The sequence below is a fragment of the Agrobacterium deltaense RV3 genome (assembly GCF_900013505.1).
Lineage (GTDB): Bacteria > Pseudomonadota > Alphaproteobacteria > Rhizobiales > Rhizobiaceae > Agrobacterium > Agrobacterium leguminum.
Genome location: NZ_LT009745.1, coordinates 1,716,761 through 1,772,197 on the forward strand (window position 1 = coordinate 1,716,761; position 55,437 = coordinate 1,772,197).

At 59.7% G+C, this 55,437-nt stretch carries 57 protein-coding genes, 3 tRNA genes and 1 pseudogene (2 of these 61 only partly in view); 36 read left to right on the forward strand and 25 right to left on the reverse strand.

Features of this window, described 5'->3' with window-relative positions; translation table 11 throughout:
• Both AGR7B_RS08635 and AGR7B_RS08640 read right to left on the reverse strand, forming a co-directional pair.
• Positions 1 to 622: the 5' portion of an AEC family transporter gene (locus AGR7B_RS08635; protein WP_065655176.1), read on the reverse strand. Its footprint begins 317 nt before the window's first position; 622 of the gene's 939 nt are visible here — the first part of the coding sequence; it begins with the start codon at positions 620 to 622; its stop codon lies off the left edge, out of view.
• A 34-nt stretch (positions 623 to 656) separates the two neighbouring features.
• Positions 657 to 1,403: a cytochrome c biogenesis CcdA family protein gene (locus tag AGR7B_RS08640; protein WP_003523449.1), complete on the reverse strand. Its 747-nt coding sequence runs from the start codon at positions 1,401 to 1,403 to the stop codon at positions 657 to 659.
• A 282-nt stretch (positions 1,404 to 1,685) separates the two neighbouring features.
• Here AGR7B_RS08640 and AGR7B_RS08645 point away from each other — a divergent pair.
• Positions 1,686 to 1,761: transfer RNA gene (locus AGR7B_RS08645), tRNA-Lys, on the forward strand.
• Positions 1,762 to 2,025: 264 nt separating this feature from the next.
• Here the strand turns inward: AGR7B_RS08645 and AGR7B_RS08650 are convergent.
• Entirely contained in the window at positions 2,026 to 3,294 is a 1,269-nt protein-coding gene (locus tag AGR7B_RS08650; protein WP_162934088.1) for a YcbK family protein, read from the reverse strand.
• 156 nt (positions 3,295 to 3,450) lie between these two features.
• Positions 3,451 to 3,891 carry a VOC family protein gene (locus AGR7B_RS08655; RefSeq protein ID WP_078052802.1) on the reverse strand — a complete coding sequence of 147 codons (441 nt, stop codon included), beginning with the start codon at positions 3,889 to 3,891 and terminating at the stop codon, positions 3,451 to 3,453.
• 192 nt (positions 3,892 to 4,083) lie between these two features.
• Between AGR7B_RS08655 and AGR7B_RS08660 the strand changes: the two genes are divergently transcribed.
• Positions 4,084 to 4,662, forward strand: a complete 579-nt coding sequence (locus tag AGR7B_RS08660) for a cold-shock protein (RefSeq protein ID WP_004442353.1) — start codon at positions 4,084 to 4,086, stop codon at positions 4,660 to 4,662.
• Positions 4,662 to 5,143 (forward strand): annotated as a pseudogene (locus tag AGR7B_RS08665) (DUF192 domain-containing protein). The gene AGR7B_RS08660 and the pseudogene AGR7B_RS08665 overlap by 1 nt, the downstream one beginning before the upstream one ends.
• A gap of 60 nt (positions 5,144 to 5,203) precedes the next feature.
• Here AGR7B_RS08665 and AGR7B_RS08670 read toward each other — a convergent pair.
• Positions 5,204 to 5,452, reverse strand: coding sequence for a BON domain-containing protein (locus AGR7B_RS08670; RefSeq protein WP_003522642.1), 249 nt, complete (start codon positions 5,450 to 5,452; stop codon positions 5,204 to 5,206).
• A gap of 213 nt (positions 5,453 to 5,665) precedes the next feature.
• Between AGR7B_RS08670 and AGR7B_RS08675 the strand changes: the two genes are divergently transcribed.
• Positions 5,666 to 5,935 carry a DUF982 domain-containing protein gene (locus tag AGR7B_RS08675; protein ID WP_003522644.1) on the forward strand — a complete coding sequence of 90 codons (270 nt, stop codon included), beginning with the start codon at positions 5,666 to 5,668 and terminating at the stop codon, positions 5,933 to 5,935.
• A 213-nt stretch (positions 5,936 to 6,148) separates the two neighbouring features.
• Positions 6,149 to 7,291, forward strand: coding sequence for a ceramide glucosyltransferase (locus AGR7B_RS08685; RefSeq protein ID WP_080856474.1), 1,143 nt, complete (start codon positions 6,149 to 6,151; stop codon positions 7,289 to 7,291).
• 53 nt (positions 7,292 to 7,344) lie between these two features.
• On the opposite strand, the gene AGR7B_RS08690 is transcribed toward AGR7B_RS08685, so the two are convergent.
• Positions 7,345 to 7,421 (reverse strand) — tRNA-Pro (locus tag AGR7B_RS08690).
• A gap of 266 nt (positions 7,422 to 7,687) precedes the next feature.
• Between AGR7B_RS08690 and AGR7B_RS08695 the strand changes: the two genes are divergently transcribed.
• Positions 7,688 to 7,993, forward strand: a complete 306-nt coding sequence (locus AGR7B_RS08695; RefSeq protein ID WP_003507982.1) for an ETC complex I subunit — start codon at positions 7,688 to 7,690, stop codon at positions 7,991 to 7,993.
• A 48-nt stretch (positions 7,994 to 8,041) separates the two neighbouring features.
• Positions 8,042 to 8,118, forward strand: a tRNA-Arg gene (locus AGR7B_RS08700).
• Positions 8,119 to 8,141: 23 nt separating this feature from the next.
• Here AGR7B_RS08700 and AGR7B_RS08705 read toward each other — a convergent pair.
• On the reverse strand, positions 8,142 to 8,936 hold the full coding sequence (locus AGR7B_RS08705; RefSeq protein ID WP_237680922.1) for a DUF429 domain-containing protein: 795 nt from the start codon (positions 8,934 to 8,936) through the stop codon (positions 8,142 to 8,144).
• 36 nt (positions 8,937 to 8,972) lie between these two features.
• A complete protein-coding gene (locus AGR7B_RS08710; protein WP_078052798.1) occupies positions 8,973 to 9,128 on the reverse strand; it encodes a hypothetical protein in 156 nt (51 codons plus the stop codon).
• Positions 9,129 to 9,365: 237 nt separating this feature from the next.
• Between AGR7B_RS08710 and AGR7B_RS08715 the strand changes: the two genes are divergently transcribed.
• From AGR7B_RS08715 to AGR7B_RS08725, 3 genes are read left to right on the forward strand one after another with little or no spacing between them, the layout of a single operon-like run.
• On the forward strand, positions 9,366 to 10,664 hold the full coding sequence (locus tag AGR7B_RS08715) for an efflux RND transporter periplasmic adaptor subunit (protein WP_080856475.1): 1,299 nt from the start codon (positions 9,366 to 9,368) through the stop codon (positions 10,662 to 10,664).
• Between the two features lie 14 nt (positions 10,665 to 10,678).
• Positions 10,679 to 11,398: an ABC transporter ATP-binding protein gene (locus tag AGR7B_RS08720; protein WP_080856476.1), complete on the forward strand. Its 720-nt coding sequence runs from the start codon at positions 10,679 to 10,681 to the stop codon at positions 11,396 to 11,398.
• The gene (locus AGR7B_RS08725) at positions 11,388 to 12,596 is read left to right on the forward strand and encodes an ABC transporter permease (protein ID WP_065655182.1); all 1,209 of its coding nucleotides are present in this window, start codon (positions 11,388 to 11,390) and stop codon (positions 12,594 to 12,596) included. Before AGR7B_RS08720 ends, AGR7B_RS08725 begins: the two co-directional genes overlap by 11 nt.
• 17 nt (positions 12,597 to 12,613) lie before the next feature.
• Here the strand turns inward: AGR7B_RS08725 and AGR7B_RS08730 are convergent, their stop codons facing one another.
• Both AGR7B_RS08730 and AGR7B_RS08735 read right to left on the reverse strand, forming a co-directional pair.
• Positions 12,614 to 13,141: a DUF6714 family protein gene (locus tag AGR7B_RS08730; RefSeq protein ID WP_080856477.1), complete on the reverse strand. Its 528-nt coding sequence runs from the start codon at positions 13,139 to 13,141 to the stop codon at positions 12,614 to 12,616.
• Positions 13,110 to 13,343: a hypothetical protein gene (locus AGR7B_RS08735; protein WP_080856478.1), complete on the reverse strand. Its 234-nt coding sequence runs from the start codon at positions 13,341 to 13,343 to the stop codon at positions 13,110 to 13,112. The genes AGR7B_RS08730 and AGR7B_RS08735 overlap by 32 nt, the downstream gene beginning before the upstream one ends.
• Before the next feature lie 174 nt (positions 13,344 to 13,517).
• Between AGR7B_RS08735 and AGR7B_RS08740 the strand changes: the two genes are divergently transcribed.
• Entirely contained in the window at positions 13,518 to 13,799 is a 282-nt protein-coding gene (locus AGR7B_RS08740) for a hypothetical protein (RefSeq protein ID WP_080856479.1), read from the forward strand.
• 21 nt (positions 13,800 to 13,820) lie between these two features.
• Here AGR7B_RS08740 and sufA read toward each other — a convergent pair whose 3' ends face one another.
• The 7 genes from sufA to AGR7B_RS08780 form a co-directional block, all read right to left on the reverse strand.
• Positions 13,821 to 14,210: a Fe-S cluster assembly scaffold SufA gene (gene sufA, locus AGR7B_RS08745; protein ID WP_003495415.1), complete on the reverse strand. Its 390-nt coding sequence runs from the start codon at positions 14,208 to 14,210 to the stop codon at positions 13,821 to 13,823.
• A gap of 105 nt (positions 14,211 to 14,315) precedes the next feature.
• Positions 14,316 to 14,699: an SUF system Fe-S cluster assembly protein gene (locus AGR7B_RS08750; protein WP_065655187.1), complete on the reverse strand. Its 384-nt coding sequence runs from the start codon at positions 14,697 to 14,699 to the stop codon at positions 14,316 to 14,318.
• A 36-nt stretch (positions 14,700 to 14,735) separates the two neighbouring features.
• The gene (locus tag AGR7B_RS08755; protein ID WP_059760336.1) at positions 14,736 to 15,986 is read right to left on the reverse strand and encodes a cysteine desulfurase; all 1,251 of its coding nucleotides are present in this window, start codon (positions 15,984 to 15,986) and stop codon (positions 14,736 to 14,738) included.
• The gene (gene sufD / locus AGR7B_RS08760) at positions 15,979 to 17,250 is read right to left on the reverse strand and encodes a Fe-S cluster assembly protein SufD (protein ID WP_080857037.1); all 1,272 of its coding nucleotides are present in this window, start codon (positions 17,248 to 17,250) and stop codon (positions 15,979 to 15,981) included. The genes AGR7B_RS08755 and sufD overlap by 8 nt, the downstream gene beginning before the upstream one ends.
• 24 nt (positions 17,251 to 17,274) lie before the next feature.
• Positions 17,275 to 18,030: a Fe-S cluster assembly ATPase SufC gene (gene sufC, locus AGR7B_RS08765; RefSeq protein WP_003522658.1), complete on the reverse strand. Its 756-nt coding sequence runs from the start codon at positions 18,028 to 18,030 to the stop codon at positions 17,275 to 17,277.
• Positions 18,031 to 18,268: 238 nt separating this feature from the next.
• On the reverse strand, positions 18,269 to 19,738 hold the full coding sequence (gene sufB / locus AGR7B_RS08775; protein WP_065655190.1) for a Fe-S cluster assembly protein SufB: 1,470 nt from the start codon (positions 19,736 to 19,738) through the stop codon (positions 18,269 to 18,271).
• Positions 19,739 to 19,935: 197 nt separating this feature from the next.
• Positions 19,936 to 21,105 (reverse strand): cysteine desulfurase family protein, encoded by a 1,170-nt coding sequence (locus AGR7B_RS08780; RefSeq protein WP_080856480.1) that lies wholly within the window; start codon positions 21,103 to 21,105, stop codon positions 19,936 to 19,938.
• 211 nt (positions 21,106 to 21,316) lie between these two features.
• Between AGR7B_RS08780 and AGR7B_RS08785 the strand changes: the two genes are divergently transcribed.
• Positions 21,317 to 21,994: an alpha/beta hydrolase gene (locus AGR7B_RS08785; protein ID WP_035263309.1), complete on the forward strand. Its 678-nt coding sequence runs from the start codon at positions 21,317 to 21,319 to the stop codon at positions 21,992 to 21,994.
• Positions 21,995 to 22,233: 239 nt separating this feature from the next.
• Here the strand turns inward: AGR7B_RS08785 and AGR7B_RS08790 are convergent, their stop codons facing one another.
• A complete protein-coding gene (locus AGR7B_RS08790; RefSeq protein WP_080856481.1) occupies positions 22,234 to 23,355 on the reverse strand; it encodes an anhydro-N-acetylmuramic acid kinase in 1,122 nt (373 codons plus the stop codon).
• 148 nt (positions 23,356 to 23,503) lie between these two features.
• Here AGR7B_RS08790 and tyrS point away from each other — a divergent pair, with 148 nt between their 5' ends.
• A complete protein-coding gene (tyrS, locus tag AGR7B_RS08795; RefSeq protein WP_080856482.1) occupies positions 23,504 to 24,757 on the forward strand; it encodes a tyrosine--tRNA ligase in 1,254 nt (417 codons plus the stop codon).
• A gap of 239 nt (positions 24,758 to 24,996) precedes the next feature.
• Here the strand turns inward: tyrS and AGR7B_RS08800 are convergent, their stop codons facing one another.
• A complete protein-coding gene (locus AGR7B_RS08800; protein ID WP_080856483.1) occupies positions 24,997 to 28,380 on the reverse strand; it encodes a YhdP family protein in 3,384 nt (1,127 codons plus the stop codon).
• A gap of 233 nt (positions 28,381 to 28,613) precedes the next feature.
• Between AGR7B_RS08800 and AGR7B_RS08805 the strand changes: the two genes are divergently transcribed.
• From AGR7B_RS08805 to AGR7B_RS08875, 15 genes are all read left to right on the forward strand, one after another.
• Complete coding sequence (locus AGR7B_RS08805) at positions 28,614 to 29,081, forward strand: peroxiredoxin (RefSeq protein WP_080856484.1); 468 nt, start codon at positions 28,614 to 28,616, stop codon at positions 29,079 to 29,081.
• Positions 29,082 to 29,095: 14 nt separating this feature from the next.
• Positions 29,096 to 29,920 carry a ferritin-like domain-containing protein gene (locus AGR7B_RS08810; RefSeq protein WP_065655196.1) on the forward strand — a complete coding sequence of 275 codons (825 nt, stop codon included), beginning with the start codon at positions 29,096 to 29,098 and terminating at the stop codon, positions 29,918 to 29,920.
• Between the two features lie 92 nt (positions 29,921 to 30,012).
• Positions 30,013 to 31,311 carry a M23 family metallopeptidase gene (locus AGR7B_RS08815; RefSeq protein ID WP_080856485.1) on the forward strand — a complete coding sequence of 433 codons (1,299 nt, stop codon included), beginning with the start codon at positions 30,013 to 30,015 and terminating at the stop codon, positions 31,309 to 31,311.
• 219 nt (positions 31,312 to 31,530) lie between these two features.
• A complete protein-coding gene (locus tag AGR7B_RS08820; RefSeq protein WP_003520451.1) occupies positions 31,531 to 33,027 on the forward strand; it encodes a DEAD/DEAH box helicase in 1,497 nt (498 codons plus the stop codon).
• An 8-nt stretch (positions 33,028 to 33,035) separates the two neighbouring features.
• Positions 33,036 to 33,461 carry an NUDIX domain-containing protein gene (locus AGR7B_RS08825; RefSeq protein ID WP_065655198.1) on the forward strand — a complete coding sequence of 142 codons (426 nt, stop codon included), beginning with the start codon at positions 33,036 to 33,038 and terminating at the stop codon, positions 33,459 to 33,461.
• Positions 33,462 to 34,904: 1,443 nt separating this feature from the next.
• Positions 34,905 to 35,435, forward strand: coding sequence for a helix-turn-helix domain-containing protein (locus AGR7B_RS08830; RefSeq protein WP_080856486.1), 531 nt, complete (start codon positions 34,905 to 34,907; stop codon positions 35,433 to 35,435).
• A gap of 137 nt (positions 35,436 to 35,572) precedes the next feature.
• Positions 35,573 to 36,652, forward strand: coding sequence for an ABC transporter substrate-binding protein (locus AGR7B_RS08835; RefSeq protein ID WP_080629445.1), 1,080 nt, complete (start codon positions 35,573 to 35,575; stop codon positions 36,650 to 36,652).
• 132 nt (positions 36,653 to 36,784) lie between these two features.
• On the forward strand, positions 36,785 to 37,462 hold the full coding sequence (rpe, locus tag AGR7B_RS08840) for a ribulose-phosphate 3-epimerase (RefSeq protein WP_003520447.1): 678 nt from the start codon (positions 36,785 to 36,787) through the stop codon (positions 37,460 to 37,462).
• A gap of 44 nt (positions 37,463 to 37,506) precedes the next feature.
• Complete coding sequence (locus AGR7B_RS08845; RefSeq protein ID WP_080856487.1) at positions 37,507 to 38,019, forward strand: hypothetical protein; 513 nt, start codon at positions 37,507 to 37,509, stop codon at positions 38,017 to 38,019.
• A gap of 68 nt (positions 38,020 to 38,087) precedes the next feature.
• Positions 38,088 to 39,395: an adenylosuccinate lyase gene (purB, locus tag AGR7B_RS08850; RefSeq protein ID WP_080856488.1), complete on the forward strand. Its 1,308-nt coding sequence runs from the start codon at positions 38,088 to 38,090 to the stop codon at positions 39,393 to 39,395.
• A gap of 81 nt (positions 39,396 to 39,476) precedes the next feature.
• A complete protein-coding gene (locus AGR7B_RS08855; protein ID WP_080856489.1) occupies positions 39,477 to 40,040 on the forward strand; it encodes an alpha/beta hydrolase in 564 nt (187 codons plus the stop codon).
• 203 nt (positions 40,041 to 40,243) lie between these two features.
• The gene (purC, locus tag AGR7B_RS08860) at positions 40,244 to 41,008 is read left to right on the forward strand and encodes a phosphoribosylaminoimidazolesuccinocarboxamide synthase (RefSeq protein WP_003520440.1); all 765 of its coding nucleotides are present in this window, start codon (positions 40,244 to 40,246) and stop codon (positions 41,006 to 41,008) included.
• 56 nt (positions 41,009 to 41,064) lie between these two features.
• Positions 41,065 to 41,307: a phosphoribosylformylglycinamidine synthase subunit PurS gene (gene purS, locus AGR7B_RS08865; protein WP_003507918.1), complete on the forward strand. Its 243-nt coding sequence runs from the start codon at positions 41,065 to 41,067 to the stop codon at positions 41,305 to 41,307.
• A gap of 19 nt (positions 41,308 to 41,326) precedes the next feature.
• A complete protein-coding gene (gene purQ / locus AGR7B_RS08870) occupies positions 41,327 to 41,998 on the forward strand; it encodes a phosphoribosylformylglycinamidine synthase subunit PurQ (RefSeq protein ID WP_065655203.1) in 672 nt (223 codons plus the stop codon).
• A gap of 79 nt (positions 41,999 to 42,077) precedes the next feature.
• Positions 42,078 to 42,482 (forward strand): hypothetical protein, encoded by a 405-nt coding sequence (locus tag AGR7B_RS08875; protein ID WP_065655218.1) that lies wholly within the window; start codon positions 42,078 to 42,080, stop codon positions 42,480 to 42,482.
• A 134-nt stretch (positions 42,483 to 42,616) separates the two neighbouring features.
• Here AGR7B_RS08875 and AGR7B_RS08880 read toward each other — a convergent pair whose 3' ends face one another.
• Entirely contained in the window at positions 42,617 to 42,922 is a 306-nt protein-coding gene (locus tag AGR7B_RS08880) for a DUF1127 domain-containing protein (protein WP_080856490.1), read from the reverse strand.
• Positions 42,923 to 43,015: 93 nt separating this feature from the next.
• On the opposite strand from AGR7B_RS08880, the gene AGR7B_RS08885 reads away from it, so the two are divergent.
• From AGR7B_RS08885 to AGR7B_RS08900, 4 genes are all read left to right on the forward strand, one after another.
• Complete coding sequence (locus tag AGR7B_RS08885) at positions 43,016 to 44,434, forward strand: aminotransferase-like domain-containing protein (RefSeq protein WP_080856491.1); 1,419 nt, start codon at positions 43,016 to 43,018, stop codon at positions 44,432 to 44,434.
• 107 nt (positions 44,435 to 44,541) lie between these two features.
• Positions 44,542 to 45,132, forward strand: coding sequence for an acyloxyacyl hydrolase (locus AGR7B_RS08890; protein WP_080856492.1), 591 nt, complete (start codon positions 44,542 to 44,544; stop codon positions 45,130 to 45,132).
• A 114-nt stretch (positions 45,133 to 45,246) separates the two neighbouring features.
• A complete protein-coding gene (gene purL, locus AGR7B_RS08895; RefSeq protein WP_080856493.1) occupies positions 45,247 to 47,481 on the forward strand; it encodes a phosphoribosylformylglycinamidine synthase subunit PurL in 2,235 nt (744 codons plus the stop codon).
• Between the two features lie 16 nt (positions 47,482 to 47,497).
• Positions 47,498 to 47,731 (forward strand): BolA/IbaG family iron-sulfur metabolism protein, encoded by a 234-nt coding sequence (locus tag AGR7B_RS08900; RefSeq protein WP_003507909.1) that lies wholly within the window; start codon positions 47,498 to 47,500, stop codon positions 47,729 to 47,731.
• Positions 47,732 to 47,873: 142 nt separating this feature from the next.
• Here AGR7B_RS08900 and AGR7B_RS08905 read toward each other — a convergent pair whose 3' ends face one another.
• The gene (locus AGR7B_RS08905) at positions 47,874 to 49,022 is read right to left on the reverse strand and encodes a hypothetical protein (protein WP_078052778.1); all 1,149 of its coding nucleotides are present in this window, start codon (positions 49,020 to 49,022) and stop codon (positions 47,874 to 47,876) included.
• 211 nt (positions 49,023 to 49,233) lie between these two features.
• Here AGR7B_RS08905 and AGR7B_RS08910 point away from each other — a divergent pair, with 211 nt between their 5' ends.
• The 4 genes from AGR7B_RS08910 to AGR7B_RS08925 all read left to right on the forward strand — a co-directional run bounded on the left by AGR7B_RS08910 (position 49,234) and on the right by AGR7B_RS08925 (position 51,729).
• On the forward strand, positions 49,234 to 49,482 hold the full coding sequence (locus AGR7B_RS08910; protein ID WP_078052777.1) for a hypothetical protein: 249 nt from the start codon (positions 49,234 to 49,236) through the stop codon (positions 49,480 to 49,482).
• Positions 49,479 to 49,910: a hypothetical protein gene (locus AGR7B_RS08915; protein WP_078052776.1), complete on the forward strand. Its 432-nt coding sequence runs from the start codon at positions 49,479 to 49,481 to the stop codon at positions 49,908 to 49,910. The genes AGR7B_RS08910 and AGR7B_RS08915 overlap by 4 nt, the downstream gene beginning before the upstream one ends.
• 137 nt (positions 49,911 to 50,047) lie before the next feature.
• Positions 50,048 to 50,383: a Grx4 family monothiol glutaredoxin gene (gene grxD / locus AGR7B_RS08920; protein WP_003520429.1), complete on the forward strand. Its 336-nt coding sequence runs from the start codon at positions 50,048 to 50,050 to the stop codon at positions 50,381 to 50,383.
• Positions 50,384 to 50,520: 137 nt separating this feature from the next.
• A complete protein-coding gene (locus tag AGR7B_RS08925; protein WP_065655211.1) occupies positions 50,521 to 51,729 on the forward strand; it encodes a multidrug effflux MFS transporter in 1,209 nt (402 codons plus the stop codon).
• An 89-nt stretch (positions 51,730 to 51,818) separates the two neighbouring features.
• On the opposite strand, the gene AGR7B_RS08930 is transcribed toward AGR7B_RS08925, so the two are convergent.
• From AGR7B_RS08930 to AGR7B_RS08945, 4 genes are all read right to left on the reverse strand, one after another.
• Positions 51,819 to 52,643 (reverse strand): inositol monophosphatase family protein, encoded by an 825-nt coding sequence (locus AGR7B_RS08930; protein WP_080856494.1) that lies wholly within the window; start codon positions 52,641 to 52,643, stop codon positions 51,819 to 51,821.
• Positions 52,644 to 52,672: 29 nt separating this feature from the next.
• Positions 52,673 to 53,500, reverse strand: a complete 828-nt coding sequence (locus tag AGR7B_RS08935; protein ID WP_080856495.1) for an inositol monophosphatase family protein — start codon at positions 53,498 to 53,500, stop codon at positions 52,673 to 52,675.
• A 16-nt stretch (positions 53,501 to 53,516) separates the two neighbouring features.
• A complete protein-coding gene (gene ttcA, locus AGR7B_RS08940) occupies positions 53,517 to 54,458 on the reverse strand; it encodes a tRNA 2-thiocytidine(32) synthetase TtcA (RefSeq protein ID WP_162934089.1) in 942 nt (313 codons plus the stop codon).
• A 61-nt stretch (positions 54,459 to 54,519) separates the two neighbouring features.
• Positions 54,520 to 55,437, reverse strand: the 3' portion of a protein-coding gene (locus tag AGR7B_RS08945; RefSeq protein ID WP_003520424.1) for a glutaminase. Its footprint extends 12 nt past the window's final position; 918 of the gene's 930 nt are visible here — the last part of the coding sequence; the start codon falls outside the window, past its right edge; its stop codon occupies positions 54,520 to 54,522.

Sequence of the window (55,437 nt, forward strand, 5' to 3'; positions counted from 1 at the left end):
CGCAGGGCGCCGCCGATTGCGCCAGATAATCCACCAGCCGCTGCACCGCCTCCGGCGGCTGCCATGACAGCGACGCGGCGAGAAAGCCGGCGATGACGGAGACGATGAAGGGATGGGTGATGACCTTGCGCGCCACATCCAGCGCAAGCCTTGCCGGAGAGCGCTTGTCACCGCCCGCAACCGCCATCATCGCCGGGGCGACGATGAAATGGGCGGCGTTTTCCAGACAGACGATCAACGCCACCGGCACCGCCGCCTTTTCGCCAAGCGCCAGAAGCGCAAGCCCCGGCCCCATATAGCCGATATTGCCGTAGCTTGCCGCGAAACTCTGGATCGTGGTCTCGGCAAGGCTGTTCTTCCGCACGAACCGGCCGATCAGGAACACAGCCAAGAAAATGCCATAGGTGCAGGCGAGACTGGCCGCGACGAAATCCATCCGCGCCAGTTCTTCCACCGGCGTTTTCGACACCAGCTTGAAAAACAGCGCCGGAAGCGCCGCATAGATGATGAAGGTGTTCAGCCAGCCCATCGCCTCGACGGGCTGCTTCGTGATGCGCGCCGCCCCGTAGCCGATGAAGATCAGGCCGAAAAACGGCAACAGCAATCCGACGATATCCGTCACTATGTTTCCCCCGCAAGCAACTCCAGCGGGAGGCTTAGCCGATTTGCATCAGGATCGGAAAGGTCTCCTGGAACCAGATCGCCACATTGGTGATAAAACCCGACATGAAAGCGAGACCGGTCAGCACCAGCAATACGCCGAGCAGCTTTTCCACGAGGCCGAGATGGCGGCGGAAGCGGACGAGGAAACGCATGAAGGAGCCGGAAAACGCCGCCGCGATCCAGAACGGCACCGCAAGGCCAAGAGAATAGACCGCAAGCAGCGCCGCACCGTCGCCAACCGTATCGCGCGCGGCGGCGACGCCGAGAATAGCCCCCAGAACCGGGCCAATGCAGGGCGTCCAGCCGAATGCGAAAGCAAGACCCATGACATAGGCCCCGGACAGCGTGGCAGGCTTGCCCGCCCCCTGAAACCGCGCCTCGCGCGAAAACAGGCCAATGCGAAACACGCCGAGGAAATTCAGACCCATCAGAATGATGATGAAACCGCCGATCTTGGCGAGAATATCGAGATTCTGGCGCAGAAGCGTACCGATCGTCGAGGCGCCGGCCCCCAGCGCCACGAAGACCGTGGCGAAACCGAGCGTGAAGAAGAAGGCCGAAAACAGCACGGCCCTGCGAATCTCCGGCCGCGGCGCGGTATCTTCCGTCCTGAACTGCTCGACCGAAACACCCGCCATATAACAGAGATAAGGCGGCACCAGCGGCAGAACGCAGGGCGACAGAAACGAAAGAGCGCCGGCCAGAAGCGCGCTGAACAGGGAAATATCGGCAATCGACAAGAAAGAACTCCGCATCCCGCAAAGCCGCCACGATTCTTAAGCTTCGCCGGCACTTCACGCTTCATTTTCGTGCATGTCATTGCTGCAAAAGGATTTCACCCGTCCGGCCGACATGTATGAAGCCGGTTTTATCCCCAGCCGCCCCCTCTCTCCAATCACCTTTTCGGGGGTGCGACAAAAAAAACCGGATTGATTGTCGAAACCGCTTTTTTTGGGTTGACCGAACGGATCGCTCTACATATGTTCCGCGCACTTCCGAAGGGCAGCCAAGCCCCGACACGGGAGAGCGTAGCTCAGCCGGTAGAGCAACTGACTTTTAATCAGTAGGTCCAGGGTTCGAATCCCTGCGCTCTCACCACCTTCAAATACAATTTTCAGATATTTCACAAAGAGTTAGCGCCGAAGGTGGCCGAACTCAGGCGGTAATGGAAAAGATTCGGCCGCAGTCTCCGAGCGCAAAATAACGATATCCACCGCAAGCCCGGGTTTCAGAACAACCACTGCAATAAGGGGCACGGCTCGGCGCTAACGCCCCGGCATGACCGGGCAATCGTTTCAATCGCTCGAGATATTTCCTCAGGCCGAAATCTCAGTCAGTATTCACGCAAATCCAATCAGGATATCACTTGCGCGCGGCAGTACGGCGGCAGCGCCAGTTCCAGTCTCTTGGCTCGCCCGTGTCCATGTGGACCGATTCGGTGTGGCAATAGGTGCCGACGCCACCGCGTTCCGGCAGGGAACGTAGATAGGTGGCAAGCTCCCATTTGGAGACGCCCTTGATCTGGATGTCGGCGGCATCGCAGGTGTAGTGCTTGGAACCCTGCCTTATGCCCTTTGGCGGACGATAGCCCGAGGTGACGATCGCCGGGCTGTTATAGTGGCGCTCCACATCCTTGATCATCCGCACCAGTTCCGGCTTGAAACAGCCGACTTCGACCCGGTCCGTCTGCAGGAAAAGCCCGTTCGGGGCGACGCGGGTGAGGCCGGAGAGCGAGGCTAGCTTCATCAGGCCGGTCGGCTGGTCATCCTCTTCATCGAGATGGGCGTCGTCGAATTCGTCGGACATCATTGAGCGGCCGGAAAGGGCAATGCCCATCGTCCCGTCCGAAACGCCGGGCAATGCGGCGACCTGCGTATTGCCGGCCGTGCCGCTTTCAATCATTTTCGGCAGGCGCTTTTTGGCCGCACCGGCGAAAAATGCCGCAAGCGTCACGCCCTTACCCTCGCTTTCCTGCCCCTCGCCCGCCGCCCTGGCGTCCACGGCTGGTTGCGCGGTAACGGCCGCGAGCTGTTCCGATGCCGACTGCGGCACGGGTACGGATGCCGGCTGACGATTTTCGCTGTGCTGTTCCGCCGGCGCCTGTGCGGCTGGCGGGACCTGAGCCGGCGCTGCCACCGGTTGCGGCTGCGCCGCCTGCACCGGCGCCGAATAAACGCTGCTGACGGCGGGAACGATTCTCTGGGACGAAGCGCCCGCAGCGGCGGCCGTGCCCGGCGCCCCTGCAGCACTGACAAGCGCTGCGGATGCGGTGGAATAAATGCTTGTCGTTCCTGCGGAAATCGCCGTTGGCTGCGTCGTCAATCCGCCGATATCGGGGGCGGCGCCATAAGCCTGCGCCGGGTCGCCCGATGCCTGCGGCTGGGCTGACGCGGCCGCTCCTGCCGCCGATGCCACGGCCGGATCCACATAATGTCCCTGTTGCGCGCCGGCCGCAGCAGTTGAAGCGGCGGTCTGCGGCTTCTGTTGTGCGAAAATTTCCGGCTTTTTGGTCGCGGCGGCCATCTCGTCGTCGGTCACTGCCGAAACGCATCCGGAAAGCCCGAGCAGCGAAACCGCGATGACGAGACGCTGACGGACCAGACGTCCTTTCGCGCTCTCGACAGTTGTCATGGGTGGCCTCCGTATCTTGCATTTCCAACAGCAGCACGGGAACGGGCGCGTGTGCTTCCCCAAAACGGGACTGGCCGTTTTGATTCGCGGACTATGCCTCATCCCCTTGGGACAAGGCAAGAGCACCCGAAAACGCCGCTGCTCACCGGAAAATCCCTACCAGGAACCGGTATTCTGCATAGATATCCACGGTTCGGCTGGTGCGAGGCTTTCGCCCTTCTGCAGAATTTCGAAGGAAATGCCATCCGGCGAGCGCACGAAGGCCATGTGCCCGTCACGCGGCGGCCGGTTGATGACGATGCCGTTCTGCTGAAGCCGGGCGCAGAAATCGTAGATATTGTCGACCTCGTAAGCCAGATGACCGAAGTTGCGGCCGCCGGTATAATCCTCGGTATCCCAATTATAGGTGAGTTCGAGGCACGGCGCCTTGTTTTCCTTCGCCGCAGCAATGTCGTCGCGCGCCGCAAGAAACACGAGAGTGAATCGGCCTTTTTCGTTCTCGATTCGGCGTATTTCCTCAAGACCCAGCAGGTCGCGATAGAATTTCAGTGATTCGCCAAGGTCTTTGACGCGAACCATTGTGTGCAGATACCGCATTTTCTTCCTCTCAATTACACGGGTCCGGAGCCGTTAAACGCATGATGGCAAGCCCCGGACAAGGACGGCGACATAAAAGCAGCTGCGTAAATCAAAAACTAGGGCTTGCGTGAAACCGTTACCAAGATGTTAATCTGGCGCACAGGAATCAGTTGACCGGTGTATGGCGCGTAATCGAGGGGTTGGCAGGATATGGCTGATAGGATGTCATCGAAAACGATAGTCGATGTCGAGGACCTTTCGGGCGATGCCGTGGACCTGACCGAAATTACCGGTGTCGTGAAGTGGTTCGATGTCGCCAAGGGTTTCGGCTTCATCGTGCCCGACAACGGCACGCAGGATGTGCTGCTGCACGTCTCCTGCCTGCGCCGCGACGGTTACCAGACAATTCTTGAAGGCACGCGCATCGTCGCCCTCATCCAGCGGCGCGACCGCGGTTTCCAGGCCTTCCGCATCCTGTCCATGGACCAGTCGACCGCCGTTCACCCCTCGCAGCTGCCGCCGGTGCGCACCCATGTGCAGGTAACGCCTTCGAGCGGGCTTGAGCGCGCCATCGTCAAGTGGTTCAACCGCACCAAGGGTTTCGGCTTCCTGACGCGCGGCGAAGGAACGGAAGATATTTTCGTGCATATGGAAACCCTGCGCCGTTTCGGCCTGACGGAGCTTCGCCCCGGCCAGGTGGTTCTGGTGCGTTACGGCGATGGCGACAAGGGCCTGATGGCGGCGGAAATTCACCCCGATAACCCGGTTTCCATCGGGATGTCGCATTGATGCCCGCCCTGCCCCATATGGTGAAAAGCGCCGTTATGGCGCTTCTTTTTTCACGCTGGCCGCCGCCGCCCAGGCTCAGCAACAGCAGACTTTCCCCTCCGAACCGCTGCAGATTGAAACCGTCGGGGGAAAGAGCCACGATTTCACTGCCGAACTGGCGCTGAACAACGCCCAGCGCGAACAGGGCCTGATGTTTCGCAAGAGCATGCCGCTTGAAAACGGCATGCTGTTCGACTTTGGTGAGCCGCGTGACGTCGCCATGTGGATGCGGAACACACTTATTCCGCTCGACATGCTTTTCATTGGCCGTGACGGCCGCATTACCCATATTCACGAAAACGCGGTTCCGCATTCGGAAGCGATCATCAGCTCCCGCGGGCCAGTAAAATTTGTGCTTGAACTGAATGGCGGCACTGCGAAGCGCTATGGCATCAAGCCGGGCGATATGGTTCGCAGCGCGCAAATCGGCAACCGGAAATGACGTTGCCGCGTTATTGCGTCAGAACGAGCCGGACGAGGTTTCGCCCGGCTGGCGCAATATTCAATAAACCGGCTCGATATGGCTCAGAATCCGGCAATTGGAAATGGAAGCGGCAAGGTTGATGGCGATGTCGATCGCCTCGACCGAATCGGCCGTGCCTTCCAGATAAATCACATCATTTTCGACGGTTGCGGAAATGCGCGACTTCTCGAGACCCGATTCGAAAGCCAGAGCCGACGTGATTGCCTGGCATACGCCGGCCATGCGGTCTCCGAAGAAGCTTTCCTGAATGCCTGACAAATTGAACATATGCGTTCTCCTTCTTATGGACATAACAACGCCCTGAGGGCGGTTTTGTTCATCTCCGGTTCATCTATTTGTTCATCTTCCATTCATCTTGGAAAATTGGAACCCCCTGATCGATCACATTTTAGGTGATCGGGAACCATTTCGTGAGGCGGGCATTTCGCGCATGGGAGAATGAAAGGCCTTCAAGGCAGGTAAAACAGGGAGGAGAATGACATGCTGATTAACAGAACGGAGCCGTGTCACCACGCCTCGTGGATGAAGCCGGTGGCGATCCACCTGCCGCTGTGTGTCGCGGTGGAAATCTACAGCCCGCTGGTGGCGCTGGACATGCTGATGTATCGTTGGCCCGAGGAACACGGGCCGGAATATGAAGAGGCGCGCAGGAACTGCCTCGATGCCATTGCCGGCAGATGCGACATCGAGAAGGCACGGGAATCGTTTCTCATCGCAAGCAGTCATGCCCACATCCTGAACGTCCACTAAAATTCATCGACCGTCGTGACGATTGGGCCCTTCCATGCGGAGGGCTTTTTCTTTTGCGCGCGGCCTCTGCGACGCCTCCATGCACGGCGCAGCCTGCACACCGGCCGATGATGACATGTAACTGTCACGCAAACGTTATAATCGGCAGAGACGAATTCCATGGAATCGATTGGCGCGCAGACCGCCAAAAGCTTGGGAGTGGAACTGGCCAGCATGGAAACTGTCTTTGCCCTTTGCGCAATTCTGCTCCTCGGCTTCAATCTTCTCGGTATCGTTCTGGCCGGCTGGCGACTGACGAGACGGGACGCGGAAAACGATCTCGTCCGGCAAAAGCCGCCTGTCTCGCTCGTGGTGCCGCTGCGCGGCGTGGAGAACTTCACGGCCCTGACGCTGTCGCGCGCCTTCGAGCTCAACTGGCCCGATTATGAGCTGCTGTTCTGCGTCGCCGATGAATTCGATCCGGTGATCGAGGAGGTTCGCAAAGCGCAAGCCGCCTTCCCCTCGGTTTCCATGCAGTTGCTCATTGGCGATGACCGCATCAGCGCCAATCCGAAACTGAACAATTGCGTCAAGGGCTGGCGGGCCGCCCGGCATGAGTGGGTAATTCTGGCCGATTCGAACGTGCTGATGCCGAAACCCTATATTGCGACCATGATGTCGGCGTGGCGGCAGGATAGCGGGCTCGTCTGCTCGCCGCCGCTTGGCTCCCGGCCTGCGGGTTTCTGGGCGCATGTGGAATGCGCCTTCCTCAACGGCTCGCAGGGCCGCTGGCAATATGCGGCGGAAGCCATCGGCATGGGTTTCGCACAGGGCAAGTCGATGTTGTGGAACAAGCCGTTTCTGGAAGACAATGGCGGCATTCGCGCACTGGCCGCTGAAATCGCCGAAGACGCCGCTTCGACGAAGCTGGTGCGAAGCGCAGGCCGCAAGGTGCATCTGGTCTGCGCCCCCTTCGAACAGCCGCTCGGCCAGCGCCATGCCGGCGAGATCTGGTCGCGCCAGACCCGCTGGGCGCGGCTGCGACGCGTGACCTTCCCGCAATATTTCGCGCCGGAAATCCTCACCGGCGCGCTTCCCCCGCTTCTCTTCGCGCTCGCCGCCGCCGTCATGATGGATGTAAACCTCGCCGCAACCGCCTTTGCCGTCCTCGCCCTCATGTATGTGCCGGAACTTGCGCTTGCAGCCCTCAACCGCTGGCCGGTATCGCTCCATACGCTGCCGGCGATGATCGCCCGGGACATGATCATGCCCGTCGTCTGGGCGCGAAGCTGGATCGGCAGCGCGGTGGCATGGCGCGGCAATGTCATGACGATCGGCACGGCAGAGAGCACCCTGGCCGGTCCGTCCGCGGAATAAATCAGAGCTATTTGGAAGAAGTTACGCCGGAAAGCTGATGTTTTGCTTTAAAATGGTCGGAGTGGAGAGATTCGAACTCCCGACCCTCTGGTCCCAAACCAGATGCGCTACCAGACTGCGCTACACTCCGCCGAGGCGATGGCTGGGGAATACACGGTTCACCCGCAGTCCGCAACAGGGAAATTCATCTTTGTTCAGCCACGGCCTCGATGAACAAAACGTAACCTCGAAACGGCGGCGCAGGATCGGACGGCAAGGGGATAATCGTCTTGACTCTCACCTGAAGTCAGTCCATTTCAAATTCAACGTTCCTGACACGATTTGGTTATTCTATTCAGGTACGTGATGAATAATTCGGGGCGTTTCGCCCCGCTGTCCAACCGGAGCAGTTTCGACATGTCTGCGAAGATTTACCGCCCTGCAAAAACCGCCATGCAATCCGGCAAGGCGAAGACCAATGTCTGGGTTCTGGAATTCGACGCCGAGGTTCCGCGCAAGATCGATCCGATCATGGGCTACACCTCCAGTTCCGACATGAAGCAGCAGCTCAAGCTGACATTCGAGACGCAGGAACAGGCCGAAGCCTATGCACAGCGCAAGGGCATCGAATACCGCGTCATCCAGCCGAAGGAAGCGACCCGCAAGGTGGTTTCCTACACCGACAATTTCCGTTTCAACCGCACCCAGCCCTGGACGCACTGAAACACGACGATCAAAGTTTTTGCCGGAGCATCGATTGCCCGGCATGACGGCCCCTTAGCTCAACTGGATAGAGCAACTGCCTTCTAAGCAGTAGGTCGCAGGTTCGAGTCCTGCAGGGGTCGCCATCTTCCCTCCGAGGCGCAAACCTTCACTGCACTGCCGGAATCCAGATTGCGGACGTCTCGTCGCCATAAGAGATGGCATCGCCCTCCAGAACGCAGATGCCAATCCAGGCGCAAACCACTGCATCCATCATGTCTTCGAAAGCCTTCATCTCCCATGTTCGCACGCCGATGGGAGGAATGGCGAGAGCATCGGCGACATTGCCAATGCGGGCATCGAGATGCGCCACAATCGAACGCCAGACTTCAACCAGTTTCGTGCGCCGAACGGGAATGGTGTCTGATCGCCAATAGCTGCCAATCTTCGAGTGTTTATAGGGGAGCCGCTTCTCCGATTGCGTCAGCTCGACCAATGCGGGGTGGGGATAGACCTCAAGCAGACCGCGCTCGCAGACCTCCGTCGTCAGGAGTGGATATCCTGCGTGTTCGAAGGAGATTTTTAGATCGTCGCTTATCTTCCCCGGCCTTAGAGCATTTGGGGTGTGCGTGCCGCAATGGCGGGCACCATAAGCCGAGGAAACCCTGTTGTCCGAAACGCGTCGAGCCGTTATCGGGGCATGTGAAAGCGGCATATCAACCGCGACAAGGTTGACCTTGCATCCGCCAAGCGCTTCGGCGGCATCTAGAAGTTCTGTCGCCTGTGCAATCGAACCACGAGGGCGGTCACTACGGGCTGATGCCCCGTATTGTCGTGCAAGAAAATGATCGTAAGAGGGGGCAACCGCGCGCAGCCGCCAGCATGAGCCATCCTTGACAACCAGCGCGACGCCGCTCGGCTCGGTCGCCGTCCAGGCAGCGTCAATTCCCAATATCGCCGTCATACATCACGTCCGGATTCCGTCGCACACGGGATCGCGTCACCCCTGCCCTACAAACGAAAAATAACCCCACGCAGCCACGAAGAAAGCGATCACGGCCACGATCGTCAGGGCCTTCTTCGCTTTTGGTCCCATTGGTTCGCGTGGCTTCTTCGGCGGCACCGGTTTGCGGAACTTCACCACATTGTCGTTCATTCTATTTTCGTCCTGACTATCGCTGCTGAGAGCTCAGCCGCGTTTATGGCATCGATCTTCCCGGATTTATCTCTAGCAGACCAGAGCTATCATAAATATTACCAAGTTTTCACTTCACCCTTGGGGCAAGCTATGTCACTTCCCACAATCAGAGGAATACAACGGCGACAGATGGACGGACAAACCGGAGAGCGGTGACAACCCTCTGTGGTATTTTGAACTTTGCGGGTGACGAGAATGAATGACGCCAATACGAGTGGCAGCGATACCGAAAACAGCCAGCCCGATCTGCGCGAGATTCTGGGAACGAACAGAAACGGCCGCAAGAAAAAGTCGCGTCGGTATCTCTATGCCGCAGCAGCCCTTGTGCTGATTGGCGGTGGCCTTGGTTATTATTACCAGTCACGTGCGGCAGGCGTCGCCTATAGCTATACCACGGAAGCCGCGCGTCAGGGCGATCTCTCGGTCATCGTCACCTCCACCGGCTCGGTTCAGCCGACGGATCAGGTCGATATATCGAGCGAACTCTCCGGCACCGTCCGCAAGGTCAACGTCACCTATAATACCCCGGTCAAGGCCGGAGACGTATTGGCGGAGCTGGATACCAACAAGCTGGAGGCCGACGTCCAGAGCGCCCGCGCAAAACTCGCCTCTGCCAAAGCCAATGTGCTGAAGGCGCGCGCCGATCTCGGCTCGGCAAAGACGTCCATGGAGCGCCTGCGATCGCTGGTGCAGAACCGTGTGTCCAGCCAGCAGGATCTGGATGCGGCACAGTTCACCCACGATGCCGCCGCTGCGACGCTGGAGGTGAATGAAGCAACCGTGCTTTCGGCGGAAGCGGATCTGCGGCTCGCCGAAGTCAATCTCGGCAAGGCCAAGATCGTCTCGCCCATCGATGGCGTCATCCTTACCCGCAGCGTCGATCCCGGCGCCACCGTCGCCTCCTCGCTCAATGCGCCGGTGCTGTTCACCATCGCCGGCGATCTGCGCCATATGGAATTGCAGGTGTCCGTGGATGAGGCCGATGTCGGCAAGGTCGAGACAGGGCAGAAGGCCACGTTTAATGTCGATGCCTATCCTGACCGCAGTTTCCCGGCCGAGATCGAGACCGTGCGTTTCGCTTCCGAGACCGTGTCGAATGTGGTCACCTACAAGGGCATATTGACCGTCGACAATGAAGAGCTGCTATTGCGCCCCGGTATGACGGCGACCGCCAATATCATCGTCGAAGAGATCAAGGATACGCTGCTGGTGCCGAATTCCGCGCTTCGTTATACGCCGCCGCGCGAATCCGCCTCCCGTGGCGGCGGGTTGATGAGCCTGTTCCGCCCGCCGCGCATGGGCCGCTCGCAGAACCGCGATGCCGGCCAAGCCGCGCAGGCCAAAAGGACGGTCTGGGTGCTGCGCAACAACACGCCAGTCTCCGTCGCCATCGAAACCGGTTCCACCGACGGCCAGCATACCGTGGTGAAATCGGGCGAGTTGAAAGCCGACGATCAGGTGATTACCGACGCAACGGCCCGCAACGCCGGCTGACGGAGGACAAGCCCATGCAACAGCCGCCGCTTATCGAATTCCGCGATGTCGTCAAGCAATATGGCCGCGGCGAAGCGACCATCCGCGCGCTCGATGGCGTCAGCCTCTCCATTCATGAGAAGGAATTCGTCGCCATCATGGGGCCGTCCGGCTCCGGCAAATCCACCTCGATGAATATCATCGGCTGTCTGGATGTGCCGACATCAGGCGAATACCTGTTTCAGGGCGTGCCGACCAGCGGCTTCGATAATGGGCATCTGACGCTGCTGCGCCGGCACATGCTGGGTTTCGTGTTTCAGGGCTTCAACCTTCTCTCGCGCACCTCGGCGGTGGAGAATGTCGAGCTGCCGCTGATCTATCGCGGCATGAAGGCCTCGGAGCGGCGCGCGCGCGCCATGGAGGCGCTGGCGCAGGTGGGCCTGAAAGGCCGCGAGGACCACACCACGCAGGAGCTTTCCGGCGGCCAGCAGCAGCGTGTGGCGATTGCTCGCGCCATCGTCACCCGCCCCGCCCTGCTTCTGGCCGACGAGCCGACCGGAAACCTCGATACGAAGACCAGCATCGAGATCATGGAACTGATAACCTCGCTCAACCGCGACAAGGGCATCACGGTCGTGATGGTCACCCATGAGGAGGATATTGCCGCTTATGCCGGGCGTCTGCTGCGTTTTGTGGACGGCCACCTCGCCTCCGATAGCGCCGCAGATCATAAGGAGACATTGGATGTTCTTTGAAACATCGCGTCTTGCGCTGCGCGCCATCAGCCGCAACCTTCTCCGTTCCTTCCTCACCGTGCTCGGCGTCGTCATTGGTGTGGCCGCCGTCATCGCCATGGTCACAATCGGCAACGGTACGACCGAGCAGGTGAAATCGGAACTGTCGCGGCTCGGCACCAACATGCTGTTCGTGCGCCCCGGCCAGTTTGGCCCTGGCCGCGCCAGCACCGAAGCCAAGCGCTTCGATGACCGCGATGTCGAGGCCATCCGCAACCAGATATCAGGCATCCGCGCTGTCGCTCCGCAAAACCGCAGCTCTGCGGCAACCGTTATTTTCGGCGGCAAGAACCACCAGACAAGTGTTATCGGCACAACAAATGATTATCTGATCGCGCAAGACTGGACGATCGCATTGGGTCGCGATTTCCAGCCCGCCGAAGATCGCGGCGGCCAGATCGGCTGCATCATCGGCGAGACGGTGCGGCAGGAACTGTTCGGTGCGGAAAACCCGGTGGGGCAGACGATCCGCGTCAGCAACATCTCCTGCCCCGTCATCGGTGTGCTGGGCAGGAAAGGCCAGTCCGGCCTCGGCGACGATCAGGACGACACGATCATAATGCCGCTGAAAATCCACCAGCGGCGCATCGGCGGCACCACCACCATTTCCTCGATCATGGTCTCTGCGCAGGATGGCGTTTCGACCGCCAAGGTGCAGAGCGACCTGCAAAACCTGCTGCGCGAGCGCCGCCGCATCGGCATCGGCCGCGAGGATGATTTCACCGTCAACGACATGACGCAGATCGCCTCGGCCATGACCGGCACGACGACGCTGCTGACCGGGCTTTTAGGCGCGGTCGCCGCCGTCAGCCTTCTGGTCGGCGGCATCGGCATCATGAATATCATGCTGGTTTCGGTGACGGAACGCACCCGCGAGATCGGCATTCGCCTTGCCATCGGCGCACTGGAAAAACAGGTGCTGACGCAGTTTCTGGTGGAAGCCGTCATGCTGTCGGCCTTCGGCGGCCTTGTCGGCATCCTCACCGGCCTCGGCCTTGCTTATGCCGTCGTCGGTTATCTCAACGTGCCCTTCGTCACCAGCCCGTCGATCATCTTCCTCGCCTTCGCCTTTTCGGCGGCCATCGGGGTGATTTTCGGCTATTTCCCGGCACGACGGGCGGCGAGCCTGAGCCCGATAGAAGCCTTGCGGCATGAATGAAAGCCGGCCGATCCGCTTCAGTCGCTCACCGGGCAGCGTGCACTATCCACCCACTCTCCGAGCGCGCGCTCTATGTCGTCCTGATAGGACGGCAGGTTTTCCTTCTCACTGATGGCGCGGAGATACATTTCCACGGCATTCCGTTGCAAATGGGTCAGTAAGGAAAACCTCTCCTGACATCCGCGCAAATAGGGTGCGAATTCGTGCCTGTAGTCGCCATCGAGGTCGGCGATCATATAGGCGGGCAAATGAAATCGCATTCCTTCAGCATCAAGGAAGGCGGGGCTGCCGGAATGTCTGTTGAGGTCCTTCAGCGGGATAGCGGACCAATCATTCTTCTCATCGCCAGCACGACATGCGGCGCGAACCTCATTGTTCGCATAATCGTCAAGCGCCTGTGCCTCGGAGAGGCCGACGCCCCCACCCAGCGTAACACCCGCGAATGCCTCTCGCACCGCGGCTTTCGCATTCGCAATATTATCGGGTTGCGACCTCATCAAATCGTCTGCCTGTTCAATGATGCGCTCCCCCACTCCCGTCACCATGCGCTGTCGGCCAGTCTCCACCCTCGGTCCGTTCGAGCGGTGGGCTGTTCAACGCGTCACCCTTGGATGCCGCAGATCCCTTTATCTCCTCCCAGTAAAACGCAAGGCAAACAATACCGGCAATCAGCGTCAGGCCAGCCACGACGCTGGCGACGATCAGCCCTATCGTCCAGATATCAATCGAGGCGCTACTGATGTCCATTCCGGTTCACTCCCCACGATCAATCCCGTCGGCGGTCCGAAACGCCTTCCAGCATGGGCGGCAGGCGGTTCCGCCTCTCCCGCCAAACCTCGCGGAATATCCGATATCCTCGCTGACCTTGCGTCAGGGCGTCAATCGGATAGGCTCGCCTCAAGTTTACCGGATGGAGTTTGGATGTTCAAATCGGTATCGGATAGCGCCGCTGCCGCAGACGGCGGCTCGCTCGCCCTCTTCGTCGAACGGATTGACGGACAGACGGAGCTGTTTGTGATCAATCGCTCCCTCGCGTCACGCGGAACGCCCGACTACAACAAGATCACTTCGAGCCTTCGGCCGCTTGCCAAGGAGGATTGCGCAATGATCGCGGCAGCTCTCGAGCCGCTGTTGACGATAACACCATCGATTCATCCGCTGGCTGATTTTATCGATACGCTGAAACAGCAATCTTCCCGCTGATCGGAAATGCAGTGCGGCCAATCAAACGTTGGCCTCTGCCTCACGCTGCTTCGCCAGCGCCGCCAGATCGGCGGGCTTCAGCTCAACCGATTCACCGCAGCCGCAGGCGGATGTCTGGTTCGGATTATTGAAAGTGAAACCGGAGCGCATCTTGGTCACTTCGAAATCCATCTGCGTACCGAGCAGATAAAGCACGGCGGAAGGCTGAACCCAGACCTTCGCGCCTTCGAATTCCACCAGATCGTCCTTCGCGTCCGGCTCGGTCACGAGGTCGATGGTATATTCCATGCCCGCGCAGCCGCCCTTCTTGATGCCGACGCGCACGCCCCTGGCATCCGGTCCGGAATTCTCGACGATTGCTTTAACGCGCGAGGCGGCAGCCCCGGTCATGGTCATGATCGCAAAGCCCATGGGCCCATTCTCCTTCGACAACCGAGTTCAAGGCTCGATGCTTATGGATTTCAATCTAATAGCGCCTGAGAGTGTCATCAAGAGATGACACCCGTCAAAATCACGTCAGTACCAGCCGACAGCGACCTGTGCTTCTTCCGACATGCGGTCCGGCGTCCATGGCGGATCGAAGGTCATTTCGACCACGACACCGGAAACACCCTCGACGGCGCCCACGGCATTTTCCACCCAGCCCGGCATTTCACCGGCCACCGGGCAGCCGGGGGCCGTCAGCGTCATGACAATCTTGACCATCCGGTCGTCTTCGATATCGATCTTGTAAACGAGACCGAGTTCGAAGATATCGGCTGGAATTTCCGGGTCGTAGACGGTCTTCAGCGCCGCAATCACGTCGTCGCTGAGGCGTGCAAGCTCGTCCGGCGGAATGGTCGAAACCTTTTCCTGAGCTTCGGTCGCATCCTGGGTCTTTGCAGTGGCATCGGCAGTCATGGTCTTAAACCTCAATCCTGATTTCAAGCTGCGATATCAGGCGAAAAATTTGCGCGCATATTCCAGCGCCTCGACAAGAGAGTCTACTTCGGCACGGGTATTGTAAAGGCCGAACGATGCCCGGCATGTGGAGGTGACGCCGAAGCGTTTCAAGAGCGGCATGGCGCAATGGGTGCCCGCACGTACCGCAACGCCGCGCCGGTCGATCACCATCGAGACATCATGGGCATGGATGCCCTCAAGTTCGAAGGAGAAGATGCCACCCTTGTCAGGCGCATTGCCGATGATGCGCAGCGAATTGATCTCGCGCAGACGCTCGGCGGCGTAAGCGGCAAGATCGGCCTCGTGTGCTGCAATCGCGGCGCGGCCGAGATTGTCCATGTAATCAAGCGCGTAACCGAGACCGATCGCCTGCACGATGGGTGGCGTGCCGGCTTCGAAACGGTGCGGCGGCTCGTTATAGGTGACATTGTCTTCGGTAACGTCGAGGATCATCTCCCCGCCGCCCTGGAACGGCCGCATCTCGCGCAGCCGGTCGGCCTTGCCATAGAGCACGCCGATGCCCGAGGGACCGTAAAGCTTGTGGCCGGTCATCACATACCAGTCGCAATCGATATCGCGCACATCGACCGGCATGTGAACCGCACCCTGCGAACCGTCGACCAACACCGGAATGCCGCGCTCATGCGCAATGCGGCAAATTTCCTTGACCGGCACGATGGTGCCGAGCGCATTCGACATATGGGTGATGGCAACGAGCTTGGTGCGCTCCGTCAGGCTCTTTTCGAAAGCCTCGATATGAAACGCGCCGTCATCATCCACAGGCACCCATACGAGCTTGGCGCCCTGCCGTTCGCGGATGAAATGCCACGGCACGATATTGGAGTGGTGCTCCATGATCGAGATGACGATCTCGTCGCCCTCGCCGATCTTCGGCATGCCATAACCGTAAGCGACCGTATTGATCGCTTCTGTCGAGGATTTGGTGAAGACAATCTCATCCACCGAACCGGCATTGAGGAACCGGCGCACCTTTTCGCGCGCCGCCTCATAGGCGTCGGTTGCGGCATTGGAGAGGAAATGCAGGCCGCGATGCACATTCGCATACTCATTGGCATAGGCATGCGAAACGGCGTCGATCACCACCTGCGGTTTTTGAGCGGACGCGCCGTTGTCGAGATAGACCAGCGGCTTGCCATAGACCTCGCGCGACAGGATCGGAAAATCCTTCCGCACGGCTTCAATGTCATAAGGGGCCGCCAACGCGGCGCGTTCGCTCTCAGGCATGATGTTCCAGCCAGCCGGAGATGATCGTCTCCAGCGCCTCTACCAGATTTTCTTCTTCCAGTTCCTCGACGATCTCGGCGACGAAGGCGTTGACGAGCATCGCCCGTGCCTTCGCCCGCGGAACGCCGCGTGCCATCAGGTAGTAGAGATGGTTGTCGCTGATATCGGCAACCGTCGCACCATGGCCGCACTGAACGTCATCTGCGAAGATTTCCAGTTCCGGCTTTGCCGAGAACTCGCCATCGTCAGACATCAGCAGCGTATTGCAGGCCATCTTTGCGTCGGTCTTCTGCGCATCGGGTGCCACCCGGATCATGCCCTGGAAAATGCCCTTTGCACGGTCGAACACCACGTTGCGGAACACTTCCGTCGAGGTCGTGTTCGGCACGTTGTGGCCGAGAACCATCGTCACATCGGTATGGGTTTCACCACCCAGAAGGTTGACGCCGCGAACGATGAGGTCAGTGCCCTCGCCTTCCACATTGATGCGCAGTTCCTGCCGCACCAGCTTGCCGCCGGCATTGACAATGAACAGGCGAATCTTGGCGTCCGCGCCGATTTTCATGCGCAGCTGGCCAAGATGGATATCGGCTGCACCCTGTTGCTGCAGGATGATCCAGGTCACTTCCGCGCCATCCTCAACGACGATGTCGCTGACGGAGGAAACAAAGGCCGCGTCCGCAGTCACCGAAAGGTGACGCTCGATGACGGTTGCCTTGGAACCCTTGCCGAAACGGACCGGGAAGCGGCTGTGAACTTGGCCTGCGCCATGGATCGCCTGCAATTCGATCGGCTTCTCGATATCGGCATCGGCCGGAATCTCGAGCACCAGACCATCGCGCACGAAGCTGCCATTGATGCGGCCAATCGCGTCATCCTTGCTGGCTTCAGCGAGGCCGGCGGCAGCGGAACCGTCGAGCAGGCTTTCTGCAAAGCGCGAAACACGGACGTCCTCGATCTTGCCGATATCGGCCGCGCCATGCTGCACATAGGCAACCAGAGAACCGGCAACCGTCGGCGCCTGCTTCTCGATAACGGGCGCGGGCCGGTCTTCCGGAACGGCGCGCAGCAGGCTTTTCAGATCGGTATAGTGCCACGCCTCGATGCGTCGCGTCGGAAGACCGCCGGTCTTCAGATCGTCGAACAGCACGTCACGGGCGGCAACAACAGCGCCGTCGCCCGGCAATTCGCTGAACTTGGCGGTGTAAGCGTCGACCAGCGCGGTTTCCGCTGGCGTCAGCCGGTTGGTAGCTTGAATGTTCATGGACATCACCTCCTGGCCTTTGACTTAGGCCGCTTCACCGATGATGTCGGCGTAACCATTGTTTTCCAGCTCCAGCGCAAGAGCCTTGTCACCCGAGCGGATGATCTTGCCCTTGTAGAGAACGTGCACGCTGTCAGGCACGATATAATCGAGCAGACGCTGATAGTGCGTGATGACGACGGTCGCGCGATCCGGCGACTTCAGCGCGTTGACGCCGTCAGCCACGATCTTCAGGGCGTCGATGTCGAGGCCGCTATCGGTTTCGTCGAGAACGCAGAGCTTCGGCTCCAAGAGCGCCATCTGCAGGATTTCGGCGCGCTTCTTCTCACCGCCGGAGAAGCCGACGTTCAGCGGACGCTTCAGCATCTCCATGTCGATCTTCAGATCGCCGGCCGCTTCCTTGACGCGGCGGATGAAGTCCGGCGTCGTCAGCTCGGACTCGCCGCGCGCCTTGCGCTGCTCATTCATCGCAACCTTCAGAAACTGCATGGTGGCGACACCAGGAATTTCGACCGGATACTGGAAAGCAAGGAAAATGCCCTTGGCGGCGCGCTCGGCGGCATCCAGTTCCAGAATGCTTTCGCCGTTATAGAGAATGTCACCGGAGGTGACTTCATAATCTTCGCGGCCCGACAGGATGTAGGACAGCGTCGACTTGCCGGAACCGTTCGGCCCCATGATGGCGGCAACTTCACCAGCGGCAACCTTCAGGTTGAGACCCTTGATGATCTCGGTTTCGGTATCGGCGATCTTTGCGTGCAGGTCGATGATTTCAAGCATATTCAATTCTCTCGATCTTGTTTTCTCTTTCTGGAAGAGAAACGTTCAAATATCTCTGGTCTCAGTGTATCGGCCAGCCAGAATATCGCTGCCAACGCGAGACCGCTGCCTATCAGAAGAGGCTTGGCGAATGCCCACCCCGCCAGCAGCCCACCAACTCCCATAAAAACTCCGCACATCGATACGAACATGCAAAGCAATAGGAGAAGCGCGGAGCCGCCGAGTCGGGATGTCTCCATCAGCCCACGCTTCCTTCCAGCGAAATGCCGATCAGCTTCTGCGCTTCCACGGCAAATTCCATCGGCAGTTCCTGAATGACTTCCTTGACGAAGCCGTTGACGATGAGCGCGATGGCCGCTTCTTCGGGAATGCCACGCTGCAGGCAATAGAACAGCTGGTCTTCGGAAATCTTCGACGTCGTCGCCTCGTGCTCGAAGTGAGCGGAGGAATTCTTCGCCTCGATATAGGGCACGGTATGCGCGCCGCACTTGTCGCCGATCAGAAGCGAGTCGCACTGCGTGAAGTTGCGCGTGTTGGTCGCCTTGCGGTGGGCCGACACCTGGCCGCGATAGACGTTTTCCGAGAAACCGGCGGCGATGCCCTTGGCGATGATGCGGCTCGACGTGTTCTTGCCGAGATGGATCATCTTGGTGCCAGAGTCGATCTGCTGATGGCCATTGGAAACCGCGATCGAATAGAACTCGCCGCGGCTGTCGTCACCGCGCAGAATGCAGGACGGGTATTTCCAGGTGATGGCCGAGCCGGTTTCCACCTGTGTCCACGAAATCTTCGAGCGGTTGCCCCGGCAATCGCCGCGCTTGGTCACGAAGTTGTAGATGCCGCCCTTGCCTTCCTTGTCGCCCGGATACCAGTTCTGGACGGTGGAATATTTGATTTCGGCATCGTCGAGAGCCACGAGTTCAACAACGGCGGCGTGAAGCTGGTTCTCGTCGCGCTGCGGTGCCGTGCAGCCTTCCAGATAGGAGACGTAGGCACCCTCTTCGGCGATGATCAGCGTGCGCTCGAACTGGCCGGTGTTCTTCTCGTTAATGCGGAAATAGGTGGAAAGCTCCATCGGGCACCGCACGCCCTTCGGCACGAAGACGAAGGAACCGTCCGTGAAGACGGCCGAGTTCAGCGTCGCGTAGAAATTGTCCGTCGTCGGAACGACAGAACCCAGATACTTCTTCACCAGTTCCGGATGCTCGCGCACGGCTTCCGAAATCGACATGAAAATCACGCCGGCTTTCGCCAGTTCCGCCTTGAAGGTGGTGACGACCGAGACGCTGTCGAACACGGCATCCACGGCGACCTGGCGCTTTTCGACGCCGGCGAGGATTTCCTGTTCTTTCAGCGGAATACCGAGCTTCTCATAGACCTTCAAAAGCTCCGGGTCGACTTCATCGAGCGACTTCGGGCCGGGCGCGGTCTTCGGCGCGGCATAATAATAGAGATCGTTGAAGTCGATCTTGGGGTAGCTGACGCGCGCCCAGGTCGGCTCTTCCATCGTCAGCCAGCGCTTGTAAGCCTCAAGACGCCATTCCAGCATCCATTCCGGCTCCTGCTTCTTGGCCGAGATGAAACGGATCACCTCTTCCGAAAGGCCCTTCGGGGCCTTGTCGACTTCGATATTGGTTTCGAAGCCGTATTTATACTGGTCCACATCGATCTGGCGGACCTGATCGATCGTTTCCTGAACCGCTGCCATGTCGTTCTCCAATCTCGCCGGAGCCAAGGTCCGGTGGCTTGTCAACGTATCAAGGCGGAAAGCCGCCTTATCCATCTTCGGGCAATGTCACCGCGCCGTTAAGCGGGGCGGAGCTTATACCCATGTAAGTGCGGGATGGCGCTTTTCACACATCCCGGCAAGCGGAAAATTGCTATTCCGCAATTCTTTGCCGCATTTTAAGCGGCTTGACCGGAAAGCCTGCGCCGCCCGGCAATTTTCGCAAACGCCGCAAGCGTCCGTTCGATGTCCGCCTCGTCCGTCGCATGGCCAAGGGAAATCCGGAGCGCGCCGAGCTTGGGATCGCGCCCCATAGCCGTCAGCACATGGCTTTCCCCCACCTTGCCGGATGAGCAGGCCGAACCGGCCGACAGCGCAATACCTTCGATATCGAAGGCGATCTGCCCCGTTTCCGCCTTCAGGCCCGGCAGGGTGAAAAATGTGGTATTGCCGACGCGGGCAACGTCCTCGCCGTGGATGATCACGTCAGGCGCGCTCGCCCGCATGCCGTCTTCCAGTCGCGCCCGCAGAGCGGTAAGACGCGCCGCTTCAACCTCGAGATTCTTGGCAGCAACAGCGGCAGCGGCGCCAAAACCGATAACCGACAGGGTATTTTCCGTACCGGAACGATGCCCCTTTTCCTGCCCGCCGCCATGGATGAGCGGCTTCGGCATCATCACCTCGCCGCGCGAGATGAGAGCGCCAGCCCCCTTGGGGCCACCGACTTTGTGGGACGAGACAACAAGGAAATCGGCATCGAGAGCGTTGATATCGAGCGGAACCCTGCCTGCCGCCTGCACGGCATCGATGACCATCAATCCACCCGCCGCATGCACCAGCCGCGCCGCTTCCGCCACCGGCTGGAGGATGCCGGTCTCATTGTTTACCAGCATGCAGGCAACCATCGGCAGGCCGGCGGAAGCATCGTGCGAAGACAGCAGCGTCTGAAGTGCCGCAAGATCGATGACGCCCGCTGACGTAACGGGAATTTCCGTAACGTCAGCCTTGCCGAACCGGCCGCCTTCGCGAAAGGCAGGATGCTCGATGGCTGAAACATAAAGATGGCCATAGCGCACTGGAGCGCGCCCCATCCTGAAATCCGGTGTCAGCACCAGATTGGCGGCTTCCGTCGCGCCGCTGGTAAAGGTGACATGGGCAGCCTCGGCGCCAACAAGTGCCGCAACCTCGCGGCGGGCGCCCTCTACGGCGGCGCGGGCGGCACGCCCTTCCCGGTGCACGGAAGAAGGATTGCCGGCAAGATCGAGCGCGGAGACGAGAACATCGCGCACGGCGGGCAAAAGCGGCGCCGTCGCGTTCCAGTCCATATATGTCCGCATCAAAACCGTCATAACGATGAGGCTTCATCCAATCTTCAATGCGCCAAAACGCATTTTTCTTGAAATTACAGTTGCGCTTGCCTTATGACACCACCCGAGTGCTTTAGCACACGCAAAGTTTCGAATTATTCTAAACTGCGTTCTAGAAAAGATGACACAGTTCGTCAAGTCTTCTCATCGGAAGAATGCGGTTGGAGAATGAAAAAACACGACCGGAGTACCAATGCCCGAAGTCATCTTTAACGGCCCTGCGGGTCGCCTCGAAGGCCGTTATCAACCCTCCAAGGAAAAGAGCGCGCCGATCGCGATCATCCTTCATCCGCACCCGCAGTTTGGCGGCACGATGAACAACCAGATCGTCTATCAGCTCTTTTATCTTTTCCAGAAGCGCGGCTTCACGACGCTCCGGTTCAATTTCCGCTCCATCGGCCGCAGCCAGGGCGAATTCGACCATGGCGCCGGCGAGCTTTCCGATGCCGCTTCCGCGCTCGACTGGGTGCAGAGCCTGCATCCCGATTCGAAAAGCTGCTGGGTCGCGGGTTACTCCTTCGGCGCCTGGATCGGCATGCAGCTCCTGATGCGCCGCCCGGAAATCGAAGGTTTCATGTCGATTGCGCCGCAGCCGAATACCTACGACTTCTCCTTCCTCGCCCCCTGCCCGTCGTCGGGCCTCATCATCAACGGCGATAGCGACAAGGTCGCGCCTGAGAAGGATGTGAACGGCCTGGTGGAGAAGCTGAAGACCCAGAAGGGCATCCTCATCACCCACCGCACTGTTCCCGGCGCCAACCACTTCTTCAACGGCAAGGTGGACGACCTGATGGGCGAATGCGAGGACTATCTCGACCGCCGCCTCAATGGCGAACTGGTGCCGGAACCGGCGGCCAAGCGCATTCGGTGATTGGCCGAGCATTGGCAGGGTAGGTTTTGATCTAAAGACAATGATCGATGGTGGGTGTGGCTTACCCCCCTCTGCCCTGCCGGGCATCTCCCCCTCAAGGGGGGAGATCAGCTAGACGCCTGCTCCTCGCCCAAGTTTTACGTCGAAAATGACCAGAAGGTCGCCACGATTCGATCTCCCCCTTGAGGGGGAGATGCCCGGCAGGGCAGAGGGGGGTAAGCCAAGCCCGCCGTCCTCAACTACCCCCGCACCAATACCCCACCCGTCACCGGCTCCTTCACCCCCGTCGTCCCGGGATAGGTCAGCGGCAGCCCCTTCAGCGAGCGCACGGCCAGATAGGCCCAGGCCTCCGCCTCCATCGCCCCACCATCGAACCCCGCCTCTTCCGCCGCAATCACCCGCGCTCCGGACTTTGCGGCAAGGTCTGCAAACTCCGCCATGATCACCGGATTGAGCCGCCCGCCGCCACACACCACATAGGTTTTCGCAGCCTCCGGCAGATAGCTCGCCGACTTCAGAATGGCAGCCCCTGTCAGATGAGCCAGCGTCCGCGCACCATCCGCCAGCGAAACCTCACCCTTTTGCGGAGGCGCAAAATCGCTGCGGTCCAGCGACCGACGGATATTGGCTGAAAAAAACGGGCTTTCCATATAACGCGCCACCAGCGACGCGACGACGCTGCCGCCCGCCGCCGTCTTGCCGCCCTTGTCGAAAGCCTTGCCCGTATGCGCCTCGATCCACTGGTCGATCAGCATATTGCCCGGCCCGCTGTCGAAAGCGGCAAGCCGCCCCGCCTCACCGATATAGGTGAGATTGGAAATGCCGCCGATATTGACGAAGACGGCCGGCGTTTCGAACCCATCGGGCAGATTGGCGGAAAGCGCCATGTGATAGGCCGGGATCAGCGGCGCGCCCTGCCCGCCATGGACCATGTCGTTTGCCCGCATGTCGTAGACCACATCGATGCCGGTCTCGGAGGCCAGAAGCGCGCCGTCGCCGATTTGCACGGTCAGCGCCTCGTCCGGGCGGTGCAGCACCGTCTGACCGTGAAAGCCGATCACATCGATATCGCCGGGCTGGAGGCGGTGACGATGGAGGAAGGATTTGACCGCCGCCGCATGGGCAAGCGTCAGCTTGCGCTCGGCCTCCACTAGGTCGCCGGGACGTTCGCGTCGTTCACGAATGGCTTTGGCGGTGACCAATGCCTTCTGCCAGATGGCGCGCAGGCCCGGATCATAAGGGAAATACCCACTCGGCCCATGCCGCACCACGCTTTCGCCATCCGTGCGCAAAAGGGCAATATCGATGCCGTCCATCGATGTGCCGCTCATCAGCCCGATTGCCGTTTTGACCTCGCCCACCTGCCGCTCCCCTGCAATCACGAATCATCATGGAGTGAATCCCGACATTCATGGCCGAAACGGGTGCACATTTCAAAAAACAATGATAAAGCCGCGACGGTCATTGGTTTTCGATGGCCGCAAAGATCCAACCAGAAAGTAAAAGGTTATGTCCAGGTTCAAGTCCGATTTCCTCCGCACGCTCGATGAGCGCGGCTTCATTCACCAGATCTCCGATGAGGCAGGTCTCGACGAACTGTTCGCCAAGGAAACCGTGACCGCCTATATCGGCTATGACCCGACGGCTTCGAGTTTGCATGTCGGCCACCTCACCCAGATCATGATGCTGCACTGGATGCAGAAGACCGGCCACCAGCCAATCTCGCTGATGGGCGGCGGCACCGGCATGGTCGGCGATCCCTCCTTCAAGGAAGAAGCCCGCAAGCTCATGACGATCGACATGATCGAGGACAACATCACCTCGCTCAAGCATGTCTTCGCCAATTACCTCGATTACGACCGGGCCAATAATCCGGCGCTGATGATCAACAATGCCGACTGGCTGCGCGGCCTCAACTACCTCGAATTCCTGCGCGATGTCGGCCGCCATTTCTCGGTCAACCGCATGCTGTCCTTCGACAGCGTCAAAACGCGCCTCGACCGCGAACAGTCCCTGTCCTTCCTCGAATTCAACTACATGATCCTGCAGGCCTACGATTTCGTGGAGCTGAACCAGCGCACCGGCTGCCGCCTGCAGATGGGCGGTTCCGACCAGTGGGGCAACATCATCAACGGCATCGATCTCGGTCACCGCATGGGGACACCGCAGCTCTACGCGCTGACCTCGCCGCTTCTGACCACCTCCTCCGGTGCGAAAATGGGCAAGTCGGCTTCCGGCGCCGTGTGGCTGAACAAGGACCTGCTGCCGGTCTATGATTTCTGGCAATACTGGCGCAACACGGAAGATGCGGACGTCGTTCGCTTTGCGAAACTCTTCACCACGCTGCCGATGGATGAGATCGCCCGTATCGCCGCCCTTGGCGGATCGGAGATCAACGAGGCGAAGAAAATCCTCGCGACCGAAGTGACCGCCATCCTGCACGGCCGCGCGGCGGCGGAAGAAGCGGCCGAAACGGCGCGCAAGACCTTCGAAGAAGGTGCGCTCGCCGAAAACCTGCCCTCCATCGAGGTTCCGGCATCTGAACTCGAAGCCGGCCTCGGCGTCCTGTCGCTCATCGTCCGCGCCGGCCTCGCCGGCTCGAACGGCGAGGCCCGCCGCCACGTTCAGGGCGGTGCGGTAAAGATCAACGACATTGGCGTTTCGGATGAGCGCCAGACGGTCGGTTCCGGTGAAATCACCGGCGACGGCGTCATCAAGCTGTCGGTCGGCAAGAAGAAGCACGTTCTGGTTCGCCCGGCGTAAGACTTACAAAAACATCGTGTCGAGGACTGCGAAAGCGGTCCTCGATGCGCCGATACCCCCACTTCCGTCATGCCGGGCTAGATCCGGCATCCAGCCACGGCGCGTCTGCGCCGTGAAAGGGCTCTCGCGCGATCAAGGACTTGATCGCACTGGACCCCGGATCAGGTCCGGGGTGACGGAGTGCGGGTGCACTCGTTCTCGCCAAACGGCCGCGTGCGCCAAGCTTTGCGACGCTCCATTCACTGAAACTCGAAAATCTGCCGGAAAACGCCCGGCGCAATCAGCGAAAGCGGATTGATCGTCAGCTTCGGCTGGTCCGTCTGGCCGGAGAGCTTGAAAGTGATGCCGAGCAAGCCCCGGTCGCGGCCATTGCCGAGGAAGATGCCGATGAAGGGTAGCTCGCCGAACAGCCGGTTCAGGCCGTAGGCAGGCATGAAGGTGCCGGTCATGTCCATACGGCCGCTCTGGTCCTTCAAAAGCCCCTGGAAAGTCGCACCGATCTGCTCGCCGCGCACGACGCCGTTTTCCACCGCCACCGAACCGTTGACGTAAACGACCCGGGCAAAACCGCGCTGGAATTTTTCCGAGCTGACATCGATATTGCGGCGCACCGCATTGTTGAGGCTCCTGCCGTCCTCACCCGTCGGCGTGGCGACGATGTCCTGCAGCTTGGCTTCGTTGACGACGGCAAAATTGCGCAGGTCGAGCGATCCGCTCCAGTCGCTGCCATTGGAGGTCGTCAGCGCAAGATTGAGAAGGCCGCCACGAATGCGGCTGTAGATATTGGCGAAACGGGCAAGCGAACCCGCATCGCTGCTGGTCAGCGTCACGGTTCCCGTCGCCCCGCGATTGACAGTCTGCGCCACCACCGCCTGGCCATTGCCGGTGACGCCACGGAAATCGATGGAACGAACCTTGCCATCCCGCACGCTGACATCTGAACTGACATTGGCAAGGATTTCATCGTTGAACCCGTAGACCTTGTCGAATTGCGTCTTGATGGCAAGGGATGGCTGCGAACGCGACGTCCCGTCGCCGCTGCCGGAAGAGCTGCGAAGCTTCGAGAGGAAAGGCCTGACATCGGCGGATTTCCCCGATGCATTGATGATATAGCCGTTCTTCGAAGCGGCGACCGAAACGGCGTAATTATCGGAGGGCGAAAGCTGCACGCGGCTGAGATCGGCTGAAATCAGCCCGTTCTTGCTGAAGGCGATATCGCCGGCAGCGCCGAAGCCGTCACCGTCGAGCGAAAAGTCGCTGATCGTCGTGCGCCCGTCTCCCATTTCCATGGTGAAGGCGGCGCTGGCGGGAATGCCGATGCCCTTGCTCCAGCCAAGCCCCGGCAGAATGATCGACGCCTTGGTCAGATCGAGCCGGATATCCTGGCGTTTCGGGTCGGCGCCGTCGATTTCAATCGCCGTCGTGCCGCCGAGGACCGTGGAAAGTTCCGGAGCGAGCTTGGCAACCTGCGTTTCGTTCAGGCTTGCCTTCAGCGACAGCGTCGGCGCGATATCGCTGTTCTTACTCACCGGCTCCGTCATCACGATGTCCATCGGCACGTCGTCCACGCGGCCTCTGCCCTCCAGTTTGAGCTGTCGGTCGTCCAGCGTCATGAAACCGTCGAGCGCAGTCACCTTGTGGCCCGCAAAGGGCTTGGTCAGCGACAGGTTCTTCAGATCGAGATCGGCCGTCCACACCGGCGGAGGCGGGTTATGGCTGGAAAGCAGGCCAACGGTCAGGTTAGCATGGGCTTTGACATCGCCGGTGAAATCCTCCGGCTTGAACTGCGTATTCTTGAGCGCATTGATGGGTTTGAGCGCCGCAAGCTCGGCCACGGCATCGGCCGAGCCCGAAACGTTCAGTTCGAGATTTCCGAGCAGCGGCTTGTCGTAAACAGCGGAAATGAGAAAACGGCTGTTTTCCAGCGCAAGCGACCGGTTCGACGGGAAATAGGATGTTCCCCGCTTGATATCGACGGCCATCTTGCCGCCCACGAGATCGAAATGCGCGTCGACATCGCGCAACGGCGGGATGTCGCCGGTGGTATTGAGACGCGTATCGTCTATATCGAAACGGATCTGCATTTCGCTTTCGCCGAGCACCAGCGGGCAGCCGGGGCCGCACATCCGCCCCTGCGGTATGAAGATCGCGATTGAACCATTGGTGACGGTGCCGCCGTAGAGATTGGAGACCACCCAGTCGCGCGGCTTGTGCGCCATCCAGAACGGCCAGAGCTGCTTGACCGCCGTGGCCTCCATCTTCGGAATCTGCCCGCCGAAACTGATTTCCGGCGACCCCTGGCCGAACCGGATTTTCAGCGATCCCGCCATGTCTCCGAGCGGGCCAGTCACATAAAGCGAGGGAACGTCGAGCTGCTTCGTCGCCGCCGTAAAATGCCCGTCCGCCTTCAGGCTGAAAGGAACCGGGGCCTCGCCCGAAGCTTCGGACGAAGCAACGGCGTTATCGATCCGCAGCGAAAGGCCGAAACCTTCTTCCGTATCGCTGATTTCACCGGCGACCGGAAGAATTGTCCGCCCAAGCTCCAGCCGCGAATTGTCGATGACAAGGGTGCTTTTGGCAAAGTCATAACGCGCGTGGACGTTGCCAGCCGTAAAGGTCTGGGACTCGCCGCCGATCATCAGCGTTCCATTGCCGAGGCCGAGCGCAATCTCCAGCTGTGGCTCCTGCCCTTCCACGGCGCGCCGAGCGACAATATTGATACCCGTCTTGACGTTCAGGCCTTCATGGAGATTTCCGTCGGGATCGTATTTCTCAAGAAACGGGCCGATATCGAAACCGTCGATGCGGGCTTCAAAACCGTCTATCCGGCCGCCCGATCCCGAAGTCTGCAGCGACACGCTGGCAATTTCACCGTTGAATAGCGTTTCTCCATCGAGCGAATATCCGCCCTGCTGATCGGGCGTCAGCGACAGTTCACGCACTTCGACGGTGCGCGGCTTGCCCAACTCTCCGGGTGGCAGGTGAATCGAAACGCTGGAAATATCGATTTCCTCGGTTCCGCTGCTCAGAAAAGCCTGAGCGAGCTTGTCGAGCTGCCCGAAGGCCTCCTGCAATTGCTGCGGCACGGCGTCGAGCTTGACGCTGGCGAGATCGAACCCGTTACCCTTGGGCAAAAGCGCCGTATCGAGCTCCATCCCGTCGGCCTCGAGGCTCTCCACCGAGACACGGCCGGTCAGAAGCGCAAGCGGATCGAGCGCCATGCCGATTGCCCGCGCCCGGCTCATATGCTGGCCGGATTCCTTCTCGATGATATCCACGTCCTCCGCCACCAGCGCAAGGCGCAGCCCGGTGGAAAACCTGATCGCCGAAGAACCGATCCGCGCGCTGTAATGGGGGCCGAGCGCCCTTTCCAGCGCCTGCTGCGCCTGGCTGGAAAGCGTCGCGTCGATCGATCCTGTCTCGACGGAAAGAATGATGCCGCCAATGGACAGGAAGGCCAGCACGAAAAGCGCTGCGAAAATCTTGATGAAGGCGCGCACCATGGAGCGCGGCGCCGGGCAATGCACGATGATGGGATCTTCGGCCTGCGCCGAAGGAAGATCGTGCAGCGCAATGATATCGCGTCTGCCGAACTTGACCTTTTCACCCCTGACTTCAGCCATACGCCCGTGTTTGCCCTTGAATAGCTTTGTTTCGCCGCAACACCGAAGCGGGATGGCGAAAAGTGTAAGCGGTTTTCGTCCGGAATCCCGCTTTAATTCTTTAGCCCGGATAACGATTGAGATTTAAGATCGTTCGACCTGAAATCTAAATAGTGATCTGGACGACGCGCGGTTTCGCTATATATCGAATGTGGCGACTTTTCCTCAACATCCCGGCGAAAGAAAGGTAGATTATGACAGACTTGACGATTGGCGGCCCGGCTCCCGATTTTACTTTGCCCCGCAACGGTGAAGGGACGGTGACATTGTCCAAACTGCAAGGCAAGGCCGTCATCCTCTATTTCTACCCGAAGGACGATACTTCCGGCTGCACCGCAGAAGCCATCGACTTCAGCGCGCTGGCCGGCGAATTCGAGGCAGCCAACGCCGTCGTCATCGGCATTTCGCCCGACAGCGTTAAAAGCCACGACAAGTTTGCGGCAAAACATTCGCTTTCCGTCATGCTCGCTTCCGACGAGGAGAGGAAGGTTCTGGAAGCCTATGGCGTCTGGAAGGAAAAAAGCATGTATGGCAAAAAATACATGGGTGTCGAACGCACGACCGTCCTCGTTGCCCCGGATGGAAAAATCGCGGAAATCTGGAACAAGGTGAAGGTCGCGGGCCATGCCCAGGCCGTTCTCGAGGCTGTGAAGAAGCTCTGAGGGACCAACCCGTCGTGACGCCCCCGTTCAAAATCATCTCGCTGCGAGGCGGCGCGACGGATGCCATCGTGAGCGCCGATCTCGACAGAAAGACCGCACTCGCGCAGGAAACGGCGACACGCTGGTTCGAGCGCCGCTTGTCGCTGCGCTCGCCTCTCGACCCGCCGCTGCCTGAGCGGCCGGGCAGGCCCGAGAAACCGGAACTCGTGCCGCCAACCGCCGTGGAACGCCGCTCCCTTCACAGCGTCAGGGGCCGCATCGCGCTGCTGCACGCCATAGCCCATATCGAACTCAACGCCGTCGATCTCGCGCTCGATATCGTCGCCCGTTATGCCAGCGAGCCTGTGCCGCATTCCTTTTTCGACGGCTGGATGCAGGTCGCCTTCGAGGAGGCGAAACATTTCCGGCTGGTGCGGGACAGGCTGAGAAGCCTCGGCGCCGACTATGGCGATCTGCCGGCCCATGACGGGCTCTGGCAGGCCGCGCATTCCACCCGCAACGATCTCACCGCACGGCTCGCCGTCGTCCCGCTCATCCTGGAAGCGCGCGGACTGGACGTCACCCCTTCCCTGCAGGCGAAGATGCGTGAGACGGGCGATCTCGAAAGCGCCGCCGTTCTCGATGTCATCTATAATGACGAAAAGGGCCATGTCGCCATCGGCGCGAAATGGTTCCGGTTCCTGTGCGCCCGTGAAAAGAAGGACCCGGCCGCAACCTTCAGGCAGCTGGTGCGCGCCAATTTCCGCGGACCTTTGAAACCGCCCTTCAACGACATCGCCCGCGCCGAGGCCGGCCTGACGCCTTCCTTTTACCGCTCGCTCACATCCGTCAGCCAATAGCCGACACCGCCAAAAAGCCTCTCCGGCAAAACTTCGTTAACCTTAACGAATTATGATTTCCCTTAAGAAATCGGCCAGTCCGGAGAGAGATTGTGACTGATACGGCGGAAAACCGGGTATTCGGCAAAAAGCGTGAGCCTCACGTGCTCATTCTCGCGCGCGGCGACAGGGTGCGGCACATGACCATCCGTCCGTGGATGGCGGCGCTTGCCGGCTGCACGATCGGCCTTTTCTCGCTCGGTTATCTCGGAGCCACAGGCTATCTCATTTTGCGTGACGACCTGATCGGCGCGACCATGGCCCGCCAGACCCGCATGCAGAACGACTATGAAGACCGCATTGCAGCGCTGAGAGCTCAGGTGGACCGTGTCACCTCCCGGCAATTGCTCGATCAACAGGTCGTTGAAAAGAAAGTGGAAAAGCTGCTGGAACAGCAGGCGGCGCTGACCTCGCGGCACGGCCGAATGAGCGAATTGCTGGAGCGCGCCGAAAATTCCGGCATCGCCGCCTCCCCGGCCGCGCCCTCTTCTCTTTCGAACGCCATGGCGCCGGAAAAACGCGCTGACCTCTCCGGCGGCCTTTCAGCCATCGAAAAGCTGATGACGCCACGCAAGCCGCAGGCGGAAAAGCCCGCCACACCGGACAGACGCGCCGCCTATGTACCCGAAGCCGGCGAAACGCCGTCCGACCGGGCCGACCGGGTGTTTTCCAAGGTGACACTGTCGCTGAAGGATATCGAACGCCAGCAGATATCGCGCATCGCCAGACTGACCAGCGACGCCGAGGACAAGGCGAATGCGATGCAGGACATCATCCGGCAGGCAGGCCTGAAAATCGAAGAGAACGGCAACGATGACATAGGCGGCCCCTATGCCGACCCCGAGCGCGGTGACACCGATCCTTTCAACCTGTCGCTCACCAATCTCGACAATGCGTTGAACCGGCTCGACATCGTCAAGGAAACCGCGACCACCCTGCCCTTCGGCAACCCGGCCCCTGGCCGGGCGATCACCAGCCGATTCGGCAACCGGATGGATCCGTTTCTCGGCCGCCCGGCCCTGCATACCGGCATCGATTTTCGTGCTGAAACCGGTGCTGACGTCAAATCCACCGGCGCGGGCAAGGTGACGGTCGCGGAAAATTCCGGCGGCTACGGCAATATGGTAGAAATCGATCACGGCCAGGGCGTCTCGACGCGATTCGGCCATCTCTCCGCGATTCTGGTGAAAGCCGGCGACAGGGTCGAGGCCGGCGACGTCATCGGCCGCGCCGGCAGCACCGGCCGCTCCACCGGTCCGCATGTGCATTACGAGGTGCGCCGCAACGATACGCCAGTCGATCCGATGCGGTTCCTGATCGCCGGAACGGAACTCAAAACCTATTTAAAATAGCAGCCCGATTTTAATGCTTTTTTTGCGCTTTTTACGATAAATCGCTGAAATCTGCACCAAAGGCCAAGATGCCCCGCCCGAACCCCGCTGTTTCGCGCGCTTTTCCCGTTGTTTCCTTGACTTTCCGGCAATTTGGGCATATCCCCGCGCCAAGTCTTTGCAAGTGCCGTCGCGGCACGCAGGTGTTCTTACCGAACCAGAACGGAAAAAGTTCTTCCTTTGACAACATTCTCTGATCTTGGCCTGAGCCAAAAAGTTCTTTCCGCTATTGCAGATGCCGGCTACACGACGCCGACACCCATTCAGGCTGGCGCCATTCCGCCGGCGCTGGAAAAGCGTGATATCTGCGGTATCGCACAGACCGGCACGGGCAAAACCGCGTCCTTCGTTCTGCCGATGCTCACCCTGCTCGAGAAGGGCCGCGCCCGCGCCAGAATGCCGCGCACGCTGATCCTTGAGCCGACCCGTGAGCTGGCAGCGCAGGTAGCGGAGAACTTCGAGAAATACGGCAAGAATCACAAGCTGAACGTCGCGCTCCTGATCGGCGGCGTTTCCTTCGAAGACCAGGACCGCAAGCTTGAGCGCGGCGCCGATGTGCTGATCTGCACCCCCGGCCGCCTTCTCGACCATTGCGAGCGCGGCAAGCTTTTGATGACCGGCGTGGAAATCCTCGTCATCGACGAAGCCGACCGTATGCTGGATATGGGCTTCATTCCCGATATCGAGCGCATCGCCAAGATGATCCCGTTTACCCGGCAGACGCTGTTCTTCTCGGCCACCATGCCGCCGGAAATCCAGAAACTGGCCGACCGGTTCCTGCAGAACCCCGTCCGTGTCGAGGTCGCCAAGCCCTCCTCCACGGCAAAGACCGTTGCCCAGCGCATCGTTGCCGCGCACAACAAGGACTATGAAAAGCGCGCCGTGCTGCGCGATCTCGTCCGCGCCGAAGAAGCCGAACTGAAGAACGCCATCATCTTCTGCAACCGCAAGAAGGATGTGGCCGACCTCTTCCGTTCGCTCGACCGTCACGGTTTTTCCGTCGGCGCGCTGCATGGCGACATGGACCAGCGTTCGCGCACCACGATGCTGCAGAACTTCAAGGACGGCAATCTGAAGCTGCTCGTCGCCTCCGACGTTGCCGCACGCGGCCTGGACATCCCCGATGTCAGCCACGTCTTCAACTTCGATATTCCCATTCATTCGGAAGACTATGTCCACCGCATCGGCCGTACCGGTCGTGCCGGCCGCTCGGGCAAGGCCTTCACCATCGTCACCAGGAGCGACACGAAGTATCTCGACGCGATCGAAAAGCTGATCGGCGAAAAGATCGAGTGGCAGAACGGTGACCTCTCCACCCTTCCCGCGCCCATGGAAAGCTTTGAAAGCAATTCCGGCCGCCGGGGCAAGGAACGGGGCGGCAGGGGCCGCGACCGCAACCGTCGCGACGCAGCGCCGGTCGAAAACATCAATCAGGGTGCACAATCCGCTGCGGACACGGACATCGCGGCTCATGGAGACGACAAGGTGAAAGCAGAACGCAAGCAGGAAAAGACCCCGCGCAATTCCGACCGCAACAGCCGCAATCCGCTGCACGCCAATGACGACAACCGCGACCGCCGCCGCCATTATCGCGACCATGACGATGGCCCGACACCGGTTGGCTTCGGCGACGACATCCCCGCTTTCATGCTGATCGTGGCCAACGCCAAGGCCTGACCGCGGGAATGGACAGCATGACGCCGACCTCCAGGCCAGGTCTCGATTTTCCGGGTGTCGGCGTCGGCCTCGCCATCATGCGTGACGGCCGCGTGCTTTTATGCCGGCGTCTGAAGGCGCCGGAAGCCGGATACTGGAGCATTCCGGGCGGCAAGGTCGATCACCTTGAAACTTCCCTCGCCGCGGCACGCCGCGAGGCCGAAGAAGAAACCGGGCTCAAGATCGGCAACGTCGAATTCCTCTGCCATAGCGAATTCATCGATCCGGAAGATCGCCACCACTGGGTTTCGCTGATCTTCGTCACCCACGATGCGCAGGGTGAGCCGGCACTGACCGAACCCGACAAGCTTTCCGCCATCGGCTGGTTCGATCCGGATAAGCTTCCCGAACCCATCTCCGCCTTTGCCAGGGACGCCCTGGCCGCTCTTAAATAAAGCCGCACAGACGGCCGACCGAACTCGCTCGCAGGCGATAATGTCCGTCAACCGGCATTATCAAGCAGTTATTTTGATGTGTACTTCGGAGCCAGCGTCGCTCCCTCCGCGCGATATCTTTTCCATAAATTCGAAAATGAAAGAACGTCTTTGCGCAGGAGTTTCCTAATTCAATTTTAAATTGCTTAAATTAGCTCCACGTAAAAAACCGCCCCAGTTTCCCGAAGCGGTTTATACGTAATGAAAAAAATAGAATATGAAACCCAATATAGTCTGGCAGTGCTTATATTCGGAACACTTTCCGAGGCCTATTACAGCCAATTTCAGTCGTCCCCTGAAACAGTTACATCTAAGCTAATCATTTACTTTCCGTCAAGCAAATCTTCTCGCAAATGCGAAAAAACCGCGAGGAAAAACTTGCCCACGCCATGAAGCTTTACATATTTTTAATATATATCAGCAAGTTAGGAAAATGGGAATAAAATGTGCATTTTTGTGGGCTGCACTCTAGAAGGCAGACTTAATAGCTCACGTTTCCCAAATTGCATCTCTACTCCACAAATATAATAGTTTTATAAAGCAATACCGTCGTTCATCCTCGCTGACGTCTTCCCGCCTTGGAAACGGGTAGATGATTAAGATTCCTTGGAAAATCAACGACAACGATCATCTTCAGCCTCCGACGGTAAAAACAACTTAAAATTGACGCATGTGGCGTTTTTTCCGACGCAGACTCGAGGCTGCACGGAGGCAACATCCCATTGCGATGTTAAATCCGTGAATTCATGCAGTTACAGCTTCGATATAATCAGTCGGATGCCAAGAATGATAAGCCCCCACATAAAAATGGAGACGATTAAAACCAATAATAAAAACCTGCACCTAAAATAAAGTATGATATTTTTTGCAATATTCTCCATTTTCTTTCCATGATGGTACGCCGTTGGCTGCCAAATACATTTGGCGTGGAAGAAATTCCGATCAGCGGTGTCTTTCTTCCCTTGGCTTTATCGCAGGGGAAATCACGACAATCGCCATCACGACAATCGCGAACAACAAAATAAATGGGCACAAAACGAACATAGCAAGGCCCTTAGCCGCCGAACTGAATACTTTGCGTAGCAACCCTGACCTTTCAACGCGCATCGTGACCGCCTTTTTTAGAGATCTATGTCTCCAGAAATTGTCATCACCGCTTCACAATCGAATCGTCTTGAAGACCGCGAACGATCATCAAGCATTCAACGGCGAGATATTTGATTCTATGCAATGGAACGAAGCGTGCTCTCTATCTTGCTGATGCCTTTAACACAGTGCTAAATAACCTATTAAAACAAGTGCGTCCTGGCAGACGCGCTCCCAATGGATGACATGCGAACACAGAGAGGATTAAATTACATTTGGATTTTTGTAAACTCCATTTGTGATTTAATTTAAAGGAATTTGGCCAGGAAAGAAGTCGAGCCCAAGACAGCCCTAGGAAAACGCCTTCGAGCTGTGAGGGCGGCGTTCGATATCGATGACCGGGATGTCTTCGCCAACCGACTGGCAATCAGCAAAAGCGGGCTGGCGCATTATGAGCGGGGCGAACGCGTGCCCGATGCCGAACTGCTTTCCGCGTACCACAGGGAATTTGGCGTGAACATATCATGGCTGGTGACGGGACATGGAGATATGTTCGAAGGTGGGCAATCGGCGAGCGCAGACTATAGCTCACATCAGCTTTTAGTGGATCTGATCAATCCGCTCGGAAGATTGATAAACAAAGTTTACCGCGACCATGAGGTGAGGATAACCGACGATCAGCGCTTCGCGGAGTTGACCAGATGGCATAATAATTTGACCCGCCGCGCCGGCTCATCCTTCGATTGGAACGATCTTATGTCCCAATTGCCGTGGGTGGAGCAAAGCCTTGGAGAGGAGTTGCTCTCCAGGCGTACAAGCCCGAAAACCAGCAAAAGATCGGCAAGCTAATCCTCACAAACAATGCAGACACACGGGGCAATATGATGGTTTTGCGGGAATGTCCGTGAAGCGCGCGTATTTTTCCTTTGGAAAACCGGTTGTTGCCGATAAACATCAAACCGGGACAACAGGATTTCTATCACGTCATGCTTTCACTTCGCCTGCTAACGATCATCGCCGGTTTTGCCCTTGCGGGCTCAGCAAGCGCGGCATCGATTGGCATTGTTGCGCCCCAGAGCGGTCCTTACGAACTTCTGGGGCAGCAGGTACGGCAGGGTGCGAAGGCGGCGGCGGCAAAGCTCGGGCTGGATGTCGTCGAAATCCATGAAAGCTGCGAAGATGGCAGCGGCGGCGCCATTGCCGATGGCCTCGTGGCCGCCAAGGTCAGCGCCGCAATCGGTTTCTTGTGCACCGAAACGCTTCAGGATGTTCTGCCACCGCTGAAAGCGGCCGCCATTCCCGCCATCACGCTATCCAGCCGCGCGCCGATCCTGATGGAAGACGCCCTGAAATACGGTTGGCCGCTCTTTCGCCTCGCCCCGTCAGACAGGGCCGAATCGGACAGGATCGCGGAGATCATCCTGCGCGACTGGAAGGGACATTCCATCGGACTTGTGGATGACGGCACGATCTACAGCCGCGAGCTGGTCGACCGCATCCGCTCGTCGCTCGAGGAAAACGGTCTGAAGCCCACCCTTGCCGATACGATGCGTCCCAACCAGGAACAGCAGGTGGCGCTGGTGCGCCGGCTGGCGCGCACCGGCATTTCCCATGTCTTCGTCGGCGCGGAACGCAACGACGTCGCCATCATTGCCAGAGACGCCGGGTCGGAGAACATTCCCCTCACCGTCATGGGCGGCGATGCCATGAATGCGGCCAATAATCCGGTCCCCTTGGCCGCGAATGTGCTGGCGGTCACCCGCCCGGCCTATGATACCCTGCCATCGGCCCAGGCGGTTGCCGGCGAACTGCGCGGCGCCGGCATCGAGCCGGAAGGTTATGTCCTGCCGGCCTATGCGGCAGCGGAACTCACCGCCGCCCTTGCGGAAGCCACACAGGCGCAGTCGAAACCCGCGCCGGAGATACTGGCGGGCGGCACCCTTTTCAAAACCGTTCTCGGCGATCTCGGTTTCAACCCGTCGCATGATCTTTCGGACAATCCCTATCGCCTGCAGCGATGGAACGGCCAGCGCTTCGAACCGGCGGACAAGGCTGAAAGACAATAGGCGAAACCCGCGCCGCCGAAAATTCGAGGAAACGCAGCTGAAAACCGCCGGCAACCGCGCGACCGGCCGTTTCAAACCCCGATACTTGGTGTTAAAGGCAGCTTACGCAACGCGTCGAGAGGAGTTTGCCCCATGTCCCTGCCCATCCGCATAGCCCCGTCCATTCTGGCTGCCGATTTCGCCAAGCTCGGACAGGAAGTCGCCGATGTCACGGAAGCGGGCGCGGACTGGATTCATCTCGATGTGATGGATGGCCATTTCGTCCCCAATATCTCCTTCGGGCCGGATGTCATCAAGGCGCTGCGGCCGCACAGCATGGCGTTCTTCGACTGCCATCTGATGATCGCGCCCGTCGATCCCTATCTCGAAGCCTTCGCCAAGGCGGGCTGCGACAGCATCACCGTGCATGCCGAAGCCGGGCCTCACCTGCACCGCTCGCTGCAGACGATCCGCGGGCTCGGCAGAAAGGCCGGCGTGACGCTCAACCCCGCAACACCGCTTTCAGTTATCGAAAACGTTCTTGATGACGTCGATCTCGTCCTGATCATGAGCGTCAACCCCGGTTTCGGCGGGCAGAAGTTCATTCCGGCCATGCTGGACAAGATCCGCGCGGCAAAGGCCATGATCGGCGACCGGCCGATCGAACTCGAAGTGGATGGCGGCGTGACGGCGGAAACCGCAGGCGCGATCGTTGCCGCCGGTGCAAATGCGCTGGTGGCCGGCTCGGCCATCTTCAAGGGCGACGGCGTTGCCGACTACCGCAAGACGGTCGCGCAACTGCGCCACGCAGCGGAAGCCGCGCGGACATAACCGCCGCCGCCGAAGGGCGCACGGCAAGGCGTTGGGGGATCGGCATGGAAAGCGACAGGCGGAGTTTCCGGGACACGGCCTCGGCAGCGCTGTTTCCGCTGCTCGGCGCGCTTGTCTGGGCCGTCTGTTCCAGCGCCGCCGCCGCTATCGGCCTCTATGTCAGGAACCGGCTGGAAACCGACCATGCCGCCGACATCATCATGCTTTTCTTCGCGGGCGGCCTCTTCGGCTGGCTGCTGGCCATGGCGGCGCTGCACCTTCTCCCTGCTTCCGCCGCCCTGCCGCTGCGTTTTGCGGCGGCCTGTCTTGCCATCGCTTTTTTCACGCTGGCAGTTGCGGCGGCGTTTTTCGCTTTCGAGTACCGTATTTTTTATGCGCAATGGCACGCGCCGGCCTTCTCCCGCATCTGGTTTTTCCAGCAGCTCTTCACATCGCTCGGCGCGATTTACCAGTTCTGCATTCTCGGCCCTGGCTTATATTTTCCCTTTGCCATCGTTCCGCTCCTGCCTGCGGGCGCAATCCTCTGCCGACGTGCGCAACGGAGGCATGTAGCTTGATAGATTGAGATTACCGGAACACTTTGCTAAACGGGCAGCAAATTTCCTCCACAAAGAAAGTCATTGCCATGATCCCTCGTTATTCCCGGCCGGAAATGGTCGCCATCTGGTCGCCGGAAACAAAGTTCCGCATCTGGTTCGAGATCGAGGCATATGCCTGTGACGCACTTGCCGAACTCGGCGTTATCCCGAAGTCCGCTGCCCAGACCATCTGGGAAAAGGGCGGCAGCGCCACCTTCGACGTCGCCCGCATCGATGAGATCGAAGCCGTCACCAAGCATGACGTCATCGCCTTCCTCACCCATCTTGCCGAATTTGTCGGCCCCGACAGCCGTTTCGTGCATCAGGGCATGACCTCGTCGGACGTGCTCGACACCACGCTCAACATCCAGCTCGTACGCGCCGCCGATCTGCTGCTCGCCGATATGGACCGGGTGCTGGCGGCGCTGAAGACCCGCGCCTTCGAACACAAGAACACGGTGCGCATCGGCCGCAGCCACGGCATTCATGCCGAGCCGACCACCATGGGCCTCACCTTCGCCCGCTTCTATGCCGAGATGCACCGCAACCGTGAGCGCCTCGTTAATGCCCGTGCGGAAATCGCCACGGGTGCGATCTCCGGCGCCGTCGGCACCTTCGCCAATATCGACCCGCGCGTCGAAGAACATGTCTGTGCCAAGCTCGGTCTCATCCGCGAGCCGGTCTCCACGCAGGTCATCCCGCGTGACCGCCACGCCATGTTCTTCGCAACCCTCGGCGTCATCGCCTCGTCGATTGAAAACGTCGCCATCGAAATCCGCCACATGCAGCGCACCGAGGTTCTGGAAGCGGAAGAGTTCTTCTCTCCCGGCCAGAAGGGCTCGTCCGCCATGCCGCACAAGCGCAACCCGGTTCTGACCGAAAACCTGACCGGCCTTGCCCGTCTGGTACGCATGTCGGTCGTCCCGGCCATGGAAAACGTGGCTCTGTGGCACGAGCGCGATATCAGCCACTCCTCCGTCGAACGCGCCATCGGCCCCGACACCACTGTCACGCTCGATTTCGCGCTGAACCGTCTGGCCGGTGTCATCGAGAAGCTGGTGATCTATCCGGACAACATGCTGAAGAACATGAACAAGTTCCGTGGCCTCGTGCATTCGCAGCGCGTTCTCCTGGCGCTGACGCAGGCCGGCGTATCGCGCGAAGACGCTTACCGTCTGGTACAGCGCAACGCCATGAAGGTCTGGGAACAGGGCGCCGATTTCCTTGAGGAGCTGCTGGGTGACGAGGAAGTGCGCGCCGCACTTCCCGAAGAGGTGATCCGCGAAAAGTTCGACCTCGGCTACCACACCAAGCATGTCGACACGATCTTCACCCGCGTCTTCGGCAACGCCTGAGACTTGAGCTGAGTTTGAGACCTTGAAGTTAATGCCGCCGCGACCTTGATCGCGGCGGCATCGCAACACAGATATGGGCGCATGAAAGTTTCAGAAGCAGATATCCTGATCGTCCCCGGTTATACCAATTCCGGCCCCGACCACTGGCAGAGCCGCTGGGAGCGCAAGCTTTCCACCGCCCGCCGCGTCGAGCAGGCCGAATGGTCCAAACCCGTGAAGGAAGACTGGGTCGCCCGGCTGGTGGAAGAGGTCAATGCCTCCACCAGACCCATCGTCCTCGTCGCCCATTCGCTTGGTGTGCCGACCGTCATCCATGCCCTACCGGAAATCGGCAGGAAAGTGTCCGGCGCGCTGCTCGTCGCGCCGCCCGATGTCGCCAATCCCGATATCCGGCCGAAGCACCTGATGACGTTCGGGCCTTACCCGCGCGATCCGCTGCCTTTCCCGGCGATCACCATCGCCAGCCGCAACGATCCTTTCGGCTCTTATGAACATGCCGATGACATTGCCGCCGCCTGGGGCTCGCTTTTGATCGACGCCGGCATGTCCGGCCATATCAACACCGAGTCCGGCCATGGTCCGTGGCCGGAAGGCGGTATGGTCTTCGCGCAGTTTTTGAGCCGGCTGAAGGCTGTCGAGCCCTGACGGCGCCGGCCCTGCGGACCGCCTCCTCTTCGATCGGCCCCGGAAGCCTAATTTCATGGCCCAGCCGTTTCCCCGGCCTGTCACAAGAATTGAAGGGAAATATGCGAGCCGCATTGTAGAATGCACTCTTTTCCTTTATGGGACCGCTTCAAAGACCAAACGCAACGCCACCAGAATCGGCGTCAACCAAGAGACCTGCAATTATGAACCGTCGCCGCCGTATTTACGAAGGCAAGGCCAAGATCCTCTACGAGGGTCCGGAGCCAGGCACGCTTATCCAGTTCTTCAAGGACGATGCGACCGCCTTCAACAAGAAGAAGCATGAAGTCATTGACGGCAAGGGCGTGCTGAACAACCGTATCTGCGAATACGTCTTCACGCATCTGAACAAGATCGGCATTCCCACGCACTTCATCCGCCGCCTCAACATGCGCGAGCAGTTGATCAAGGAAGTGGAGATGATCCCGCTCGAAGTCGTCGTGCGCAATGTCGCTGCCGGCTCGCTGTCGAAGCGCCTCGGCATCGAGGAAGGTGTGGTTCTGCCGCGCTCCATCATCGAATTCTATTACAAGTCCGACGAGCTCGAAGACCCGATGGTCTCCGAAGAGCACATCACGGCTTTCGGCTGGGCCAACCCCGCCGAGCTCGACGACATCATGGCGCTCGCCATCCGCGTCAACGACTTCCTGTCCGGCTTATTCCTCGGCGTCGGCATCCAGCTCGTCGATTTCAAGATCGAATGCGGCCGCCTTTTCGAAGGCGACATGATGCGCATCATCCTCGCCGACGAGATTTCGCCCGATAGCTGCCGCCTGTGGGACATCGAAACCCAGAAAAAGATGGACAAGGACCTGTTCCGCCGCGACATGGGCGGGCTTCTCGAAGCCTATTCCGAAGTCGCGCGCCGTCTCGGCATCATCAATGAAAACGAACCGATCCGCGGCACCGGCCCTGTCCTCGTGAAGTAATATCGGCCTCGTGAAATAATATCGACACCGCAAGGGTAAAATCAGGAGAAGATCAGGTGATCAAGGCACGGGTGACTGTTACGCTGAAGAACGGCGTTCTCGATCCGCAGGGCAAGGCAATCGAAGGCGCGCTCGGCAGCCTCGGTTTCGGTGGCGTTGGCCATGTCCGTCAGGGCAAGGTCTTCGACCTGGAGCTGGAAGGCGCCGACAAGGCCAAGGCCGAGACCGACCTGAAGGCAATGTGCGAAAAGCTGCTGGCCAACACGGTCATCGAAAACTACGCCATCGCCATCCTCTAAAGCCGCAGGAGCCGCTCCGATGAAATCCGCTGTCGTCCAACTTCCCGGCCTCAACCGCGACCGCGACATGATCGCGGCGCTGACGAAAATCTCCGGAAGCGCGCCCGTCACCATTTGGCAGACGGAAACGGATATTCCCGACGTCGACCTGATCGTCATCCCGGGCGGCTTCTCCTATGGTGACTATCTGCGTTGCGGCGCCATCGCCGCCCGCATGCCGGTCATGCAGGCCATTCGTGAAAAGGCCGAAAAGGGCGTCAAGGTTCTCGGCGTCTGCAACGGCTTCCAGATTTTGGTCGAGGCGGGCATGCTGCCGGGCGCGCTGATGCGCAACGCCTCGCTGAAATTCGTCTGCCGCGAAGTGAAGCTCGAAGTCGCCAATAACGACACGGACTTCACCCGCGCTTACGACAAGGGCCAGATCCTGCGCTGCCCCGTCGCCCATCACGACGGCAACTACTTCCTTGATGCGGATGAGCTGAAGTCGGTTGAAGGCAACGGCCAGGTGGTGTTCCGTTATGCCGAGGGCACCAATCCCAACGGCTCGCTGAACGACATTGCAGGCGTCATCAACACCAAGGGCAACGTTCTCGGCATGATGCCACACCCGGAAAACCTGATCGAAGCCGCCCATGGCGGCAATGACGGCCGCGGCCTCTTCGCTTCGGCGCTTGGCGTCATCGCAGCCTGATAGACCAAGGCGGGTTTCAAGCCCGCCTTTTTTGATGCCGGCTTCCGGCTATGTTTCGGCTCTTCTTCTGGATGACCTGATGCCCCGCATTCTTCGATACGATGCCTATAAAGCAACCGGACTGATCCTCGCTGCCGCCGCACTCGCTGCCTGCCAGCCGAAACCGCAGCCTTCCTCCTCCGTCTCCCGCGCGGCCCTGCCGACCATGGAACGGATCGCGCTTGGCGCGAATGCCTGCTGGTTCAAATCGGGCGACGCGGCGTTCAAGGCCTATCGCCTGGCGCCGGAACTCAACTCCTTCTCCGGCCGTCCGCGCATCCTGCTCGTGCCGCGCAACAGCCCGGAATCGCGCCCCATGCTGGTGGTTCAGGCAGAAGGCAACCCGGCAAAGCTCGATGCTTTCGGCCCCGTGATGAACGAAGCCCTTTCCGGCCGCATCGCAACCGACGTCAAGCGCTGGGCGAACGGCGGCAAAGGCTGCTGATCCACAGGCACCGGCACCCCGTGAGAACGCGGTCGGCATAAAAAAACCCGCCAGCGCCGGTTGGGATTGGCGTGGCGGGTTGCCGAATGGCTGCTTGGCGCCGGGGAAAGAAGGCGCCGCTCTCCGACAAAAAATCAAAGGGGCCGCGGCGGCCAGGAGAAGAGCCGGGATTTTGCCGCCTCCCTCAAGGCTTCATCCCGCGTAACGCCGATATCGTCTAGCAGATCGTCCGAAAGCTCCCGCAGGGCGAAGCGCCCCTGACGTTTCCGCTGCCATGAGGATATGCCCGCAATCAGGCGACCAATAAGCGTGCGGGCGATCCTGGCCGGAAAGGGCGCCGGTGCGACCATGTCGCCGGCATCGCGGAACACGCGTTCCCGTTCGTAGCCATCAGGATAGAGTGTATCCGCTGTCGAAAGGTATTGATCCATCTTGCGCATATTGCACCTATTGTCTCCGTGCGTTTAGCCTCATTCAATGCAGACAATAAATACAATTGACTTGAGGATAGATACAATGCATAAATTGTCACCATGACAAATTGGCTTCCCGACATTACCGAGGGCGACGGCCCGATTTACCTGCGCCTCGCCGACAGTATCGAAGGCGCGATTTCCGACGGCACCCTGCAGGCCGGCTCGAAACTGCCGCCGCAGCGCAATCTTGCTTACGATCTCGGTGTGACAATCGGCACAATCAGCCGGGCCTATGCGCTGATCCATGAGCGCGGCCTCGTCAGCGGTGAGGTCGGGCGCGGCACCTATGTCAATGAGCGCAAGACCCCTGCCCCGTCATTGCCCATGGAGCCGGCAACGGCCGCCTTCGGCAGCACGCGCCATGCCGTCGATACCAGCGCCGAATTCCGGTTGAACACCACTGCTGCGCCGGATGTCGGCCAGAGCGTGCTGATCGCCAGGCACATCGAGGCCGTGACCAGAGAGCATCCCCGGGACATTACCAATTATGCCCGCTCTTTTCCCGACAACTGGTGCATGGCGGGCGTTCGCTGGCTTTCCCAGAACGGCTGGTCGCCGAAGCCGGAAAACATCGTTTCGACGCTTGGCGCCCATGCGGCGGTGATGAGCGTGATGTCGGCGATGACCGCGCCGGGCGACCGCATCGTCTTCGAACCCGTCACCTATTCCCACATCAGCCGCAGCGCCACACTTGCCGGACGGCGGGTGACGCTTGTGGAGGCGGATGAGAACGGCATTGTCCCGGATGATTTCGAACGCGTCTGCGCCCAGCAGCACCCCAAGATGATCTTCCTGATGTCGGCCGGCCAGAACCCGACCTGCGCCACCCTGCCGGAAGAGCGCCGCCGCGCGATTGCCGATATCGCCCGTCGTTACGGCGTGTGGATCGTCGAGGACAATCTTTATGGCGCGATGACGCGCGATGCGATCCCGCTGATCGCAGAATTTGCGCCCGACATTACCTTCGTCGTCGGCGGCCTGTCGAAATCCGTCGCCGCCGGCGTGCGCGGCGGCTGGGTCGCCTGCCCCGCGCAATATTCCTCGCGCATCCGTATTTCCCACTCGATGATGACGGGCGGCCTGCCCTTCATGCTGGCCGAACTGAATGCGCGCCTCGTCAATAGTGGCGACGCCGACGACATTCGCAAGGATTGTATCGCCGAGATCAATGAGCGGGAGGCGATTGCCCGGCGGGCCTTCGCCGGACTGGATTTCAATTCGCTGCCCGATATCGCCTTCCTGTGGCTGAGACTGCCCGAACCCTGGCTTTCCGGCACGTTCCGAAACGCGGCGATGAAAGAAGGCGTGCTGATAGATGACGAGGATGAGTTCAAGGCCGGCCGCACCGACAAGGTTTTCCATCGGGTGCGCGTCAGCCTTTCCGGTCCATCGAACCAGCAAGAGTTGACCCATGCCCTCGGCATCCTGCGCCACCTTCTCGACAACGGCTCCGCCGGTTACGAAAGCGTTGCCTAGAGGGCAGAGAGTCTTTCCTGCAACACCCGGCTTAATTCAGTAACTTATCATTTACCACGCCGACAAACCTGCCATCCTTTCCGCAATTCGAGGTGGGGAATGATTCGATGGCAGCATTCGGTTCCACATGTATGAGGGCGTGTTTCGCGCTGGCGATCCTTCTCGCGGCATGTGTCTTCATCGGCATCATGCCCGCCACTGCTGCGGAAGGCACCGTCTTCGACGAATTGCGCTTCGGCGCAACCACCTCGATTTCCAATCGCGACAATGGCGGTGAGGATGGCATCTTCCCGGCCTTCACCGCCTATTTTGATCCCTTCGCCAGTGCATCTGCGGTAACGCTCGGCCAAAAGCTCTCCCGCCCGCGGCTGCATATCGGCGGCGAGATCGGCACTGAGGGCTCGGCGAATACCATTTACGGCGGCGTCAACTGGACCTTCGATCTCAACCCGAAGATCTTTATCGATTTCGGTTTTGGCGGCCTCTGGCACGATGGCAAGCTGAGAAACAGCGCCGGCGAAACCAGTGCGGAATTCGGCTGCCGGGTGCTTTTCCACGAATATGCGGCGATCGGCTATCGTTTCGATAATAACTGGAATATTTCGACCCAGATCGAGCATGCATCACACGCCAATCTGTGCGACGGCCCGAATGACGGGCTCACGCGCGTAGGCCTTATGGTCGGCTACAGGTTCTGAAGAAGCCAAGAAAGCAGCGTTTTGCGGGTAAAACCGCGCATTTTCCTGTCGCACCATCGAGCCTCTTGCGCTAAAGAACCGGAAACTTTCCTCGGCTCGAACCGCGTGAGACCTATGTCGATTCCAAACTCCATCAAGATCACCCCGGAACTCGTTGCATCCCACGGGCTGAAGCCCGACGAATATCAGCGTATCCTCGACCTGATCGGACGGGAGCCGAGCTTTACCGAGCTTGGCATCTTCTCGGCCATGTGGAACGAGCACTGCTCCTACAAGTCCTCCAAGAAGTGGCTGAAGACGCTGCCGACCAAGGGTCCGCGCGTCATTCAGGGCCCCGGCGAGAACGCCGGCGTGGTCGATATCGACGATGGCGACTGCGTCGTCTTCAAGATGGAGAGCCACAACCACCCGTCCTATATCGAGCCCTATCAGGGCGCGGCAACGGGCGTTGGCGGCATTCTGCGTGACGTCTTCACCATGGGCGCTCGCCCCATCGCAGCCATGAACGCCCTGCGTTTCGGCGCGCCTGACCATCCGAAGACCCGCCACCTCGTGGCCGGCGTCGTCGCCGGTGTCGGCGGTTACGGCAATTCCTTCGGCGTGCCGACGGTTGGCGGCGAAGTGGAATTCGACCCGCGTTATAACGGCAACATCCTTGTTAACGCCTTTGCCGCCGGCCTTGCCAAGTCCAACGCGATCTTCCTTTCGGAAGCCAAGGGCGTTGGCCTGCCGGTCGTTTATCTCGGTGCAAAGACCGGCCGCGACGGCGTCGGCGGCGCGACCATGGCGTCCGCCGAATTCGACGAATCCATTGAGGAAAAGCGCCCGACCGTTCAGGTCGGCGACCCCTTCACCGAAAAGTGCCTGTTGGAAGCCTGCCTTGAGCTGATGAAGACCGGCGCGGTCATCGCCATCCAGGACATGGGCGCCGCCGGCCTCACCTGCTCGGCCGTGGAAATGGGCGCCAAGGGCGATCTCGGCATCGAGCTTGACTTGAACGCCGTACCGGTGCGCGAAGAGCGCATGACGGCTTATGAAATGATGCTGTCGGAAAGCCAGGAGCGCATGCTCATGGTTCTCGAGCCTTCCAAGGAAGAAGTCGCCAAGGCGATCTTCGTCAAGTGGGGTCTGGACTTCGCCATCGTCGGCAAGACCACCGACGACCTGCGCTTCCGCGTGCTGCACAATGGCGAGGAAGTCGCCAACCTGCCGATCAAGGAACTGGGCGATCAGGCCCCGGAATATGACCGCCCGTGGACGCCTGCCAAGGTGCCTGCGCCGCTGGTGGAAAACGACGTCCCCGCCGCCGATATCGCGGATGCGCTCGTATCGCTGGTCGGTTCGGCCAACAATTCCTCGCGCCGCTGGGTTTACGAGCAGTATGACACGCTGATCCAGGGCAATTCGCTGCAGCTTCCCGGCGGCGATGCCGGCGTGGTTCGTGTCGAAGGCCATGACAAGAAGGCGCTCGCCTTCTCCTCCGACGTCACACCGCGTTATGTCGAGGCCGATCCCTTCGAAGGCGGCAAGCAGGCCGTGGCCGAATGCTGGCGCAACATCACCGCCACCGGCGCTCTGCCGCTTGCGGCCACCGACAACCTCAATTTCGGCAATCCGGAAAAGCCCGAGATCATGAGCCAGCTGGTCCATGCCATCAAGGGCATCGGCGAAGCCTGCCGTGTGCTGGAGTTCCCGATCGTTTCCGGCAACGTCTCGCTCTATAACGAGACCAACGGTCAGGCGATCCTGCCCACGCCCACCATCGGCGGCGTCGGCCTGCTGAAGGACTGGGGCCGCATGGCGCGCATCCGTTTCGCCGCAGCTGACGAAGTGGTGCTGCTCGTCGGCGCACCTGTTGGCCTCGGCACACACATCGCCCAGTCGGTTTACATGCGCGACATCCATGGCCGCACCGATGGCCCGGCGCCGCATGTCGATCTGGCCGCTGAAAAGAACAACGGCGATTTCGTCCGCAGCCTGATTACCGACGGTCTTGCCACCGCCGTTCACGATTGCTCCTCGGGCGGTCTGGCGCTTGCAGTCGCCGAAATGGCGATTTCGTCGGGCATCGGCGCGACCATCGACGCGGTCGAAGGCCACAACCCGGTCCTCACCTTCTATGGCGAAGATCAGGGCCGTTACGTTCTGACGGTCAAAAAGGCCGATCTCGACGAGGTGCAGACTGCGGCGAAGGCGGCGGGCGTTTCCTGCCCGGTCATCGGCGTTACCGGCGGTTCCACCGTAAAGCTGGGCACGGCGCGGGCTGTCGAGATTAAAGAATTGCACTTGGCCTATGAATCGTGGTTCCCTCAATTCATGGACGGCGAAACTTTGCTCGCCGCAGAATGAATTAAGGAGAAGCACCATGCCCATGAAACCCGGCGACATTGAAGACATGATTAAGGCGGGAATTCCCGGGGCAAAGGTCACGATCCGCGATCTGGCCGGTGATGGCGATCATTACGCGGCGGAAGTCGTTGCGGAAGCATTCAAGGGCAAGACCCGCGTGCAGCAGCACCAAATGGTCTATGACGCGCTGAAGGGCAATATGGGCGGCGTTCTGCATGCTCTTGCCCTGCAGACCTCGGCTCCCGAATGATAACGCCCGTGAAAGCGGTTCCGGCAACGGACCGTCTCTGTCCCGCCTGCGGCAGAGCGTGAAACCTGCGGAATAAATCAAGGCCCGCGTGATACTCTCACGCGGGCCTTTTTTAATGTCCGGCCGAATGGGTCGTCGCCGCTTACAAAACGGGCGGCGTCTGCGAATCCAGAGCGGCGAAAGAGGCGGCAGGCAAAGGCCCCGCCGTCAGCAGGGTAAAATCGTAACCGGATCTGCGGTCCGGCCCCAGAACATATTGCCGGTGCATGCGCAGGAAGTTGCGCTTGTTCTTCTTATAACGGTCCGGCGAGAGCGAATGCTTGAAACGGATCGGCACGATCTTCGGCTGCGGCGCATCCCTGTGACCGGTCAGGCCAACGGTATTGCATCGGTAGAGATGAATAGGATCGGTCAGGCACTGGATATCGAACCATGTCACCTCTGGGTGACGAGCAATCGTGCCGACGCTTTGGCGAAGCCGGTCGGCGCTCGACAGGAACGCACATTGCAGCGCCGCCCCGCCCAAGGTCGCAAAGGACAGTTTCCGGCCATCCAGCGCATTCGGCTTCAGCTCCAGCACGCGGCCGATCACGGCAAGCGCAAGGCTGGCACCCATGCTGTGGGAAACCACCAGAACCTCGTCCGAGGGCTGCTCCAGCGCCGTCAGAACAAGTGCCGCCCTCTCCTCGATCCAGTCGCGGGCAATCGGCTCATCGCGGCCGACCGCGAGCGCGAACCGCCAGTCCGCATAAAGATGCAGGGTGTGAAACCGCTCCGCAAACGGCAGGAAAGCCTTCACGAAAAACAGGGCGGCGACGGGAAAGCTGATCGCCAAGAGCCAGAGAGGTAAAGCGAAAAGCCACGGCGACAGGGCAATAGCCGCCGCAAGGGCGCCGCCGACAAGCATCAGCAGGAACGGAAAGATGAAGAACAGCCCAAAACGCCAGGCGTGGCGGAAGTAACGCGCCGCGCCGCCCTCGGCTATAATGCCGGCTCCGGCCTTGAAACCGAGCCAGATCTGCCGCCAGACGGGTGCATCCCGCAATTGCGATATCACCGCATTATGGTCGTAAACGAAAATGTCGGAGCGGGTCCGCCATTCGCCCGCCGAGGCCTCAACCGTGAATGTTTCGCCCCCGGGCGCATTCTCCAGCGGTCCCACGGCATAATCGACATTCCATGTCTTGCCGGAGAGCGCCGCCGCCCGCTGGTAACGCAGATGATGGGCGGCCGCATCGAGCGGATCGAAACCGGGGAAATAAAGAACAAGTCGTGACTTGACGGCTGGCATGCATGAACCTTCGGCCGGAGCATTTCCAGTAAAAGCGCAATCGCTTTTACCCCAGGACAATGCGTAAAAACAAAGAGATAGCGCGCTTTTGCGTTTCGGAAGAAAGCAAATGCGCGCTAGAGACACCCGAAAGGATCGCTTGATACAGCGGGCGATGCACGTATAGTAAAAATCGCGACGGAAATGTGATTTATTTATCGGTGAGGGAAATTTGTCTGGCATCGTCGATCAAGTACTCAACGGCGTCGTCAAGGGCGCGCTGTCTGAAATCCTCACCAAGACCGGCATCCGCAAGACGCGCCGCGCGCGTCGGACGAAAAGCACCGGCTCGCTTGCCGGCGGCATCGTCGGCTCGGTTCTGGAAGCCGCGATCAACGCCGCCATCAAACCCAAGCCGGCCAAGAAGCAGGTGAGCAAAAGGCGCACCGCCGCCGCCCGCAGCAGACAACGATATCGATGATGTATCGCCTCCCCCTGCTTCCCGCCGTTTTACTACTGGCGATTTCGGGGCCGTTACAAGGTGCCGCAGAGGTTAAGAGCAGCAAAGAGATCAAGATCGGCTTCGTCGTGGAGCTTGATGGTGCTGATCGGATATCCGGCACAGCCTTCTGCAGAACTGGCAACACCTGCCGCCTGGTGGACCAGAAAAGTCCAAAATTAATTCTCGATATTGAAGTGAACAGTTTCTATAGCGAAATGGAGATTGACTGTGAGGACGATTGCTCGCTGCCGGGCGGCATGCGCGCCATAACGTTCGACAACGCTCGCGAATTCCATATTTCGGAAGGCGAAACAGGTGTATTGATACAATCAGTCTTCAGACGGTGGGAGCGGATAGGAAAAATCGTTCTCGACTTTTCTTACCCGAAGAGAACGACACGCTGGTAGCCCGAGCTTCGAGCTGCAATCAGCGATGCCACACCCGCAGTTTTTTACGCTTTCCGGGTGGAAATCGCGCCGCGACATGTTATTTAGAGGCTAACAGAAAGCAGCGGCCTTGAACCGCATGTGAAAGGAATAAGCCTATGAGCGGCATTCACGACATGATCGACAGCGAAGTGAAGAGCAACGACATCGTTCTTTTCATGAAGGGCACTCCGCAATTTCCGCAGTGCGGTTTTTCCGGCCAGGTGGTACAGATCCTCGATTATCTCGGCGTCGACTACAAGGGCATCAACGTGCTTGCCGATGCAGATATCCGTCAGGGCATCAAGGACTACTCCAACTGGCCGACCATCCCGCAGCTCTACGTCAAGGGCGAATTCGTCGGCGGCTGTGACATCGTAAGAGAGATGTTCCAGTCCGGCGAACTTCAAAACCACTTCCAAGAACAGGGTATCAGCGTCCGCGGCGCGGCCTGATTTCGGCCGGTTCATCCGGCCCACCCTGATTGTCAGAAATTTATGCCAGGCGTTGCTTCATGCAACGCCTTTGCCGTTCTTTTTGGGGCAATCCTGTGACAAATCTTTCACAATCCACCGCTTCGCGCGCAGGCTCGATGGGGCGCACGGAATTCATCGCGCTTGCCGCGATGCTGATGGCGCTGAACGCGCTTGCCATCGACATCATGCTGCCCGGTCTTCAGGAAATCGGCGCCTCGCTCGGCGTCGAAAACGAAAACCACCGCCAATATGTGATTTCCGCCTATCTTCTCGGCTTCGGCATCGCCCAGCTTCTGTACGGACCGATTTCGGACCGTTTCGGACGCCGCAAGCCGATGTTCGTCGGGCTCGCCATCTACATCGTTTCAGCCATAGCCGTGGTCTTCGTACCGTCCTTCTCCGGGCTTCTGATGCTGCGTTTCATTCAGGGCATCGGTTCGGCGGCCACGCGTGTCATCACGGTCTCCATCGTGCGTGATATCTATGGCGGACGGCAGATGGCGGAAGTCATGTCGCTGATCATGATGGTCTTCATGGTCGTGCCGGTCATTGCGCCCGGCACCGGCCAGATCGTGCTGTTTTTCGGTGACTGGCACCTGATCTTCGCTTTCATGGCGGCCATTGCCGCCGTGGTGACGGCCTGGATGTATTTTCGCCTGCCGGAAACCCTGCATCCGGACGATATCCGCCCCCTGACCGCAAGCTCCATCCTCGGCGGTTTCAAGATCGTGCTCACCAACCGTATCGCGCTCTGTTATACGCTCTCCAGCACCTTCATCTTCGGGGCGCTGTTCGGCTTCATCAACTCGGTCGAACAGGTCTATAAGGGCATTTACGGGCTCGGCGCATGGTTTGCGGCGGCCTTTGCGGGCGTGGCGCTGTTCATGGCCTTCTCGTCCTTCGTCAATGCAAGGCTGGTCGGCCGGTTCGGCATGCGCAAGCTGTCGCACGGCTCGCTGCTCGGCTTCATCGCCATCACCTTCGTCTGGCTGCTGGTGCAGGTGCTGGGGCCGGAACCGATGCCCTTTGCCATCTTCATCGTGTTCTTTGCGCTCGCCATGTTCCAGTTCGGCTGGATCGGCTCGAACTTCAACTCGCTGGCGATGGAACCGCTCGGCCACGTCGCCGGCACCGCATCGTCCGTCATGGGCTTCATGGGGACCGTCGGCGGCTCGCTGATCGGCGCGGCCATCGGCCAGTCTTTCGACGGCACGGCGCTGCCCATGGTGGCGGGCTTCTTCGCCGTCTCCATCGTCGGCCTCATCTTCGTGCTGATCGGTGAAAAGGGCGTGCTGTTTCAGGCGCATAACAAGCCGACCCGCTGAGGGGCGATAGACAAATGAAAGGGCGCGGAATTCTGTTCCGCGCCCTTTTTATTGATTGACGGTTCAATTTATCCAATGTCACTCCGGACTCAAACCGTAAAAATCTTCTCCCGCAGCAGTTCCCACGTCTCCTGATCCGGCGCGAGCAGCAGCCCGCCATCCACATGGCTCGGCAGATAGGGCGAGCCGTCGAGGCGTGCCGCGTAAGCGCCCGCCTCCTGCGACAGCAGCGTGCCGGCCAGATGGTCCCAGGGCATCAGCTTGTTATACATCAGGAAATGCATGTGGCCGCCGCAGAACAGGCGGTACTCATGCGCCGCGCAGCGATAGCTGGTGAAGAGCCGCACATCGGCGAGGTTCGTCAGGATCTTACGCCGTGTCTCCACGTCGAAATAGCCGGTATTGGCGATGCCGACCATCTGCGACAATTCCGGCGCCGGCACAACCGACATCTGCGTCTGCGAACCGTCGGCGCTGCAAAGCCACGCGCCGGAACCCTTTTCGGCAATCGCCCAATCATTGCCCATCGGATCGAAGATCAGGCCGGCAACGGTCTCACCCTTGGAGATGACGCTCATCATCACGCCGAAGAGCGGCAGGCCGGAAGCGAAATTATAGGTGCCGTCGATGGGATCGACCACCACGGCAAGATCGGCATCGGCAAGCTTGCCGAGCAGCGAGGCATCCGCCGCCACCGCCTCTTCGCCGATGAACAATGCATCAGGCATGATGTCCTGCGCACGCGCACGGATCAGCCGCTCTGCGGCCTCGTCGGCCTCGGTGACGAGGTCGATCGCCTCGGTCTTCATCCGCACATCGCCTTCGCCCAGATTACGGAACCGCGGCAGAATTTCTACTGCCGCCGCCTCCTGAAGCGCATTGGCAAGAGAGGCGATGTCGAGTTCGAGAGCCATGGGCGATATCCTTCTATTTGAGCGCGATGTTATAAGGCGACGATTTCCCGTCGCAGCATCTTCCAGCTTTCCTTGTCGGGAGCAGACAGAATGCCGCCCTCCGTCTGCCCCGGCCGATAGGGCGTATTGTCGAAACGGGCCGTGTAACCGCCCGCCTCCTGATGAATGAGCACACCGGCGAGATGATCCCACGGCATCAGCTTTTCATGGCCGATGAAATGCAGCTTGCCGGCCGAGGCGAGCCAGTATTCATGTGCCGAGCAATTGAGTGACAGCGCCATCTTGATCTTGGCCATATTGGCCGCAATCACCGGCCGGCGATCCTGATGGCTGTGGCCCCAGGAAAAGATGCCGACCATGTCGGACAATGGCGCGGGATCGGCTACCCTGAGCTTCGCCTGCGAACCGTTCCTGCGGTTGAGAAACGCGCCCTCGCCTTTCAAAGCAACGATGGTATCGCCCATCACCGGATCGTGGATGATGCCCGCCACCGTCTCACCCTTGACGGTGACCGCAAGCAGCGTGCCGAAAGCGGGAAAACCGGAAGCGTAATTGAAAGTGCCGTCGATGGGATCGATCACGAAGGCAAGCGGCGCATCGGCAAGTGCGGGAATAACGGATTGGTCCGCCTCATAGGTCTCTTCGCCGACAATATGGGCCTTCGGAAATCGCTGAAGGAGAGCAGCGGTGATCGCCTTTTCTGCCAGAACATCGGCCTCGGTGACGAGATCGACGGCGGAGGTCTTTTCGGAGATCGCACCGGCGCTCAGGTTTCGGAAGCGGGGAAGAATTTCATTCGCGCCGGCAGCGGCAACGGTGGAAACGAGGAAGTCGATATCTTTGTCGGAAAGGGTCATCGGGCGGGGCACTTCTTCATAAGGGGGAGTTGGCCTCCCTACGCTCTTCAGGTGACGCCCCGGTGACAGAAAGCGCCGAAAAATCAAAAAGCTTGGGATCGAGCAGATGCGACGGATTGACATGGGCAAGCGCCCTCAGCATCACGTCCTTGCGGCCGGGCATACGCCTTTCGATATCCGCCAGCATCTCCTTCATGGCATTGCGCTGAAGCCCGTCCTGCGAGCCGCAGAGGTCGCAGGGAATGATCGGGAATTCCATCGCCGCCGCGAATTTCGCCATATCCTCCTCGGCGCAATAAGCAAGCGGACGCATGACCATCAGGTCGCCCTCGTCGTTCAAAAGCTTCGCCGGCATGCCAGCCAGCCGGCCGCCGTGGAAGAAGTTCATGAAGAAGGTTTCGAGAATATCCTCGCGATGATGGCCGAGCAGCAGTGCGTCGCAACCCTCCTCCCGCGCGATGCGGTAGAGATTGCCCCGCCGGAGCCGCGAACAGAGCGAACAGTAAGTGCCGCCGGACGGCACCTTTTCCTTCACCACGGAATAGGTGTCGCGATATTCGATGCGATGGGCAACGCCGATCTTCGCCAGATACTCCGGCAGCACGTGCTTGGGGAAATTAGGCTGACCCTGATCGAGATTGCAGGCAATCAGTTCCACCGGCAAAAGGCCACGCCACTTCAGATCGAGCAGCAGCGCCAGCAGCCCATAGCTGTCCTTGCCGCCGGAAAGGCCGACAAGCCAACGCTTCTGGCCGTTCAGCATGCCGAAATCTTCAAAGGCTTGGCGCACATTGCGCAGCAGCCGCTTGCGCAGCTTGTTGAAGGAAACCGAACGCGGTGCATTGTCGAACAGGGGATGCGAGCTGCCGTTTTCCTCGGGCGCGTCCTGATCCGACCCGATCTGGTCGGCCCCGGCCTGATCTACAAAGTCATCGATCTTGGTGAGAATGTTCATCATCAGCTCGCTCCGGCACGACTGCCGTTCTTAATGCAGGCAATGCCCCCATCCGCCGGCAATATCAAGCCCCGAAAACCGACCAGCCGGTTTTCGTCGCCAGCATTTCCAGCGCCTGTGACCCGAGCGCCGAATTGCCGACCTTGTTGAGACCCGGCGACCAGACCGCGATGGACGCGTTGCCTGGCGCCACCGCCATGATGCCGCCGCCCACACCGCTCTTGCCCGGCAGGCCGACATGATAGGCGAAATCGCCCGATCCGTCATAATGGCCGCAGGTCAACATCAGCGCATTGATGCGCCGCGCACGGCGGTCCGAGACGACCGTGTGGCCGGTCAACGGATTGCGGCCGCGATTGGCTAGGAAAAGGCCAGCGCGGGAAAGCTGAGCGCAGGTCATGGAAAGTGCGCACTGGTGGAAATAAACACCGAGCGTATATTCGACGGGATGGTGCAGATTGCCGAAGGAGCGCATGAAATTGGCGAGCGCGAAATTGCGGAACCCCGTCGCCTGCTCGGATTTCGCCACCGTATCGTCGATGCTGATCGTGTCATCGTCCGCGAGGTAACGCACGAAACGCAGAAGCTCACCGATTGCCTCGCGCGGCTGGTGGCCGGCAAGCACGATATCGGTCACCACGATCGCGCCGGCATTGACGAAGGGATTGCGTGGGATGCCGTGCTCATGCTCCAGCTGGACGATGGAGTTGAAGGAGGAGCCCGAAGGCTCGCGCCCTACCCGGTTCCACACCGTTTCCCCCGCCTTGCCGAGCGCGAGCGTCAGCATGAATACCTTGGAGATGCTCTGGATCGAAAATGGCGTGAGCGCATTGCCGGCCGTATAGGTGGTTCCATCGACAGTGGTGATGGCGATGCCGAACTGGTTGGGATCGACCTTGGCAAGTTCGGGAATGTAATCCGCAACCTTCCCCTCGCCGAGCCTCGGCGCCATGCTGTCATAGATGGAATCGACGATCGCCTG

What these genes read in the sequence shown, in the direction of transcription:
- AGR7B_RS08650 (WP_162934088.1), bottom strand. Translation starts at nt 3,294, where the DNA reads ATGACAACTGTCGAGAGCGCGAAAGGACGTCTGGTCCGTCAGCGTCTC.
- AGR7B_RS08655 (WP_078052802.1), bottom strand. Translation starts at nt 3,891, where the DNA reads ATGCGGTATCTGCACACAATGGTTCGCGTCAAAGACCTTGGCGAATCA.
- AGR7B_RS08660 (WP_004442353.1), top strand. Translation starts at nt 4,084, where the DNA reads ATGGCTGATAGGATGTCATCGAAAACGATAGTCGATGTCGAGGACCTT.
- AGR7B_RS08670 (WP_003522642.1), bottom strand. Translation starts at nt 5,452, where the DNA reads ATGTTCAATTTGTCAGGCATTCAGGAAAGCTTCTTCGGAGACCGCATG.
- AGR7B_RS08675 (WP_003522644.1), top strand. Translation starts at nt 5,666, where the DNA reads ATGCTGATTAACAGAACGGAGCCGTGTCACCACGCCTCGTGGATGAAG.
- AGR7B_RS08685 (WP_080856474.1), top strand. Translation starts at nt 6,149, where the DNA reads ATGGAAACTGTCTTTGCCCTTTGCGCAATTCTGCTCCTCGGCTTCAAT.
- AGR7B_RS08695 (WP_003507982.1), top strand. Translation starts at nt 7,688, where the DNA reads ATGTCTGCGAAGATTTACCGCCCTGCAAAAACCGCCATGCAATCCGGC.
- AGR7B_RS08705 (WP_237680922.1), bottom strand. Translation starts at nt 8,936, where the DNA reads ATGACGGCGATATTGGGAATTGACGCTGCCTGGACGGCGACCGAGCCG.
- AGR7B_RS08710 (WP_078052798.1), bottom strand. Translation starts at nt 9,128, where the DNA reads ATGAACGACAATGTGGTGAAGTTCCGCAAACCGGTGCCGCCGAAGAAG.
- AGR7B_RS08715 (WP_080856475.1), top strand. Translation starts at nt 9,366, where the DNA reads ATGAATGACGCCAATACGAGTGGCAGCGATACCGAAAACAGCCAGCCC.
- AGR7B_RS08720 (WP_080856476.1), top strand. Translation starts at nt 10,679, where the DNA reads ATGCAACAGCCGCCGCTTATCGAATTCCGCGATGTCGTCAAGCAATAT.
- AGR7B_RS08725 (WP_065655182.1), top strand. Translation starts at nt 11,388, where the DNA reads ATGTTCTTTGAAACATCGCGTCTTGCGCTGCGCGCCATCAGCCGCAAC.
- AGR7B_RS08730 (WP_080856477.1), bottom strand. Translation starts at nt 13,141, where the DNA reads ATGGTGACGGGAGTGGGGGAGCGCATCATTGAACAGGCAGACGATTTG.
- AGR7B_RS08735 (WP_080856478.1), bottom strand. Translation starts at nt 13,343, where the DNA reads ATGGACATCAGTAGCGCCTCGATTGATATCTGGACGATAGGGCTGATC.
- AGR7B_RS08740 (WP_080856479.1), top strand. Translation starts at nt 13,518, where the DNA reads ATGTTCAAATCGGTATCGGATAGCGCCGCTGCCGCAGACGGCGGCTCG.
- sufA (WP_003495415.1), bottom strand. Translation starts at nt 14,210, where the DNA reads ATGGGCTTTGCGATCATGACCATGACCGGGGCTGCCGCCTCGCGCGTT.
- AGR7B_RS08750 (WP_065655187.1), bottom strand. Translation starts at nt 14,699, where the DNA reads ATGACTGCCGATGCCACTGCAAAGACCCAGGATGCGACCGAAGCTCAG.
- AGR7B_RS08755 (WP_059760336.1), bottom strand. Translation starts at nt 15,986, where the DNA reads ATGCCTGAGAGCGAACGCGCCGCGTTGGCGGCCCCTTATGACATTGAA.
- sufD (WP_080857037.1), bottom strand. Translation starts at nt 17,250, where the DNA reads ATGAACATTCAAGCTACCAACCGGCTGACGCCAGCGGAAACCGCGCTG.
- sufC (WP_003522658.1), bottom strand. Translation starts at nt 18,030, where the DNA reads ATGCTTGAAATCATCGACCTGCACGCAAAGATCGCCGATACCGAAACC.
- sufB (WP_065655190.1), bottom strand. Translation starts at nt 19,738, where the DNA reads ATGGCAGCGGTTCAGGAAACGATCGATCAGGTCCGCCAGATCGATGTG.
- AGR7B_RS08780 (WP_080856480.1), bottom strand. Translation starts at nt 21,105, where the DNA reads ATGACGGTTTTGATGCGGACATATATGGACTGGAACGCGACGGCGCCG.
- AGR7B_RS08785 (WP_035263309.1), top strand. Translation starts at nt 21,317, where the DNA reads ATGCCCGAAGTCATCTTTAACGGCCCTGCGGGTCGCCTCGAAGGCCGT.
- tyrS (WP_080856482.1), top strand. Translation starts at nt 23,504, where the DNA reads ATGTCCAGGTTCAAGTCCGATTTCCTCCGCACGCTCGATGAGCGCGGC.
- AGR7B_RS08800 (WP_080856483.1), bottom strand. Translation starts at nt 28,380, where the DNA reads ATGGCTGAAGTCAGGGGTGAAAAGGTCAAGTTCGGCAGACGCGATATC.
- AGR7B_RS08805 (WP_080856484.1), top strand. Translation starts at nt 28,614, where the DNA reads ATGACAGACTTGACGATTGGCGGCCCGGCTCCCGATTTTACTTTGCCC.
- AGR7B_RS08825 (WP_065655198.1), top strand. Translation starts at nt 33,036, where the DNA reads ATGGACAGCATGACGCCGACCTCCAGGCCAGGTCTCGATTTTCCGGGT.
- AGR7B_RS08835 (WP_080629445.1), top strand. Translation starts at nt 35,573, where the DNA reads ATGCTTTCACTTCGCCTGCTAACGATCATCGCCGGTTTTGCCCTTGCG.
- rpe (WP_003520447.1), top strand. Translation starts at nt 36,785, where the DNA reads ATGTCCCTGCCCATCCGCATAGCCCCGTCCATTCTGGCTGCCGATTTC.
- AGR7B_RS08845 (WP_080856487.1), top strand. Translation starts at nt 37,507, where the DNA reads ATGGAAAGCGACAGGCGGAGTTTCCGGGACACGGCCTCGGCAGCGCTG.
- purB (WP_080856488.1), top strand. Translation starts at nt 38,088, where the DNA reads ATGATCCCTCGTTATTCCCGGCCGGAAATGGTCGCCATCTGGTCGCCG.
- AGR7B_RS08855 (WP_080856489.1), top strand. Translation starts at nt 39,477, where the DNA reads ATGAAAGTTTCAGAAGCAGATATCCTGATCGTCCCCGGTTATACCAAT.
- purC (WP_003520440.1), top strand. Translation starts at nt 40,244, where the DNA reads ATGAACCGTCGCCGCCGTATTTACGAAGGCAAGGCCAAGATCCTCTAC.
- purQ (WP_065655203.1), top strand. Translation starts at nt 41,327, where the DNA reads ATGAAATCCGCTGTCGTCCAACTTCCCGGCCTCAACCGCGACCGCGAC.
- AGR7B_RS08875 (WP_065655218.1), top strand. Translation starts at nt 42,078, where the DNA reads ATGCCCCGCATTCTTCGATACGATGCCTATAAAGCAACCGGACTGATC.
- AGR7B_RS08880 (WP_080856490.1), bottom strand. Translation starts at nt 42,922, where the DNA reads ATGCGCAAGATGGATCAATACCTTTCGACAGCGGATACACTCTATCCT.
- AGR7B_RS08885 (WP_080856491.1), top strand. Translation starts at nt 43,016, where the DNA reads ATGACAAATTGGCTTCCCGACATTACCGAGGGCGACGGCCCGATTTAC.
- AGR7B_RS08890 (WP_080856492.1), top strand. Translation starts at nt 44,542, where the DNA reads ATGGCAGCATTCGGTTCCACATGTATGAGGGCGTGTTTCGCGCTGGCG.
- purL (WP_080856493.1), top strand. Translation starts at nt 45,247, where the DNA reads ATGTCGATTCCAAACTCCATCAAGATCACCCCGGAACTCGTTGCATCC.
- AGR7B_RS08900 (WP_003507909.1), top strand. Translation starts at nt 47,498, where the DNA reads ATGCCCATGAAACCCGGCGACATTGAAGACATGATTAAGGCGGGAATT.
- AGR7B_RS08905 (WP_078052778.1), bottom strand. Translation starts at nt 49,022, where the DNA reads ATGCCAGCCGTCAAGTCACGACTTGTTCTTTATTTCCCCGGTTTCGAT.
- AGR7B_RS08915 (WP_078052776.1), top strand. Translation starts at nt 49,479, where the DNA reads ATGATGTATCGCCTCCCCCTGCTTCCCGCCGTTTTACTACTGGCGATT.
- grxD (WP_003520429.1), top strand. Translation starts at nt 50,048, where the DNA reads ATGAGCGGCATTCACGACATGATCGACAGCGAAGTGAAGAGCAACGAC.
- AGR7B_RS08925 (WP_065655211.1), top strand. Translation starts at nt 50,521, where the DNA reads ATGGGGCGCACGGAATTCATCGCGCTTGCCGCGATGCTGATGGCGCTG.
- AGR7B_RS08930 (WP_080856494.1), bottom strand. Translation starts at nt 52,643, where the DNA reads ATGGCTCTCGAACTCGACATCGCCTCTCTTGCCAATGCGCTTCAGGAG.
- AGR7B_RS08935 (WP_080856495.1), bottom strand. Translation starts at nt 53,500, where the DNA reads ATGACCCTTTCCGACAAAGATATCGACTTCCTCGTTTCCACCGTTGCC.
- ttcA (WP_162934089.1), bottom strand. Translation starts at nt 54,458, where the DNA reads ATGATGAACATTCTCACCAAGATCGATGACTTTGTAGATCAGGCCGGG.